We start from the raw sequence: 55,775 nt of genomic DNA on the forward strand, positions 1-55,775 counted from the left end.
CCGCCAGCGCGGGCGGGCAACCCCCGAGTTGAGGGGATGTCCCTCGAGTTCGGGGGTTGCCCATCGAGAATCTGGGTGGGCAACCCCTCGCCCGAGGGGATATCCACTGAGATCGGGGGTTGTCCCGTCGTGGACGAGGGGAGGACCCGGGACTCGAGTGGATGTCCCCTCGGGTGAGTGGGTGGGTCAGACTTCGGGGTTGTCGTCTTCGGGGGATTCGTCGGTGTCGGCGAGGGACCACTTGAGCTGGAACTCGACTTCTTCCTCGGTGTCGCCGCGTTCGTGCTCGACGCTGATCCGGGCGTTCTTGGGGACGGTGAACCGCTCGCCGGCGATCTGGATCCGGAACGGCTTGCCCGTCTCCAGGGCGTCCGCCAGTCGTCGCAGCTTGGCCGCGAAGTCGGCGACCGTGTAGTCCTTCTCGACATCTCTTTCGCTCATGCGGTCCATCCAACCAGGCGAAGGGTCCTTCCAACCATTGACAATAGTTAACCAGAAGTAGAACTATTGCCTCATGGTGGAAGATCAGGTCGACCGGTTCTTCGAGGTACTGGCTGATCCGACCCGGCGGCAGGTGGTGCGGCTGCTCGGTGAGGGTCCGCAGCGTGCCGGTCAGCTGGCGGCCGCGACCGGTTCGTCGTCACCCGCGATGAGCCGGCACCTGCGGATCCTGCTGTCGGCCGGGCTGGTCGCCGACGAGCGCGGGAGCGATGACGCGCGGGTGCGGATCTTCCGGCTGAACCCCGAACCCGTGGTCGCCGTGCAGGCCTGGCTGGACCAGGTTCAGGCGCACTGGCGAGACCAGTTGGGCTCCTTCAAACGACACGTCGAGCAGAAGGAATCATCATGACCGAACAGTCCGCGACCGCATCCGTCGAGGTCGCCGCCGATCCCGCGACCGCGTTCCGCATCTTCACCGAGGAGATCGACCTGTGGTGGGTCCGCGGCCCGATCAACTTCTTCGACTCCGCCCGGGTCACGGCGATGCAGATCGAGCCGGGGGTCGGCGGCCGGATCCTCGAGGTGTACACGCCGCCGGACGACGTACTCGAGTTGGGCAAGATCACCGACTGGGAACCGGGCGCGCTGTTCGCCTACCGCAGTTCGGTCGACGACACCGAGACGCGGATCAGCTTCGACGAACTCGACAGCGGGACGCGCGTCACCGTCGTACAGACGTTGGTGCAAGGTGGCGAGAAGGCGTTCTACTTCTGGCCGAACATCCTGCACTGGGTCCCGCAGTGGATCGAGCGGCGCAACGTGCCGGACAGCCCGCGTGAGCTCGATCGGCTCTCGATCGGCTTGTACTACGAGGATCCGGCCGGTGCGGCGCGGTGGCTGCACTCGGTCTTCGGCCTGGGGTCATGGGACAAGATCCCGGCCGAGGGTGAGGAGCCGTCCTGGATCGAGTTGCACGTCGGCTCGTCGGCGATCCTGCTCTTCAAGCTGACCGAGGAGCGCCGCGGCGGCGTGGACCACGACGTTTGGGTGTACGTCGACGACCTCGACGCGCACTTCTCCCGCAGTACGGCGAACGGCGCCAAGATCGTGTCCGAGATCCACCAGCACGGGTACCGCCGCTACGAAGCCGAGGATCTGGAAGGCCACCGCTGGGTCTTCGCCCAGGCCCGCCCGAGTCAATGACAATCCCGCTGACCGGCGGCCGGATCACGAAGGGCGTCGTACGGATCGGTGACACGGTCCGCAGGCCGGCCTCCCCTGTCACCGCGGACCTCCTGCGCCTGCTCGAGGAGCGAGGGCTCGACATCGTCCCTCGCTACCTCGGCCAGGACGACGAGGGCCGCGACATCCTCACCTACCTCGACGGCTGGGTGCCCGCGAAGTTCCAACGCTGGACCGACGAGCAGATCGCCGCGGTCGGCCGGCTGCTCCGCGCGTTCCACGACGCGACCCGTGGCAGCCGACTCGCCGGTCACCACGACGTGGTCTGCCATCACGATCCCGGCCCGACCAATTTCGTCTTCCACGACGGCGTACCGGCCGCCCTGATCGACTTCGACACCGCCGAGCCGGGCAGCCCGTTGGAAGACATCGGGTACGCCGCCTGGACGTGGTGCGTGGCGTCCAAGGCACCGCTCGAAGGCCAACCGGAGCAGGTGAAAGTCCTCGTCGACGCGTACGGCGTGACCGAGCCCCAACGTCACGCCGTCGTCGACGCCATCCTCGAACGCCAAATCCGCAACGCCCGCTTCTGGACCGAAACAACCGCCGAAGTCACCGACACCCAACGAGCCGACCGCATCACCTGGTCCCGCCGCGAACACGCCTTCACCACAACCAACCGCGACGCGTTCGACCGAGCGTTGCGTTAGAGCCGGCCGGCCTTCTTCAACGCCAAGTAGGTGTCGGCGAGGGCGGGGGCTATTTGGTCGGGGTTTTCGTCTACGACGGTTACGCCGGCTCGGGTGAGGATGGCGGTTACTCGTTCGCGGTCGAGGCGGGTGCGGGCGGCGGAGGCGGCGCCGTAGACCTCGATCAGGTCGGTGCGGGTGGACTCGAGTTCGGTGAGGCGCGGGTCGGCGACGGAGGCCAGGACGATCACGTGGCGGCGCAGCAGTGGGCCGATCACCGGCAGCAGGGACTCCTCGATGACGGCCGGGTCCAGGCCGGTCAGGAGTACGACGAGGGATCGCTGGCCGAGGCGTTCGAGTACCTGTGAGACGACCACGCGGAAGTCCGTCTGGACCAGCTCGGCCTCGACGTTCGCCAGCGCGTTCACGAACGACGGGAGCACGTCCTCCGGCGCGGGACGTCGTACGTCGGCACGTACCGCGGAATCGCAAGCCAGCAAGGAAACCCGGTCACCCGCGCGGGTCGCCAGCGCGGCCAGCAGCAACGCCGCGTCCATCGCGTGGTCGAGTCGCGGTGCGTCGCCGACCCGGCCCGCGGACATCCGGCCGGAGTCGATCACGATGGCGACCTGGCGATCGCGTTCGGGCCGCCAAGTCCGCAGTACGACGTTGCCGCGGCGGGCCGTGGCACGCCAGTCGATGCTCCGTACGTCGTCACCCGGCACGTAGTCGCGCAGCGAGTCGAACTCGGTGCCTTGCCCCCTCGCCAGCAAGGCGGTCCGGCCGTCCAGCTCCCGCAACCGCGCCAGCCGCGACGGCAGGTGCTTGCGGCTCTTGAACGGCGGCAACGCCCGCACTGTCCACGGCACCTTGTGAGACCCCTGACGGCCGGCGAAGCCGAGCGGACCGATCGACCTGATCGTCACCCGATCCGCCTGCCGGTCACCCCGCCGTGTGGGCAGCAGATGCGTAGTCAGCCGGCGTCGCTCACCACGTGGCAGGTCCAGCTTGTGCGGCGGGTCCTGTACGCCGGCCGACGGCGGCCATGCATCACGCAGCAACCCCTTGACCCGTCGACCGGGGTTGGCGACCAGCAACTGAACGACAGCCGGCTCACCCAGTCGTACGGCGCTGTCACCCTCCCGACTGAGCTGGAGCCGCCGAGGTGACCCGGCCAGCAGCATGTCGACCAGGCACACCACTAGCACGACCGCAACGACTACGCCGACTCCACTCCAGCTCGGCATCACCAGAGCAACGAAGAGGACGCCAGCGGCGGCCAACAAGCCGGCCCGGCCGGTCAGAACCATCAGCGTGGTACTGGCACCGTGGCCAGCACACTCTCGAGTACGGCGTCCGCGCTCACACCCTCGAGCTCGGCCTCGGGACGCACCTGCACTCGGTGCCGAAGGCAAGGACGCGCCATCGCCTTCACGTCGTCCGGGATCACGTAGTCACGCCCGGACAGCCACGCCCACGCCCTGGCCACGGCCAGCAACGCGGTAGCCCCTCGCGGCGACACCCCGAGCTGCAACGACGGCGACTGTCGGGTCGCCCGGCAGAGGTCCACCACATAGGCCAACACGTCCTCGCGTACGGCGACCCGTCGTACGGCGGACTGTCCGGCCAGCAGATCCTCCGGCCCGGCCACCGGACGCAGACCCGCCGCGGCGAGGTCACGCGGGTCGAAGCCCTGTGCATGCCGAGCCAGTACGGCGATCTCCGCATCGCGCGGTGGGATGTCGAGAGTGACCTTCAGCAGGAACCGGTCGAGCTGGGCCTCTGGCAACGGGTAGGTGCCTTCGTACTCGATCGGGTTCTGCGTGGCGGCGACCACGAACGGCGACGGCAGCTTGCGCGGCACACCGTCCACGGTGACCTGCCGCTCCTCCATCGCCTCCAGCAGCGCCGCCTGGGTCTTCGGTGGCGTCCGGTTGATCTCGTCGGCCAGCAGGATGTTGGTGAACACAGGGCCCGGCCGGAACTCGAACTCGCTGGTCTTGGCGTCGTACACCAGCGACCCGGTGACGTCACCGGGCATCAGGTCCGGGGTGAACTGCACTCGCTTGGTGTCCAGCCGCATGGCCATCGACAACGCTCGCACCATCAGCGTCTTCGCCGTACCGGGGACGCCTTCGAGCAGGACGTGGCCGCGGCAGAGCAGGGCGAGCACCAGCGCCGTCACCGCGGTGTCCTGGCCGACCACCGCCTTGCCGATCTCGGTCCGCAGCGCGACCAGCGCCTGCCTGGCCTGGTCGGCGGTGACCTCGGTAGTCGTCACGGGTGTCGTACCTCCTGCGTGAGTACGTCGAGTTCATGGGACAAAGACATCAACGACGCGTCGCTGAGTGGGGGAAGGCCGTAGAGCAGTTCGTACAGCATGGCCGGGTCCCGGCCGGTGCGTGCGGCAACTGTCGCGACCACAGCGGTCGGCTCCGCGCGTCGGGGGATGCCGTGCGCCTTGTGGAGCTTGCCGAGCGCAGACTCACGCAGAGCGGCCGCTGCACGGTCTCGGGCGCGTGAGCGGCGGTAGAGCCTGGCCCTGCCCTCTGTGGTCTCCGCAGCGCGCACGATGACCGGCAACCGCTCGGCAACCACCGGGCCGAGCCGACGACCGCGCCAGAGCGCTACGACGAGTACGGCGAATGCCAGCGCCCAACCGATGTAGCGAACGTCCGGCGGGATCAGCGGGGGAGCGTCCTCGTCGGGGTCGTCGAAGCCACTGGACTCCCACTGCGGCAGGTACCAGGTCAGGTCCTGGTGGGTGCCGATCAGGTTGAGTGCGAGCGCCGCATTGCCGTCGTCAGCTAGCTGGGCGTTGGTGAACGAGCGCTGCGAGCCCACCACGTCGACGATCCGGCCGTTGGTCTCCAGCCGGATCACCGTGTTGGTGATGCCGTCTCCGTAGCAGGCCTGGGCTGTGGAGGGTGCCGAATAGGTAGAGCCGCTGACAGTCACAGTGCCGGCCTTCACCGCGGCCGGGAGGTCGCAGTCCGGCTCACGGCTGCCCGAGGAGAGGATCTGGCCGGTGTCCTCCACACCGGGCGCGAGCGCCTCCAGCGCGCGGGAACCGGGCCGGATGAGGATGATGTGGCTCCAGCCCGCGTCAGCGATCCGCTGCCAGTCAGAGCGGTCCAGCTGGCCCATCGGACCGATCAGCAAGGTCTTGCCGTCCCCTGGTTCCACCGCGTCGTCCAGCACCTCAGTGCCCTCCACGGTGACACCGTGGTTCTCCAGCAGGGCAGCCAGCGCCCGTGCGCCGCTCTGGTCGGTGGAGTCCGGGCTGAACGGTCCTGAGGTCCGTGCCGTGGTGGCGATCATGATGACGATCGCGGCCAGCACGATGACGCCGGTGACGAGCATCGGTGTCCGCAAGACCCGCCAGCTCTCGCCGGCACTCCGCCCGACTGCAGTACTCATCCGCGCACCAGAACCCGAGCGGTCCGGGCCGCTCCATCGGCGGTGACCACTACGGCGTACCGCTCTGCCGTTCCGGGACGGTTGCCGTAGACAACCTCAGTGAACGCCAATGCAGCCGGTTGCAGCGGGTCCCGGAGCTCAGGCACCGCTCGGCCCGCGTCTGCCACCACCTCGTACGCCGTCCGGCCAGGCCGCTCGTCCAGGATCGTCCGCTCGGTCAACTCGGAGACACAGGCGCGGAACCGGCTGCGAATGGCGTGCGCATAGTCCCCGGCCGCTGCCTCCTGCTCCGCCTGGGCGCGGTACTCGGCCGCACTACGCGGTCTGGCGGTGTCGAAGACCACCTGCTTCTCCCGGTGGCTCGTCCGGAGCACACCGGCTCGCCAGAGCACCACCAGGACGACGAGCACGATCAGCCCGATCAGCATGAACAGACCGGTGTGGCCGTTCGGTGAGGTCCCGGTCAGGCTGTCCAGCAGGTCGGCGATCCACTCCAGCACCTTGCCGATCGCCCGCTCGATGAGTGAGTCGCCGGACTGCCGGTACGCCGTCTTGGACAGCTCCTTGGCCGCCTCGGCAGCGGCTTCGTCCCGCCCGATGTCGACCGGCGGCTCGAGGATGATCACAGGGGCCCTCCTCCTGGCCGTAGTACTGGCCGCATCCACAGGTCGAGGCCTTCACGCCGTACCCGGAGATCCAGGTAGATCAGGGCCTGGACGGCGGACATGAAGGCCAGAGTGGCGATCAGAGTCATCGCGGTCGCCAGCCCCGCCGCCACGCCGAGCGCGATCGCGGCCACCGTCGCACTGCTGCTCTCGCTGCTGTCGGCCCATGAGCCGACCGTCATGACCAGTGTGGTGACGCCGTACTGCAGGGCGTAGCTGACGATGTTCACCACCAGCCCCGCGAAGAGCAGGATGCCGAACACCCGCCAGAACTTGCCCTTCACCAGCTGCCACGACCGCTTCAGCGCACCCCAGATCCCCACCCGGGCGGGGATGTAGAGGCCGATGTCCGGTGCGTGCCGGCCCTCCATCAGTACGACGGTCCCGGCCAGCACCAGCCGGATGCCGAAGATCAGCACCAGCACTCCACCGACCAGCACCATCACGACCGCCACTCCACCGGCCACGTCGGACGAGATCGCCGACTCAGCGCCGGAGCCGATGCCGAATACGGCCAGACCCCAGCCTCCGATCAGGATGATGAACGACAGCGACTGCACCAACCCGACCGCGGCCAGTGCGGGCAGAGCGGGCCGGACCAGCCGCAGCAGCTCCCGCGGCCCGACCCGATGGGCCAGCTGACTCCGTACGGCGGCCAGCGCGATGATCCCGGCCAGCATGCTCGACACCACGGTGAACAGCACCAGTTGGACGCCGTACGTGAGCAGCAGCGCCGCACCGGCCTGCTGGAACGGGTCGACCGACCCGAAGAAGCCACCGATTCCACCTGGTACGGCGACCTCCGTCAGGACGGCCTGGACAGCGAGCAGGGCGATGGTGGCGAGCACCGGGAGGCCTAGCATGATCGTCTTGTTCTCGGAGATGGTCCGGGCCGCGTTGTCGAGCAGGTCGGCGGGCAGCCAGGGCCGCAGCGGCTCCGCCGCCGGGTCCTCGTGCAGACCGATGTCGTCCACTGGCACCTCCCCTCGTCGAACCGCGAGCCCGTCTGAGCCGTGTAGTCCTCAAGTTGTCTCAGGCACGGGCTGTGCACCATGATCACAGCCCAACCCGGGGTCACTCGGCGATCCGGCGTGTGCACCACCCGGGGAATGGGACACTATCCGTAGTGCGTACGGTCAGCATCCGCTGGGCGCACAAGATCGGACGGCAAGGAGCAGGGCGTGGCAGATGGTAACCGGACGATGAGGGGACGCGTCCTCATCGTCGATGACGACACAGCGTTGTCGGAGATGCTCAGCATCGTGCTGCGCAACGAGGGCTACGACACCTATCTGTGCGCAACCGGTGACAAAGCGGTACCGGCCTTCCGCGAGTTCAAGCCGGACCTGCTGCTGCTCGACCTGATGCTGCCGGGGATGGACGGGATCGACGTCTGCCGCGCGATCCGGGCCGAGTCCGGCGTGCCGATCGTGATGCTGACCGCCAAGAGCGACACCGTGGACGTGGTGCTGGGCCTGGAGTCCGGCGCGGACGACTACGTGGTGAAGCCGTTCAAGCCGAAGGAGCTGGTGGCCCGGATCCGGGCCCGGCTGCGCCGGATGGACGAGCCCGGGCCGGAGTCGCTGACCATCGGCGACCTCACCATCGACGTGGCCGGGCACTCGGTGAAGCGGGCCGGGGAGACGATCCAGCTGACTCCGCTGGAGTTCGACCTGCTGGTCTGCCTGGCCTCCAAGCCCTGGCAGGTGTTCACCCGCGAGGTGCTGCTGGAGCAGGTCTGGGGCTACCGGCACGCGGCCGACACCCGGCTGGTCAACGTGCACGTCCAGCGACTGCGCTCCAAGATCGAGAAGGACCCCGAGCACCCGGAGATCGTGGTCACGGTCCGCGGTGTCGGGACGAGTTGGCCGCCGAGCTGGCCCAGCTGGCCGGATTCCTGGGGCTGGACCAGGTCCGGGTGGCCGGTGGCGGTGACCTCTCACCTGCGCTGAGTGACGCCCTTCGCGGTAGCTGACCGGGAAGACGGAACTTTTCCCGTGTCCGGATCGTGGGTCGGATAAGCCCCGCGGCACGCATAGGGGCGTGGGTTGGCACACCGGGCCCCGTACCATGGGTGGCGCGCGCCTGCCCCGAGGGTGGATCGTGCCCTGTCGGCGTCGGCCGCACCAAAGGCTTCAGCAGCAAGGAGAGAACTCCCCACCATGAAGGTGATCGACAAGGTCCTGCGGATCGGCGAGGGCAAGATCCTGCGCCAGCTCCAGGGCATCGCGAAGATGGTCAACTCGATCGAGGACGACTTCGTCGGCATGTCCGACGAGGAGTTGCGCGGTCAGACCGCGGAGTTCAAGCAGCGGCACGAGAACGGGGAGTCGCTCGACGCGCTGCTGCCGGAGGCGTTCGCGGTCGTCCGCGAGGCGGCCAAGCGGACCCTGCACCAGCGCCACTACGACGTCCAGATCATGGGCGGCGCCGCGCTGCACCTGGGCAACATCGCCGAGATGAAGACCGGTGAGGGCAAGACGCTGGTCGGCACGCTGCCGACGTACCTGAACGCGCTGTCCGGCAGGGGCGTGCACGTGGTCACGGTGAACGACTACCTGGCCAAGTTCCAGGCCGAGTGGATGGGCCGGGTGTACCACTTCCTCGGCCTCGACTACGGCGTGATCCTGCCGGAGATGTCGCCGGCCGAGCGCCGGATCGCCTACGCCAAGGACATCACCTACGGCACCAACAACGAGTTCGGCTTCGACTACCTGCGCGACAACATGGCGCAGAGCATCGAGGACTGCGTCCAGCGCGAGCACAACTACGCGATCGTGGACGAGGTGGACTCGATCCTGGTCGACGAGGCCCGGACCCCGCTGATCATCTCCGGCCCGGCCGAGGACTCGCAGCGCTGGTACGTCGAGATGGCGAAGATCGCGAACTCGCTGAAGCCGCGGATCGCCGACGACAAGGTGCCGGAGGAGCAGCGTCCGGTGGCCGACTACGAGGTGGACGAGAAGAAGCGCACCGTCGCCATCCTCGAGCGCGGGATCGAGAAGGTCGAGGACCGCCTCGGCATCGACAACCTGTACGAGTCGGCCAACACCCCGCTGATCAGCTACCTGAACAACGCGCTGAAGGCCAAGGACCTGTTCCGCAAGGACAAGGACTACGTGGTCGTCGACAACGAGGTGCTGATCGTCGACGAGCACACCGGCCGGACGCTGCACGGCCGCCGCTACAACGAGGGGCTCCACCAGGCGATCGAGGCCAAGGAAGGCGTCGAGATCAAGGAGGAGTACCAGACCCTCGCGACGATCACGCTGCAGAACTACTTCCGTCTCTACGAGAAGCTGGCCGGGATGACCGGTACGGCGATGACGGAGGCGGCCGAGTTCCAGAAGATCTACGGCCTGGGCGTGGTCCCGATCCCGACCAACAAGCCGATGGTCCGCACCGACGAGCGGGACCTGATCTTCCGCACCGAGGACGCCAAGTTCGACGCGGTGGTCAAGGACATCGTCGAGGTGCACAGCACCGGTCAGCCGATCCTGGTCGGCACCACCAGCGTGGAGAAGTCCGAGCGACTGGCCGCCCAGTTGCGCAAGGAGAACATCGCGCACGAGGTGCTGAACGCGAAGCAGCACGCGCGCGAGGCGGCGATCGTCGCCGAGGCCGGCCGCAAGGGTGCGGTCACGGTGGCCACCAACATGGCCGGCCGTGGTACCGACATCATCCTCGGCGGCAACCCCGAGTTCCTCGCCGACAAGGACCTGCGCGCCCGTGGCATCGACCCGGCCGAGTCGCCGGAGGAGTACGAGGCGCAGTACCCGGCGGTGCTGGAGCAGTTCGAGAAGCAGGTGAAGGACGAGCAGGAGGAGGTCCGCGAGGCGGGCGGCCTGTACGTGCTCGGCACCGAGCGGCACGAGTCCCGCCGGATCGACAACCAGCTGCGCGGCCGGTCCGGCCGTCAGGGCGACCCGGGCAAGTCCCGGTTCTACCTGTCGCTGGAGGACGACCTGATGCGGCTGTTCAAGCGCGAGATGGTCGACTGGGCGATGTCGCGCAACAACGACGACTCCCAGCCGCTGGAGAACAAGGTCGTCACCAAGGCGATTGCGTCGGCGCAGTCCCAGGTCGAGGCGCAGAACTTCGAGACCCGGAAGAACATCCTCAAGTACGACGACGTGATGAACCGGCAGCGGCACGTCGTGTACGACGAGCGTCGCCGCGTCCTCGAGGGCGCCGACCTGCGCGACCAGGTGTCGGACATGCTCGAGGAGACCGTCACCGGCTACGTGCAGGGTGCGACCGCCGACGGGTTCGCCGAGGACTGGGACCTGGACGCGCTGTTCACCGCGATGAAGACGCTGTATTCGACCGAGCTGACCGAGGACCAGCTGGTCGAGGAGGCCGGCGGCGACAAGGCCGGACTCACCCAGGACTTCCTGCTCGAGGCCTTCATCGCCGACGCCAAGGCGGCGTACGACCGGCGCGAGGAGCTGCTCGGCACCGAGGCGATGCGTGAGCTGGAGCGCCGGGTGGTGCTCAGCGTGCTCGACCGCAAGTGGCGCGAGCACCTGTACGAGATGGACTACCTGCGCGAGGGCATCGGCCTGCGGGCGATGGCGCAGCGCGACCCACTGGTCGAGTACCAGCGCGAGGGCTACGACATGTTCGCCGCGATGATGGAGTCGATCAAGGAGGAGTCGGTCGCCTTCATCTTCAACGTCGAGGTCGACGTCGAGGCGATGCGGGCCGAGATGGAGCTCGCCGCCGAGGCCGAGGCAGCCGACGAGGACGAGGGCATCGTGGGCCGCCGGGTCGAGGACATCCTCACGCCGGGTGCGCCGGTAGCGGAGTTCCCGGGCCGGCTCCAGGACGAGATCCGGCCGCAGGACACGCCCCGCCCGCGGGACACCCCGCGGCTGCGCGCCAAGGGCCTGACCGGTGACAGCCGCCCGCAGCGGCTGTCGTACTCGGCGCCGACGATCGACGGCGACGACGAGGTCTCGGTCCGCCAGGAGGGGGCCGACGAGAGCGGCCTGCAGTACGCCGGTACGCCGCGCAACGTGGCCTGCCCGTGTGGCTCCGGCAAGAAGTACAAGCGCTGCCACGGCGACCCGCAGTCGGACGTCTACAAGTTCTGAGTTAGGACACCTTCCGGGGACCTCGGACATCTGACCAGATGTCCGAGGTCCCCGTTTGTTGTCCGAAGTCGTCCTGTGTTGGGCGCCATGGCGGTCGGGGGGTTTGTTGTGGTGGTGTGGTCGCATGTGGCTGACGGAGAAGTTCGGGCTGTCCGTTCCGGTGGTGGGTGCACCGATGGCGAACGTGAGCGGAGGCAAGCTGACCGCCGCGATCTCGACGGCTGGGGGACTGGGGATGCTCGGCGCCGGTTCCGCGGTCAGCGCTGACTGGATCCGGACCGAGGGCGCGGTCGCCGCGGCGAGTGGCAAGCCGTACGGCGTCGGCCTGATGGCCTGGTCGGTCAAGGACCACCCTGAGCACCTCGACGCCGTGCTCGAGCTCAAGCCGGCCCTCGTCTCGCTCAGCTTCGGCGACTATGCGCCGTACGTCGCGGTGCTGCAGAAGGAGGGCATCGTCGTCGCCATGCAGGCGGGTACGGTCGCCGATGCGCGGGAGGCGATCGACGTCGGCGTGGACGTGATCGTCGCGCGCGGCGCCGAAGCCGGTGGGCATGGTCGCAACGCGGTCGCCACCCTCCCGTTGCTGCAGGCGATCCTCGACCTGACCGAGATCCCAGTCCTGGCAGCCGGCGGTATTTCCGGTCCGCGCGGGCTGGCCGCCGTACTGGCTGCGGGAGCCGCCGGCGGATGGATCGGTACGGCGTTCCTCACCTGTACCGAGGCGTTGACGCCCGAGCCGGTTCGGCAGCGCGTGCTCGAGGCCGACGAGACCGACACCGTGTACGGCACGGTCTTCGACGCGGCCTCGCGAGCCGGCTGGCCGGACGAGTTCGGCGGCCGCGCCCTCCGCAACGCCTTCTTCGACAACTGGCAAGGCCACGAGGACGAACTCAAGACCGATGACACCGGCCACGCCGACTACGTGGCCGGCGCCCGCGCCGCCGACCCGACCCGCACCTCGATCTACGCCGGCCAGGGCGTCGGCGCGCTCACCACCCAGCCCACAGCCGCCGAGGTCATCGACTCCCTGGCCGGCTACCGCACCTATCTACAGGCAGCTGTCAACCAGTCAACTAGCTGACACCGGTAGCCCTGAGCTGTTGCGACGCGCCTTCGTGCGTGGGATGCTACCGGCATAAGAGCTAACGATGGAATCGAGGATCCATGAGCGAGAGGCCGACGCTGGCGACGATCGCTGCCGGCGTGGGCGTCTCCACGGCTACCGTGTCGAAGGTCGTGAACGGCCGCCCGGACGTGGGTGCGGACACCCGTGCCAGGGTCGAGCAGGCGTTGGCCGACCACGGCTATGTCCCGGTACGGCGGAAGGCGCGCCAGGTCTCGCCCGACGCCACCGAGTTCCTGCGGACTGTCTTGTCTGCCGCGACCGATGCCGAGCTGGAAGTCGTCATCACGATCACCGTGCGGCGTTGAGCTGGTTCAGCAGGTTTTGAGCACGTAGCCGGGCTCGCCGGGAACGGAGACGTCCTTGTCGCGTTGCACGATGGTGAGGGTGTCGCCGAAGCCGGTGCAGGCCTTCGTCCTGCCGGCGTCGGTGTACTCGATCACGATCACATTGTTGCCAAAGGCATCGACGTAGTCACCGCACTCGTCCCACTCGCCGCACTCCTCGGCGACGGCGAAGTCCAGGCCGACGTCCTCGCGGTCACCGGCGAGTTCGACCGTGTTCTTCTGACCGATGGCCAAGTTCTGCGAGTGCGCGTGGGTGGCCAGCAGGGTCTGGTAGGCCTTGGCGTGGGCGGCGGTCAGCAGGTTCATCGAGCGGGTGTAGCTGTCATAGTTGTCCGGCTCGATCGCCTGGTACCCGCTCGACGCGCAGTCGTCGATCCAGCCGTTCACCTTCTCGGCGATCCGGATCCGCTTGTCCTCGGTCCGGAGGTCGAGCAGCGGCTCGTCCCACTCCTCGTCGATGACCAGGTTGCCGGCGGCATCGCGGAGCAGTAGGTCGTCGGCCCATTGCCCTTGTTCGCCGGGCTGGACCTGGAAGGCGTTCACGTAGCAGATGTTGTAGATCCCGGCAGCGGGTGCCGCGGTCCGGTCACGGCTGACGACCTGCACGCCGGCGGGCGGGGTATACGGCCCGCCGATCTGGTAGTCGAAGCCGGCGTGGGCCGGGGGCAAGGTGACCGCTGCTTCGGCGCTGGTCTGGTTGAGCGCCGCGCAAGCCGCCGTCCCGGTGAGGGTGGCCGCCAGCGCGGCCAGGAGCAGAGAGGGCGGCATAGGCACGACCGCAGCGTACGGCCCGGCCGGTTCGAGACCTTGACGCGCGATGTTTTAACCGGTTTAGTGGCTGTCTAAACCGGTTTAAACCACCGTCAAGCGAGGTCTGATGAGCAAAGAGCGGCCGACGATCGCCGATGTGGCGAGCCGGGCGGGAGTGTCCAAGGGCGCGGTGTCCTTCGCGCTGAACGGACGGCCCGGCCTGGCGAGTGCGACCGTGGACAAGATCCTCGCCGCCGCCGACGAACTGGGCTGGCGGCCGAGCAACCGGGCCCGGTCGCTGTCGGTCTCGAAGGCGTTCGCTCTCGGTCTGGTGATCACCCGGGACCCGGCCGTGCTGTCGTCGGACCCGTTCTTCCCGGCCTTCATCGCCGGGGTCGAAAGCGTCCTGTCCGCTCGCGGGCAGGCACTGGTCCTCCAGGTCGTCACTGCCGGGGAGGAAGAGGAGGCCGGCTACCGGCGGCTGGCGCAGGACGCCCGCGTCGACGGCGTCTTCCTCTCCGACCTCCGGCACGACGATCCCCGGATCGACCTGCTGGTCGAGCTCGGTTTGCCCGCCGTGACCCTGAATCGGCCCGACGGTACGTCGCCGTTCCCGGCAGTCATCCTCGACGACCGGCCCGGGACGATCGCGGTCGTCGAGCACCTGCTGTCGCTCGGTCATCGCCGGATCGCTCACGTCGCGGGTCCGCCCGCGTTCGTCCACGCGACGGCCAGGTCGACGGCCTTCGTGTCGACCCTGGCCGCCGCCGGGATCGAGCCGGTGGCGATCGAGACCAGTGACTTCACCGCCGCGGGCGGGATCGACGCGACTCGGCGGCTGCTGGAGCTGCCCGAGCCGCCGACCGCGATCGTCTACGCGAACGACCGGATGGCGATCGCCGGCCTCGGCGCCGCCCAGGCTGCCGGGCTGACCGTCCCGGACGACCTGAGCATCGCCGGCTTCGACGACAGCGAACTGGCCGAGTACGTCCACCCCGGCCTGACCACGGTGCGCGCCGACCCGTTCCGCTTCGGCGAGGCGGCCGCACAGACCCTCAACCAGGTTGTCGACGGCGAGTCCGACGTACCCGATGTCGAGCTGCCACCCGCGCAGCTCGTCGTACGGCGTTCGACCGCCGCACCCCCTGCATAGCTGGAGGAAAGATGAAGTTGCAAGCTGGACTGCTGGCCCTGGTGCTGGCGGGATCACTCGCCGCATGTGGTGACAGCGGCGGCGGCGCTGGTGACGCCGACGCCGCCTCCAAGGCCACCGGGCCGATCAACATCTGGTATTCGAACAACGCCGAGGAAGTGGCCTGGGCCAAGCAGATGGTCGCGTCCTGGAACGCGGCCCACGCGGACCAGAAGATCACTGGCCAGGAGATCCCGACCGGGAAGAGCTCCGAGGAAGTGATCGGTGCCGCGATCACCGCGGGCAACGCGCCCTGCCTGATCTTCAACACCTCACCGGCCTCGGTCTCCCAGTTCCAGAAGCAGGGCGGTCTGGTGCCGCTGGACAGCTTCAGCGACGGTACGTCGTACATCGAGGAACGCTCCGGAGACGTCGCCAAGCAGTACCAGTCGACCGACGGCAAGTACTACCAGCTGCCGTGGAAGTCGAACCCGGTGATGATCTTCTACAACAAGAAGGAGTTCGCCAAGGCCGGTATCGACACCGCCAAACCGCCGCTGGCGACGTACGACGAGTTCCTCGCCACCTCGCGCAAGCTGGTCGCTGCGAAGGCCGCCAAGTTCGCCATCTACCCGGCGCCGAGCAACGAGTTCTTCCAGTCCTGGTTCGACTTCTACCCGCTGTACGCGGCCGAGACCGGCGGCAAGTCGCTGGTTGCCGACGGCAAGGCGACGTTCGCGTCGGACGAGGGCAAGAAGGTCGCGCAGTTCTGGCGGACCATGTACGCCGACAAGCTGGCGTCGCAGGAGAAGTACACCGGTGACGCGTTTGTGGACGGCACCGCCGCGATGGCCGTGGTGGGTCCGTGGGCGATCGCGACGTACAAGGGCAAGGTCGACTGGGGCGTCGTACCGGTGCCGACCTCGTCCGGCAAGCCGGCGAACGAGATCCACACCTTCTCCGATGCGAAGAACGTCGCGATGTACTCGGCCTGCAAGAACCGCGGCACCGCGTGGGAGGTGCTGAAGTTCGCCACCAGCAAGGAGCAGGACGGGAAGTTCCTGGAGACGACCGGCCAGATGCCGCTGCGCAAGGACGTGGCCTCGACGTACGCCGACTACTTCGCCAAGAACCCGGACTACAAGACGTTCGCGGATCAGGCGGCCCGCACGGTCGAGGTGCCGAACGTGCCGAACTCGATCACCATCTGGCAGACCTTCCGGGACGCGTACTCCAAGTCCGTCATCTTCGGCCAGGAGGATCCCGGCGCGGCCCTCGACGGCGCCGCACAGAAGGTCGATCAGCTCGCCGCACAGTCATGAGTCGATTGGCCTCGTCCGGAACGGGCGGTCGGCGCGGCCTGCTGGCGAAGATTCTGGGTGACCAGCCGATCGGTTCCGTGTTCGTCACGCCGTACCTGGTGTTCCTGGGGTTGGTGTTCGCCTATCCGCTCGGGTTCGCCGTCTACATGTCGTTCCACGACTACTTCTTCACCGCGCCCGGCGCGATCGTGGAACGGCCGTTCGTGGGATTCGACAACTACGCCACCGTGCTGTCGGATCCCGCGGTACGGCGGGCGTTCGGGAACGTGCTCGTGTTCCTGGTGATCAACGTGCCGCTGACCGTCGTCCTGTCCCTCGGTCTGGCGACCGCGCTGAACGGGGCGATCCGGTGGCGGGCGTTCTTCCGGGTCAGCTACTACGTGCCGTACGTGACCGCGAGCGTCGCCGTGGTCGGGGTCTGGCTGTTCCTGTTCAACTCGAACGGACTGGTCAACTCCGTCCTCGGCCCGCTCGCACCGGATCCGTCCTGGCTGGTGAACTCGTCGCTCGCCATGCCGACGGTCGCGATCTACGTGACCTGGAAACAGCTCGGGTTCTTCATCCTGCTGTACCTGGCCGCGCTGCAGAACGTGTCGACGGATCTGTACGAGGCGGCGTCGATGGACGGCGCCGGCCGATGGAAGTCGCTCCTGAACGTGACGGTGCCCGGCGTCCGGCCGGCGACGACGCTCGTCGTACTGCTGGCGACGGTGACCGGGGCGAACCTGTTCACCGAGCCCTACCTGCTGACCGGCGGTGGCGGTCCGGACGGAGCATCGGCGTCACCGGTGCTGGTGATGTACCAGAAGGGCATCGAGCAGGGGAACCCGGACATCGGGTCCGCGATCGGGGTGCTGCTGGTCATCGGCGTACTCGTTCTCGCGCTGGTCGAACGACGTTTCGTGGGGAGGGAGGAGTGATGCGGCTGCGTTTCGTCGCCTTGCTGGTCGGCGCGTTCGTGTTCCTGTTTCCCTTCTACTACATGCTGATCGGCAGCCTGCAGGCCGAGCCGGATCCGTCCGTCGGCGGCGCATTCCCGTCTGGCAATCTGACACTGCACAACTACAGCGAGATCGACAAGGCGATCAGCCTCGGCCGGTCGTTGGTGAACTCGGGGATCTTCACCGGGGGTGTCATCCTCGGGACGTTGGTGTTCGGCGTCCTCGCGGGCTATGCGCTGGCCCGGCTGCAGTTCCGCGGTCGCGGAGTGGTGTTCAACCTGATGCTGCTGGTTCAGGTGGTGCCGTTCCAACTGCTGACCATCCCGCTGTACGTCCTGATCGTTCGCAGCTATGGACTGGCCGACTCGTATCTCGGGATGATCCTGCCGTTCGCGATCAACTCGACCGCGGTCTTCGTGTTCCGGCAGTACTTCCTGCAGTTGCCGCAGGAGTTGTTCGACGCGGCCCGGATCGACGGGGCGTCCGAGCTGAGCATCCTGTGGCGGGTCGCCGTACCACTGGTGAAACCCGCGCTGCTGACCGGCGTACTGCTGACATTCATCGGGCCGTGGAACGAGTTCCTCTGGCCGTTCCTGATCACCAAGCAACAGGATCTGCAGCCGCTCGCGGTGTCGCTGTCGAACTACCTGACCACCGTGTCGGCGCGGGCGGCGAACCCGTTCGGCGCCGTCCTCGCCGGGGCGTGTGTGCTGGCCGCGCCGGCCGTGACGTTGTTCCTGATCTTCCAGCGCCGCTTCATCGCCTCGAACCTCGAGTCCGGGGTCAAGGGCTGACTTCTCTCTGTATGGAAAGGCATTCGTTGTGACTGTTCCCTATACCCTCACGCGTGTCGGCGTCCTGATGACGCCCGAACCGGGCAACGACCTCGAGGCCGAGGGGGTGCTGAACCCGGCCACCGGGCACACCCCGGACGGTCAGCTCTACCTGCTCCCGCGACTGGTTGCTACCGGCAACGTGTCCCGTGTCGGCCTGGCTGCGGTGGAGCTTTCCAACGGCGTCCCGGTCGGAGTCAAGCGGGAAGGCGTCGTACTCGCTCCGGACGAGGGCTGGGAACGCGGGAAGAACAACGCCGGCGTCGAGGACCCGCGGGTGACGTGGATCCCGTCGCTCGGCACGCATGTGATGACCTACGTCGCCTATGGTCCACTCGGCCCGAAACCGGCGCTCGCGGTGTCGTCGGACCTGCGGAACTGGCAGCGACTCGGACCGCTGCACTTCGAGTACCAACCGGAGCTGGACACCGATCTGAACCTGTTCCCGAACAAGGACACGGTGTTCTTCCCCGAACCGGTGCCGGGCCCGGACGGCGAACCGTCGTACGCGATGCTGCATCGGCCGATGTGGGATCTCGGCTGGTTCCGCGAAGGTGAAGGCGTGCACCTGCCGGCCGGCGTGACCGACGACCGGCCGGGGATCTGGGTGTCGTTCGTGCCGGTCGCTGACGTCGAGCGCGATGTGCGGAACCTGGTGCATTTGCGGAACCACCGGCTGGTGGCGATGTCGGAGTACCCCTTCGAGGAACTGAAGATCGGGGCCGGGCCGGCGCCGCTGCGGGTGCCGGAGGGGTGGCTGGTGATCCATCACGGGGTGACGGGTGAGCAGCCGCAAGGCTTCGACCCGACGACGCAGAAGGTCAGCTATGCGGCCGGGGCGCTGCTGCTGGACGCGTCCGATGTGACCCGGGTTCTCGCCCGGTCATCGGAACCGCTCCTGGTTCCCGAAACCGAGGAGGAGCGGATCGGCACGGTGGGGAACGTGGTGTTCCCGACCGCCATCGAGGAGGTGGATGGAGTGAGGTACGTCTTCTACGGAATGGCCGACGCAGCCATCGGCGTGGCCAGATTGGACCGACTGTCATGACCGTCGCGCGCCGGACCGTCCTCGGTGGAGCCCTCGCCCTGGGTGCCGCTTCCGCTGTCACGCTGCCGGCGTCTGCTGCCGGCCGTCTGAGCAACCTCGCCCACCTCGACTACCTGCGTACGTCGGTCACACCGCCTGCCGCCGCCGGACACACGACCTACGGCTCCGGACCTCTCGGCGTGCTCTGGACCTATGCGGACCGACAAGCGGACGGCTCGTACAAGCGCATCGGCGGCGGGACGTACGACCCGGTCACCAACACCTACGGCCAAGGCGCTTTCAACGCGGACGACATCTCACGCGCTGCCGTTGTGTACCTGCGGCACTACGAGCAGTTCGGCGACAGTTCCTCGCTGACGGCAGCCTTTGACCTCCTGCGCGGGTTGACGTTCCTCCAGTCGCCCAACGGCAACGTGGTGTTGTGGATGCAGCCGGACGGCACACTCAACCCGAGTGCCGAGCCAGTCGAGCTACCTGACCCGTCCGACTCCGGGCCGTCGTATTGGCTGGCCCGGACGGTGTGGGCGCTAGGGGAGGGGTACGACGTCTTCCGCCGAGTGGACCGCGGTTTTGCCGACTTCCTGAAGGCTCGGCTCGAGTTGGCTCTTGCTGCGCTGGAGCGTCAGGTGCTGGTCCGCTATGGCCAGTGGAACATCGTCGACGGCCGCCGGGTACCCGCATGGCTCATCGTGAACGGCGCCGACGCGACATCCGAGGCAGTGCTCGGCTTGGCGGCGTACGTGCGTGCTGGTGGGTCAGAGCGGGCTCGACGCGCGCTGGCGCAGTTTGCCGAGGGCATCGCGGCTTTTGGTGCCGGCACGAGCCAGTCGTGGCCGTTCCGAGCTCTGCTGCCGTGGGGCGAGTCGATCTCGGTGTGGCACGCGTGGGGCGCGCAGATGCCGTCCGCACTCGCCGCAGCCTCGTCAGTGCTGGGCTCACGTCGACTACTGGCTCCGGCTGTCGGTGACACAGCCGGCTTCACTCCACTGCTCATGACTGCCGGTGGACCCGACAACGGCTGGCTTCCGGCGCCGATCGACCGTACCCAGATCGCGTACGGCGTCGATGCCCGACTGCAGGGGCTACTGGCAGTCGGACTCCCCGGACTGAAGCAGGTCGCCGCCTTCGTCGCCGCCTGGTACTTCGGCGCGAACCGGGCCGGCTCACCCATGTACGACGCGTCCACCGGCCGCACGTACGACGGCGTCTCCGGCGACGGCGTCATCAACCGCAACTCCGGCGCCGAATCCACCATCCACGGCCAGCTCTCCATGCTCGCGCTGGACGCAAACCCGGGCCTGGTCCGGCTGAGTGCGGGACCGCTGACGCGCACCGGCCTGCAGGTGGTCGAAGGCGAGTCCGCTGTAGGCGGGCAGGTCGTGACTCCGCCGTCCGCGTGGACCGGCGAATCCCAATGGAGCAACGGCTCCTACGTCTCTTTGTCCAGCGGTGGCACCGCAGAGTGGACCCTTCCGGCCTTGGGGTTGCCGCGCCTGGTCCTGCCAGTCGTCAACCTCGTCGACCCTGGCCGAACAACGTGGACCACAGGCTCGCTTGCCCTGGGCACCATCAACCACGCCGCTCTGGGCCCTCAAGGCATCTCCGCCGCCCCGGGTGCCCTCCAGCCGATCACGCTGCCCACGCCGCTTCCGCCGTACGCAACAACTCTCAAAGCAACAGCTGTGGGCCAGCCCCAGGTGGATGCCCTCCTCCTGCTCCCCACCATAAGCACCCTCCGCCTAGGCCCAGCTGCTCTTCTGACCAGCGTTGACCCGCACCCCCGAACGCTCAAGATCCCCACCACCGCAGGCACTACTGCCTACACCTACACCGCTCACGGCACGCTGCACTCCCGTCGCGCGCTAACTGGCGGAACGACTCCCGTCCTACTTCAACCCGGCGGCTTCACCGTCGTGCTTTGAGCGCCTGGGCGCACCACGTGGCGACGGTGGTGAGGGCTTGGCCGCGTTGATGGAAGAGGTGGTGGCTGTCGGCTTGTCGGTGGTACGCGTTGTGGGCGGCGTCAGAGGCACGGCCGAGGAGTCCGGGAAGGAGCCAGGCGTATTTGACGCCGGACGCCATCACGGCGAGGCGTACGTCGTCTGGACTGCCTCGCCAGCCGGCTTCGCGTAGACCGTCGAGGTAGTTGTCGACGCACGTCTCGGCAAGTTCGGGTAGGCGCTCGGCCGGCCAGAAGAGGTCGAACACTGCGTCGGGGATGTGGTTGCCGATGTCCTCACCGAGCGCGCCGTCACCGGTGAACGCCCAGTCGAGCAGGGCGAGTTCGCCGGTCGGCCGCTGGATCACATTCGACACCCAGAGGTCGAGGTGACACCGAGCCCGCGGCAACCGCGCCACCAACTCGAGCAGCTCGTTGCGGTGGGCAATCAGTTGGCCCCAGGCCGCGCGCAACCCGGTCGGCCAGGTCTCGGCGACCAAGGGTTGCCGCCAAGCCGCATCGTCGTCGACCAGGTGCCACGGCACGTCCCGAGACGTCGAGTAGTCGCGCAGAAACCCGAACGACGTCCACGAACGATCGCCCGCCGGTCGCGCCTGCCACCGCCCACACGCCCGAGCAAACGCGGCATGCTCAGCCAACGAGAACTCAGTCCCATGAGTGCCCGCGATGTCTTCCATCATCAGTACGGCGCCATCCGCGTGCTCGACGACGTCGGCCGCCGGCAACACCAGCCCGGCATCGGCGAGCTGCTTGCGGAGTTCCTCGTCGCGGTAGACCTCGACCTCGCGCCGCCAGTAGTTCCAGTGTCTCGGATCCTCGGACGCGGCCCACGGTCCAGTCGAGTTCACCGGCTTCCGCAACACTTTCCGGATCAGCGTGCGCCCATCGGCGTACGTCACCCGCTCGACCGTCGCGGTCACCGCGTTGAGCGGGTTGTGCCGCAAAGTCGCCGTACCGATCTCACTCACGAACAGCAATGGTGACACGTGGGCCGGTCGGCGCTCAGCCCTTTTCCAGATTGCCGATCAGCCGGGCCGTCAGGTCCAGGTACTGCGTGACCTCCGCGTCGGTCAGCCCGGCGGTGGTCGCGGCGTTCTGCGCGCGGGCGGCGGCGACGAGGTCGTCTTCGATCGCCCGGGCCTGATCGGTCAGATACACCCGGACCCGGCGCCGATCGTCCGGATCAGGAACGATCCGGACCAGGCCGTCACGTTGCATCCGCTGCAGCGTGTTCGCCATCGTCGCCTGCTCGATCCGGACCCGATCACACAACTCGCGCTGCGTCAGCCCGTCCTGCTCGAACAGCGCGAGCAGTTGAGCGAACTGCCCCGGAACCACCCCGTACGGCGCGATCCGCGCGGCCAACGCATGCGCGAGCAACCGCGCCAACTGGTTGACCTGATACCCCAGCGACTCCTGCCGGAACGACACCTCAGTCGCCGTACTCCGCTCACTCACACCCGGCTTCCCCGCTTCCGCATCCACCGTCGAATCTTCGCCCACTGCCACATCACCACACCCGACCCGACCAACGCCGGCAACACAACCCACCGAACCGCAGTCTCGAGCACCGCCCCGGGACCCCCAGGCACATACACATACGCAACCAACAGCAGCCCACCCACCATGTGAGCCACCCGCTGCCGATCCCTGGCCCGCTTCCCCCCACCAACCCGCCGCTCAGCAACCACACTCATTTCCACACCTCATCTCCATAGCTTGCTATGAGTTTCCCATAGCAAGCTATGAATAACAACCCCGACCTGCTTCCCCGCCTCGCGTGCACAGCCCGCGCCCCGTCGCGTGCTCGCACACTGGCCGCCCTCCCGGCTCGCCGCCACACCCCAGGCACAGACACCTATCCATGCAAATGAAGGTGCGGCCGCCACCACCCGCCGCACGCGCAGCCGCTCGCGCGGGAAGCCGCCGATGCCCGACCGCCAGCAACCTGCCGTGCGGATGGATTAGCTCAAGAGGAGGCGGGGTGGGAGGCCGGTGAGGGCTTTGACGTCTCGGGTGAGGTGGGCTTGGTCGGCGTACCCGGTGAGGGCGGCGACGTCGGCGAGGGCGACGCCGGTGCGGGCGTGGTCGAGGGCGACGTTCATCCGCAGGACACGGTCGAGCATCTTGGGTCCGTAGCCGAACGCGTTCAGGCATCGACGGTGCAACTGCCGCTCACTCAACCCGACACTGCCCGCCAACGACATCACCCCGGCGCTGCCCCGCAGCATGCCGCTTCGCACAGCACGCAGTACCTGGACGATCAACCGGTCCGGCGGCTCCTCAGCCAGACTCGCCACCACCTGGTCCAGCGCCAGCGCCGGAACAGGCGCAGACCGCACCTGATCCGCCAGCCGCCGGCTCCGCGCAGGCGACCACAGATCGCTCAGCGCAACACGTTCGTTCAGCAGTTCACGCGCCGGTACGCCGAGGAACCGTGCCGCCGTCCCCGGTGCGAACCGGATCCCGGCGTACTTGGTCCCAGCCTCGGCCGACCCGACCCACGCCCGGCTGTCCGGCCCGGCGATGATCAGCTCGTCGTCCATCAGCAGCAGGTCCATGCAGCCGTCCGGGAGGATCCGGTACTCGCCACCCTCCGCGGTCCGCGTCCAGAGCATGGCACCGGGCACCCTCGCGGGGCGCTCGCGGTACGGCTCGAACTCACTCACCCCACCAGTCTGCAACCTCCCACCGACAATTTCAGCCGCGCGCCTTTCACGCATCCGGTACGACGTCCAGCACGGTCACGCCGACCGGTACATACTTGACCAGGGCAACGTTCTCCCGGATCAGTTCGTCGCGGACCGCCGTACCGGTGCGTCGATCGATCACCGTTCGCCAGATCTCGTTCCGCCGGAAGTACTCCGCGCCGACCCGCAGGAACCGCTCACCCCGCGCGAACACCCGGTACGACGACTCGGCCGGTACGTCGGCCAGGATCTCGCCCTCGAGATACCGATCACCGACAGCGACGCGCAACTGGAACGTCTGGTCGGTGTCGTTGCGGAACTGCAGATCCACGTAGTTGTAGACAATGCTGCAACCAACACCCCACGGCAGGACCCGCCCGTTGTCGGGGAACGGGTCGAAGCTGTGCGTCGACCGCTGCGTCACCGTCATCGGCGAGTGCAACACCATCCAGTGCAGCAAGTTCGCGAGCTGACAGATCCCACCGCCGATACCCGGCCGAGCCTGCCCGTTCGACAACCGCATGCCTTCGACGTACCCCTTGCGGCGCGTCGCATTCCCCACCAGTTTGTTGAACGAGAACGTCTCACCCGGCCTGATCAGCAGCCCGTCCACCTGTGCACACGCAAGCCTGAGGTTCGTCACCTTGTTGTGTTGCATCCACATCTCGGTCTCACCGAGCTGCCGCAACAACAACGACTTGTGCCGCTTCACCCGCACCGGCAGCTCATCCACCTGCCGACTCAGCGCGTACGCCGTACCGGACCGCAACCACTCGATCCGCTGCAACACCCGGTGATACCAAACCGCCACCGGATACACCCCCGGCACCTGCTCACCCCACCGCCTCCGCCCCTTCCCGAAAACCCTCTCCCGCTCCGCCGCACTAAGCTCCCCAACCCCCACCTGCCACGGCGCCCCAACCGGCGTCCGCCCATCGCTCGCCGCGTCCACCTCAGCCATCGCCTGCACACCAACCGCAAGAGCCCTGGCAGTCCGCGCATCTCCCGCCGCAAGAGCCCCGGCCGTATGCACGTCACCCGGCGCGAGAGCCCCGGCCGTCTGTGCAACGCCCGCCGCAAGACCCCCTGCCGTGTGCGGTGCGGCGCTCGCGTCCGCTGTCGCATGTCCAGCGCTCGACCCAGCGGCCGGCCTGGTACTCACCGCCTGTAGGTCGGCTGCTGCCGCCGGCTGGGGATTGCTTGCCTTGGGCATCGTTTCGGTGCTGTGTCTTGCTGGTGGGTGTGCAGTGATCGGGTGCGTGGTGGGGTGTGCTGCGGCTCGTTGACCGGCGGCGGCGAGTTCTGCTGCTGCCTGTTGAGCGATTGTTTGGCCGACTGGACGACGTACGTCCAGCAGCCGAAGTCGTGGCGGCGGGGCCGGACTCAGATGGCGCAGGACCGGCCGATCCGGCGCCACCCCAGTGGACGCCGGCCAGCCGATTGTCGTGGGCGTGGTGGTTGAGCGGGCTGTGTTGAGCGCGCTGCTGATCGTGCTGTCAGGCATTCGTTCCCCCGAACGACGAAGACCGATCCATCGACCGATCCGGCTACGCTACGCCGACCCTTGCCGCAGCTACATGACAACAACAGCACGATCGGATTGCGCTCCCTGAGACCGCGGGTACGGCGCCCGCCGCTGCAACCAGCGTTAGTCGGCGGTCGCCTCGGCGATCGACCTGGGTGCTCGCACCTTGGTGAACTGAATGTTCCCGGCCGGCATCATCCACGTCATCACGTTGACGGCCAAACGCCCCGCCCGCACCGCAGGATCGGCCTCGGCGTACGCCCGAGCGGTCTCCGCGTCCACCGACCAAACGGAGAACCCACGGAACTGCTCATCGTCCTGCTCGGTCAGCGGCCCACGAGCCAGCACCAGCCCGCGGTCCTGCATCTCAGCACCGTGCGCCAAATGCCGATCCTGAAGCTCAGCCGCCTCTTCATCCGTCATCACCGGCGCATCCGGCCGCAACACCAACAGAATCACCGTGTACCGATCAAACTGCATACCAGGAACCTACCCCCGCAGACCACCCTCACCCGCCCCACGACAACGCGACACCGCTGCGAGCACTTCGCCAAGAACCGTTGAGGTTGTCACCGCGTCCCCGAACCGAGACACCAGCACCAACCGGCAACCGCTGACCGTCCGAGCGCAGTCCCCCGCGGCCCCCCGGTCGCGGCGTACGACGGTCAGGTCGGGCAGGTCACCCCGACACCGCGCTAATCCCATCCCGGGCGCCGCCGCGCTAACCCCATCCCGGGCGCCGCCGCGCTAACCCCATCCCGGGCGCCGCGCTAGCCCCGCCCCCAGCGTCCGGCGCCGTGCCAGCCCCACCCGGGCGCCGCGCTAACCCCGCCCCGGCGCTGCACCCACCTGCCCCGGCCATTTGAGGGGAGAACCTCTCAGATGCACTCTTCTCCCCACCGCATACCGAGGGAGAAGGGGCCAGGTCAGGGGAGAACCCCGCAAATGCCCCGCATCCGTCGCGGTGGCAAACCCCACCCTGGTGCCGCACCTCCCCGGCGCTGGCGCCGTGCCAACGCGACCCCGGCGCTGGTGCTGTGCGAGCCCGACCCGGGTGCTGTGCGAGCCCGACCCCGGCGCTGTGCCAGCCCCACCTCGGCGCCGCATCTCCGCGCGCCGGCGCCGCACCTCCCCGCCCCGGGGCAATTTGAGGGGAGAACCCCTCAGATGCGCCCTTCTGCCCACCGCATACCGAGGGAGAAGGGATCAGGTCAGGGGAGAACCCCGCAAGTGACCCCCGCATCCGGCGCTGGCTGACGGTTGGGCCAACCACACGGCCGTGATCGGCTCCGGGGTTAACTTCCTGACCTTGCTAGATGCCGGCATTAGCCGATTTCGAGGGCGGTGCAGACCCAGCGGTTGCGGCGGATTTCCAGGCGGAGGGCGATGGCGCGGGAGCGTTCGCCATGGCGGACGTGGGCGGCGACTTCTGCGATCTCCCTCGCCGGGGTGCAGACACGGACCGAACGGAGGGAGCTGCGTTCCTTGGCGCCGCGGGCGGTGGCGGTGGTGGTCAGGCCCAGCAGCCGGACCCGGCGGCTGAGGTCGGCAAACACCGTCTCGTCCGTGAACCGCACCAGCTGCGAGATCGGCCGGTCACCCGCCAGCACTTCGGACACAGCCTGCGCCAACCGCCCGCCCCAGGCCCGAGGATCCGGCAACCCAGGCCCGGCAGTCGCACCCCGATTCCGAGCATCCGTTGACACGACGCCAGCCGCCTGTCCCTCAGCAGCCACCGGGACCACAGCAAGCCCCCGACGCGACGCCACAGTCCGCTCGCCAGCCGTGCTCTCACCCGCCCCAGAACCTGAACCAACAGAAGGTGCAGCAGACGCCACGGCAGAAGCAGCCGAGGGCTCGGTCGGGACAGCTGCAGAATCAACTGGGGACTCGGCCAAGACAGATCCACCAACTGGCGACTCGGCCGGGCTGGCTGCAGCAGCAGTCGGGGACTCGGCCAACGCGGATTCGGCCGAGACGGCTTCGGCGGCTGGGGACTCGGCCCGACCGGCTGCAACAGCCGCCCGGGACGCGGTTGAGGTAGATCCAGGAGCAGCCGAGGAGGTCGCCGGAGCCGGGGCAGAGGCGGAGGCGGTTGCGGGTTCGCGTTGCGAAGGAGCGGTTGAGGGGGCGGCTTCGGGTTGGGTGGTGGTGAGGGGTTTGGCGTCGGTTGGGGTTGGTGGGGTGGGGGTGATGCCTAGGTGGGGTAGGGCTCGGTGGCGGCGGGATAGGGCGTCGGGGGTCATGGTGCCGGCGTGGTGGACGGTGGGCGGGATGGGGTGGCGGGTCTGGTTGGGGTTGACTGCGCGGAGGCGTGGTGTTGCCACGTCCGACAGGGCAGGCCGTGCGTCGGTGAGTTGGGGGGTGGAGTCGGAGAGTGGTGGGACTGAGGTGAGGGTCCGGCTCGGGGTGGGGTGTTGGGACGGGACCGCGGGCAGGTTCTGGCTCATGTCACTTCTCCTGGTGGGTGGGCGGCACGGGGTTACCGGTCGCGGATGCCGGGATTCGCAGCACCTGGCCGGGAAGGATCAGGTCGGGGTCAGGCCCGATCTGCTGGCGATTGGCGTCGTACCAGGCCGGCCAGCGGGCGGCGACGGCCTCGGCGGTGGAGTTCGGGCCGAGCTCGTTCGCGGCAATGCTCCAGAGGGTGTCGCCGGGCTTGACGACGACGCGTGCGGGCACTCGCACGGGCTGACCCGACCGCACGTCCGTGTACCGCGTCGCAGCACCCGCAGTCGGCCGGTCCGGTACACCAACCCGCACACGCGAGCCACCCGGCACCTCGCCCCGAGTCCCACCGTCAGCCGGCGCACCAGCCGGAGTACTTCCGGCAGTTCGGCTAGCACGCGTGCCGGAAGTGTTCTCAGTGCGAGATCCAGAGGTCGTCCGCTGTGGCGCCGCCGGTACGACGTCCTGCGGGCGGCTGCTCGTGGTCGGCCGAGGACCGGTGAGGCGGACGGAGGACGGCGGCTCAGTGGTGCGCCAGTCCGACGCGTCGGGCGTACCGGAGGAGGTGCCGGCCGGGGGCGACCCAGAGAGGCGGACGGAGGACGGCGGCTCGGTGGTGCGCCGGTTTGGAGTATCCGGTTCACCGTAGGAAGTCGCGCCGCCCGTGACGGGCCTGGACAGGCGGACGGAGGACGGGGGCTCAGTGGTACGGCGGTTCGTCGCATCCGGCGTACTGGAAAAGGTCGGGCCGGACGGGCGGACGGTTGATGGCGGCTTCGTTGTGCGCCAGGTGGTGTCGGTGGGTTGGACGGTGGAGCGGGGCTCTACCTGGGTCCACGGTCGCGTGATTGCGCCATGGCCTGGGGTGGCTTGGGCTGCGCCGACGGTCAGGGGAGTGACGGCGGCCAGGCCGAGGGCGGAGCGGAGCAGGGTGCGGGAGGTCTGCGAGGTGATCCGCCCGGACACTGCGGTGGCGGCCGCCCCGACCACGCCTGGGATCTGCTCGAGGACGGTCGCGAGCACGGCCAGGACGAGCCAGCCGTAGGCCATCCACGCCACGGTCCCGACCGCGAGCACGGTCATCGAGTCGAGGTCGTGGCTGTTCGCCGCGCCGATCGAACCGGCCGTCATCCAGCGCAGGGCGCGGCCCAGAACGGCCAGCGCCACCAGCGCGAGGATGCCCTTCAGGCCCCGGATCATCCCGTTCACCCCGTTTCGCCTCTGATCTATGAGTTTGCTTGAGTTTGCGTCGGTTTGACCACTATAGACCGATAATGAGGGCAGTTTGCAAGTGGGAATGTCACGCAGCGTCGGCTTGCCGCACGGAAGGTGAGCGCGATCGGGTAGGTTCGCGGCCATGCGGTGGGATGCGTTGTTCGCGGATCTGGAGTCGCAGTTCGATGCGCTCCAGGCGGAGGATCTGTACGGCGAGGTGGCGGATCGGATCCGTGCCGAGGTCGGCAAGATCACCGTGCTCGACCGGCTTCGCGGTGCCGTCGACACCGTCGTACGCGTGGAACTGACACACGCGGAGCCCGTCCAGGGGCTGCTCACCCGGGTCGGGAAGGACTGCCTGCTGATCGAGGCCGAACGCTACGAGGAGTGGCTGATCCCGGTCGCCGCGCTGATCGCCGTACATCGACTGGGGCCGTGGGCCGAACCGGCTGTCGGGGCGGTGGCGGGGAAGCTGGGGCTTGCGCACCTGCTGCGCGGGATCGCGCGGGACCGCTCACCGGTGACGCTGTTCTGTGGCGGCGTACCGGTCACCGGGACGATCGATCGGGTCGGGGCGGACTTCCTGGAGATCGCGGAGCATCCGCTGGATGCGCCACGGCGGCGGACCGAGGTCAACAACGTGCGCCTGGTGCCGACCCAGGCACTGTGCGCCCTACGCCGCCGCTGAGACGTCGCTAGTTGTGCACGTCCTCCGACTGCTCGGCCTCTTCACCGAACGGATGGGCGTCGATGAACTCCCGGGTCTCGGTGTAGAGACGCTCGATGTACTTCTCCAGCTCGGTGGCCTCGACCCGCCACTGGCCGCGACCGCCGATCTTGACCGCGGGAATGTCACCGCGGCGGACCAGGGCGTACACCTGGTTCGCGGAGATGTTGAGCATCTCGGCGACGTCGGCGAGCTGGAGGAATCGCGGAGCCGGCATCAGTTCTGCTCCTTCAGGTAGTGGCTGGTTCCTTCAGTTTGCCACGGTTGGCGACCGGACGGTCCCGTTTGTCCCCAGGCTGACAGCCTGTGGATAGTCATTCACGGGGAGGTACCTCGAGAGGGCAGAATGTCGGCTTCGAGAGCGATCGATTGACTGGGGAGTTCGACGTGGTCGACACAGCAGTGCGCGGTACCGGGTTCGGGGCGCCGTCCGTCCCGGCCCAGCGCAACCGGCGGGCCCGGTGGAAGGACGGCCGGCTCGTGCTTGGCGTGCTGCTCGTCGCCGTCACCGCACTCGCCGGCGCCAAGCTGCTCTCGGCGGCCGACGACACCACCACGATCTGGGCGGCCAAACACGACATCCCGGCCGGGACGACGCTGACCAGCGACGACCTGACCACCGTGCGGGTGCGCTTCACCAACAGCGAGGATGCGGGCAGGTACGTCGCTGCCGACGCGGAGCTGAAGGGTCTCGTCGTCACCCGGCCTGTCGACGCGGGTGAGTTCGTCCCGAGGGAGGCGGCCGTCTCGGAGGCTGACAACGACCGCATCGAGTTGCCGCTGTCGGTCGCCAGCGGGCGCCTGCCGTCGGATACCGCAGCCGGGGACGACGTCGACATCTGGGTGGTGCCGAAGGACGCGGACCAGCCGGCGACGTTGCTCTGGGCAAAGGTTCGGGTGCTCCAGATCGACGCGGTGAAAGGCGTTGCGGGTGGTTCGGCCCGCAGACAGGTCCTGGTCGGGTTGGCGCCGTCCGATCTGCCACGCCTCCCGGCGAGGTTGTCCGCGATGAGCACGGGCGAGCCGATCCTGGTCAGGCAAGGCCGCTGATGTCGATACCAGTCCTGCTGGCAGTGACCGGGGCGCCGTGGGAGGCGGACGTCGTACGGCGGGCCGAGCGCGCGCCCGGAATCCGGGTGGTACGGCGATGCGTCGACATCGCCGACGTGATGGCCGCGGCCGCGAGCGGGCAGGCACGGGCGGTGCTGCTCGCCGACGATCTGCCCAGGCTGACATCCGATGCGGTGGCCGCGCTGCATGCTCGCCGGATCGCAGTGGTCGCTCTGGTCGATCCGTCCGAGAACGGCGAACCCTTCGGCACCGAGGACCGGCTCAGCCGGATGGGGATCGAGCGGATCCTCCCGGCCGACGTCAGTCCGGAGGATCTCGGTCGCGCCGTCACCGACGCGGTCGATTCCGGTCCGCCCATGTCGGCTTCCCACTTCGCCGGCGGATTCGTACCGATGACGCCCGACCCGTCCGGCCAGCCGCCGCCGGTCTACAACCAGGGCAGCGGGCGGATGCTCGCGGTCTGGGGTCCGACCGGCGCTCCGGGGCGTACGACGGTCGCCGTCGGGCTGGCGTGTGAGCTCGCGGTGAAGGGCGTGCCAACTTTGCTGGCCGACGCAGACGTGTACGGCGGGACCGTCGCGCAGCAACTCGGCATGCTCGACGAGACATCGGGGTTGGCGGCCGCGGCGCGCTCGGCGGGGAGCGGCGCGCTCGACATGGCGATGCTCGCGAAGCATGCGCGCCAGGTCGAGCCGCATCTGCTGGTGCTGACCGGGCTCAGCCGGGCCGATCGCTGGACGGAGTTACGACCCGCGGCGATCGAGTCGATCTGGTCGACGGCGCGGATGCTCGCACCCTGCACGGTGGTGGATGTCGGGTTCTGCATCGAGTCCGACGAGGAGATCTCGTTCGACTCGCTGGCGCCGCGCCGCAACGGTGCGACCCTGGCGACGCTCGAGGAGGCCGACGAGGTGATCGTCGTCGGTACGGCGGACCCGGTCGGGCTGACCCGATTGATCCGGGCGATCCATGAGCTGCGGGCGGCGGTGCCGTCGGTCAGCACCAGAGTGGTGGTGAACCGGATCCGCTCAGGGTCGCTCGGCAGTTCGCCCACGGATGCCGTTGCGGAGGCGCTCGGACGGTACGCCGGCGTCGAAGCCGCTGCGCTGCTCCCGTTCGACCAGAGCGCGGTCGACGCCGCGATGTCCCGCGGGCGGAGCCTCGCCGAGTCCGCCAAGTCCAGCAAGCTCCGCAAGTCCCTCCAGCAGTTCGCCGCCACCGTCACCAAGGACCTCTGAGCCTGTCGCGGCCGAATCCAGGAAAGCCCACCGTGCTCTGGACGCGGGCGTGGTTTGGCGGCCGTGGACCTGGCGGCCCGACTCTCCCTGGCGACGTGAGATGGGACATGAAGCCGTGCCCTGGGACCGGAAATATCCAGTCCCAGGTCACGACAAGCTGTCTCAGGTCCCCATTGCTGTCGGGTCGTGCCATCCGCGGGCTGAGGGGTTGCGTGGTGGGTCAGTGGGCTTGGGGTGGTGCGGCGGGGTGGTCAGGGGTTGGGGTGGTGGGGTCAGGGTTGGGTCGGTGGGGATACGGGGGAAAACCCCACCGACAGGGGGCCGGGGATGTGCCAGGGTTGACAGGTAGTCACCGCACCCCAGGGGGAAGCATGTCCGAGGTTCAGGGCCGGCCCGCGAGCACGATGAGCACGGAGCGGCGGTACGGCATCGCGATCTCCGTCGCGCTCATCCTCGGCGGGGTCTACTGGGCGCTGACCGGGCTGACCGAGGACACCAAGGTCAGCCAGGACACGTACGCGGTGGAGGGCGACGCGCTGACGATCGAGGCTCGCTCGGCGGATGTCGAAGTACGGCCGGGGGACGGGACCGAGATCACGATCGAGCGGAAGTTCGAGCGCAACGTGTTCGGCTCCGACCCGAAGGAGAAGTACGAGGACGGGAAGCTGGAGCTGCGCGACACGGGGTGCGGGTTCCTGTCGTTCGGGTGCGACACGAACTACATCCTCACCGTGCCCAAGGACGTCAAGGTGACGCTCGAGAGCAGCAGCGGGGATCTGAAGGTCTCCGGGCTGGAGGAGGGTGCGGACCTGAAGTCGAGCTCGGGCAACATCGAGGTCCACAACGTCGGTGGGGCGCTGCAGTTGGAGTCCAGCTCGGGGGACCTGGAGGCGCAGGGTCTGAGCGCGACGACAGTGAGCACGCACAGCAGCTCGGGCAGCGTCGAACTCGACTTCTCGGCCGAACCGCAGCTGGTGGAGGCCGAGTCGAGCTCAGGCGACGTGACGATCCGGATCCCGTCCGGGACCCAGCCGTACAAGGTCGACAGCGAGACGTCGTCGGGTGACGAGACCAACACCATCCAGAACGACCCGACCGCCACCCGCACCATCAAAGCCAACACCTCCTCCGGCGACGTAACCATCGAATACAACCGCTGACCACTGGCACCCGGCGGTGGTGTGATGGCAGAGCCGGTACGGCGCGCGGCATGCGGTGGGGAGAAGGGTGCAACTGCGGGCAGAACCGGCCATTTCAGGGGTCAACCCCTCGCCTTGTGGGTTGCCGAGGCAGATTTTGGGTCCGCAACCCACAAGCTCAGGGGTTGACCCCTGAAATGGGGCCGGGCCGGCCGGGGTGGAGGTGGGCGGCAGGGGCGCTGGCGTGCTGCACCAGCGGGGTGGTTGGGGTTTACGGGGAGTGAGGGGGAGGACCGGGAGGGTTAGGGGGATTTGTGCTGAGTAGGCTTCGGGCATGTCTTTGGAGGCGGGTGTGCCGCGTGGGTTGCTGGTGGACTGGGGCGGTGTGCTGACTTCCGGGCTGGAGGATGCGCTGCGGCGGTGGGCCGAGTTGGACGGGTTCGACTTCGACTCCTACGTGCAGGCGGTGATGGCGTGGCTGCCGGCCGAGACGCCCGCCGATGCGGTCGCGGAGGCCGAGCTCAACCCGGTCCACGCTCTCGAACGCGGCCAGATCGCCGTACCCGACTTCGAGCGCAAGCTCGCCTCGATCCTGGTTCGCCGCGACGGTACGCCGGTGCCCGCGGAGGGGCTGATCGAGCGGATGTTCGCGCATTTCGAGCACCAGCCGGACATGGGTTCGCTGGTCCGCCGGGCCCGCTCGCACGGGATCCGGACCGCGCTGTTGTCGAACTCGTGGGGCAACACCTACCCGCGGGACACCTGGGAGGGGATGTTCGACGACATCGTCATCTCCGGTGAGGTCGGGCTGCGCAAGCCCGAGCCGGAGATCTTCCTGCTGGCCGCCCGCCGACTGGACCTGAAGGCCGAGGAGTGCGTTTTCATCGACGACCTCGAGCTGAACGTCCAGGCCGCGAACGCGCTCGGCATGACCGGCATCCTGCACACCTCGTACGACGAAACCCTGCGCGCGCTGGAAACCCTGTTCGGAGTCGACCTGACGTGACTGTGATGACCAGTACCTCTTCTGCCTCCCGCCCGGTCGTACCTCGCCGGCTCGTCATCGGAATCGTCGCCTGCGCCGCCTTGGTCGCGCTCGGCGCCTGGGCGTACGGCCTGTTCGGCGGCATGATCGACCTCCGCGTCTACCGGATGGGCGGCTCGGTGCTGCTCGACGGCGGTTCGCTGTACGACGCCAAGCTGCCGGGATCCGGGTTGCCGTTCACCTATCCGCCGTTCGCCGCGATCGCGATGGTGCCGCTGGCCGCCGTACCGTGGGGGGTCGCGCTGGTCGTCTGGACCACCATCTCCGTGCTGTGTGTCGCGGCCTTGTGGCGGACCAGCCTGCCGGAGACCGCCTGGTCGTACTTCACCCAGCGCAAGCGGACCGTTCTGCTGGTCGCCCTCACTCTGATGTCGTTGCTGCTCGAGCCGGTCTGGCAGACGATCCAGTTCGGCCAGATCAACCTGTTGCTGACGGCAATGATTCTGCTGGACCTGGTCCGGCCGCAGAACGCGCGGCTGCGCGGTTTCTGGCTCGGCGTGACGATCGGCGTCAAGCTGACCCCGTTGCCGTTCCTGGCGCTGCTGATCGTCACCAAGCAGTGGCGAGCGCTGCGGAACGCGCTACTGGGTCTGCTGGCGACGATGGCGGTCGGGTTCGCGATCGTGCCGAACCAGTCCTGGCGGTACTGGACCGAGGTCATCCTGGACGCCAACCGGGTCGGTGGGCTCGCGTACACCGGCAACCAGTCGTTCAACGGCTTCCTGCACCGGCTTGGTGATGAAGCGAGCTGGGTGCAGCCGACGTGGTTCGTGCTCTCGGCCGTCTTCGGCCTGCTGGTGCTGTGGATGGCCCGGCGGTACTGGCTGGCGGACGAGCGGGTCACCGCGATCGCTGTGATGGCGCTGGCCGTCCTGTACGCGTCGCCGGTCACCTGGAGCCACCACTGGGTCTGGATCATCCCCCTCGGCGTGAGCCTGATCCGCGCGGTCAACCGGGTCTGGGGCCTCAATCCGGCGGTCGCGACCGGTGTGCTCTTCTACGGCCTGTTCGTACTGCGCTCGATCTGGTGGGTGCCGTACCGCGACGATCGTGAGCTGGACTGGACCTTCTGGCAGTCCATCCCCGGCAACTCGCACCTGATCCTCGGCATGATCGCCTTCATCGTCCTGGCGGTCACCAGCCGGAGTCTGCCCAAGCCAGCTCCCGCAACGGCCGATCAAGCCTGACAGCCAGGTCAGCGTCGACGTGCGCGATCTCAGCCAGCAGTACGTCGACACTCGCGCTGAAAGCCCGTGTGAGCTCAGCAGCCTCCAGTGACTGCACCAGAGTCGCCTCCAACGGTGCAGTGGTGGCCGCAGGCAACAGGTGAAGGCCGCGACCCTGTGAGTGCGGCACACCGTGCCGCAAGCAGACCAATGTCCACCTGCAACGTGGAAGCCAGCAGAACACCCGATCGACCGTCCCACGCGACCACACGTCGGTGTGGTGCAGAGCGCCGTACTGCGAGTACATAGACGCAGTCCAGTCGGCCAGTACGGCATCCTGGTCAGCGTCCGGCGCCAAACCGAGTGCCAGGTCCACATCGGACCACTCGTCCTCAGCACTCACTGCAGCCGAGCCCGTCAGCGCAGCACCGGCAACACGCTCGTCTGCACGGGCTGCCGCCACTAAACGCGTCCCGCAAGCTCTCGCGTTCGGCAACCGTGTACATCACGTAGAGAACAGTAGGAGCAGTCCGCCCGTGGTGTAGCCGACCATGACGACCAGCAGCGGCAGCTGACCGGCCAGGGCCTTCTGCCGCGGGAAGAGCGCGACAGCACGGTCGTGAGCCGAGATGACACCCATCAGGTGACCGCAGACGACGGCCAGCACCTGGATGACGGCGATCGTCCCGCTGTGGTTGGTGATGCCGGTGTTCACCGCGAGCAGCCCAGTGCCGAAGACGTTGGCCCCGTTGCTGAGCGGGTCACTCAGGTAGATGAGTGTCCGCTGCCCCTCGAGGATGAACAGGGTCATGTAGTGCGCAACGACGTACCCAAGAGCAATAGGTACGACGGAATGCGCGAACAGCCCGGGCAGCGAGCGACGCGAACCGCCAGACAGTCGGCCGGCCAGCAGCGTGGCACCCGAGTACGTGACCAGCACGAACAGGATGAACGCGATCAGCGCGCACGTGCCGAGCAGTGTCATCGAGTAGTCGGTGTTCTGCGCCCAGCCGATCCACGCCGACGAGTTCGAGAACCCGTCGTACGCCGTGGAGCCGAGCAGCGCGGCCACCATGCCGACGAGACCCGGCTGAGCCTTCAGACCGTCGAGGTTCTCGAGCGGCCGGCGGACTACCAGTGCTCCGTCGGTACGACGGCCCCACGGTGACAACCGAGCCATCAGCGACGCGTAGACCTCGAACGGGTCGCCGGTCGAGAACCACCGGTCGCCGAACAGGATCGCGCCGAACAGGGTGATGACTATGTACAGCGCGATCCAGGCCTGTAGGACCGGGATGGTGGCCCGGTCCGGTGCGACGAGTTCGAGCCAGGTGAAGGCGAAGATGCCGAGCGCTGCGGGCCAGAGGCCGAGCCAGGACGGCAGTTCCAGCAGGCCCTTCGAGGGAGGCTGGCGCAGTGCCTTGCAGAGCATCAGGTGGACGGTCCGCAGCGGGTTCAGCGTCCGCCAGACCGGGCCGAGCAGGATCGAGATCGGCACCAGGCCGACCCAGACCAGGATGTAGATAAAGCCGAAGATCGGGTTGGTCAGCCGGTCCACGCCGAACAGCAGGGCGACCATCGCGTAGAGGAAGACGGCCAGCCCGATCAGCCGGACGACCCACCGGAACCAACCGGCGTCGATGGTCCGGGTGATTGCGCCCGGCAACGGTGTGCCGGACGCGTTGCCGCGGTACTTCGGGTTGCGCCAGGCCAGGCCGAGGACGACGAACGAGAGCGCGATCGCGACCGCGGCACCGCCGACAGCCAGACCGAACGGGATCGGCAGATCCTGCCGGCCGCCGATCCCATGCATCGGTAGGAGAAGAGGTGCGGTCACGAGGCCCCCCGGCCTGGACTGAGGAGCGCAGGGAGCGAAGCGACTGGAGCGACGAGGGAAGGTCGGGAACCAGGGCCCCGTGACCCTGCCGGCGCCGAAGGCCCGGCCAAAAGCACCGTCACGAGACAACGAGCTTGGCGACCAACTTGCCGCTCTCGTGTGTCTCGATTTCGAACGTGCCCTTCATGTTCGCGGTGAACTTGACCGACGCGGGCTTGCCCGGGGTGAGCGGCAGTTCCTTGTCGTAGCCGTGGATGTGCACCTCGTCCGCCGCGTCGCTGACCGCGGTCACCAGCACGGTCTGGCCGGCCTTCACCTTGATGGTCGCGCCGCTCGGGTTGACCTTGCCGTTGGCAACGGTGACGCTGACCGTCACGTCGGCCTGCTCACCGGACGGGTCGGCGGTATTCGAGGGGCTGCTGGTGTTCGGCTTGCCCGGGGTGGTCGTCGTCGGCAGGTCGGTCGGGGGGCTGGACGGGGTCGTCGCCGACGGGGTCGTGCTCGGGCTCGTGCCGCTGTCGGATTCGTTCCCGCAACCGGCCAGGACCAGCATGCCGAGGGCGGGGAGAAGTGCGGCGGCGGTACCGCGAGTGAGCGTCGAACGCATCGGTCGGAGGGCCTTTCAAGGGGTTTGTGAAGTTCTCGGGGCGTGGGACACACCCTCTTGCCTGACGAACACCTATGGCTCAGTGTTCCCGATGAGCCAGTGTCGCAGGCCACTGTCGGCGCGGGCCGCTAGGGTGACGAGACAAGCTTCAAGCAGAGAGGAAGGTGACCCGATGCCGGACCGGCTGACGTCGCTGGACCTCACCTTCCTCAAGGCCGAGTCGCCGGCCACCCCGATGCACGTCGGGACGGTCGACATCTTCGAGCCGCCGGTGCATGGTGACGACGGGTTCGACTACGAGAGCCTGGTCGCCCTGATCCGGGACCGGATCGCCTTCGTGCCGCGGTACCGGCAGCGGGTCCAGCAGGTGCCTGGCCGGTTCGCCGGCCCGGTCTGGGTGGACGACGAAGAGTTCGACATCACCTTTCACGTACGGCGCTCTGCCCTGCCCCGGCCGGGGACGCACGCCCAGCTGCTGGAGCTGGTCGCCCGGATCATGTCCCGGCGGCTGGACCGGGCCCGGCCGCTGTGGGAGATGTACCTGGTCGAGGGCCTGCAGGGCGACCGGTTCGCCATCATCGCCAAGTCCCACCAGGCCCTTGTCGACGGCAACAGTACGGTCGACATCGGTCAGGTCGTCCTGGACGCGACCGCGCATCCGCGAGACACCCCGACCGACACCTGGCAGCCGGCCCACCCGCCGTCCGCGCTGGAGCTGCTCGCCGGGGTCTTCGCCGACGCCACCCGCCATCCGACCGCCGTGCTGGAGCTGGCCCGGGCCGAGATGGCCAGCCTGACCGGCTCCACCTCGGTCCGCGAGGTGCTCGGTGGCGTGGTCGGTTCGCTGGCCGCGCAGCGGCACGCGCAGGAGAGCTCACTCCATGTGAAAACCTCCGGTCAGCGCCGGTTCACGACCGTGCAGACCGACCTGGAGGACTACCGGACCGTCCGGGCGATGCACGGCGGCACCGTGAACGACGTGATCCTGGCTGTGGTCGCCGGTGCGTTCCGGGCCTGGATGATGACGCGCGGTGAGGGGGTCGGGCCGACCCGGAGCGTGCGGGCGGTCGTCCCGGTCAGCATCCGCGACGACGATGACGAGGAGCCGACCTCGCTCGGATCCCGGGTGATCGCGTCGACCGTGACGCTCCCCGTGGGGGAGAACTCACCGGTCATGCGACTGCACCAGATCTCGTACCAGACCAAGGTGCACAAGGACACCGGCCGCGCGGTCAGCGCCCGCTCGCTGGTCGGCATCGCCGGGTTCGCGCCGACCACGCTGCACGCGCTGGCCGCCCGGGTCGCGACCGCCACGGTCCGGCCGATCGACGACGTGGTGATCACCAACGTGCCCGGTCCGCAGTTCCCGCTGTACGCCGCGGGTGCGCCGATGCTGGCGTCGTACCCGGTGGTGCCGTTGATGCCGGGACAAGGGCTGTCCGTCGGCGTCACGTCGTACGACGGGAAGGTGTCCTTCGGGCTGAACGCGGACCGGACCGCGATGCCCGATCTGGCTGTTTTCGCCCAATGTGTGACGGACGCGCTGGACGAGTTGCTCGAGACCACCAAGGGCAGCCGGAACCGGGCGTCCCGTGGCCGGAAGAAACCCCGCAGTACGACGAAGAAGGCGGGCTCATGAGGCTCTACATCCCATCCACGCTCCGGGGGCTCGACGAGGCCTGTCATGCCGGCGAGTTCGGTCCGCCCCCGTTGACGGCGTACGCGGTGACACCCGCGCTGCGGGAGTGGTACGCCGAGGGCGACGACGAGGAGCTCGAGTACGCCGCCATGGCGCAAGCGGCCCGGGCGTCGGTGGGACTGCTCGCGGCCGATCCGGGTACTCCACGGAGACGGGTGGTCGTCGCCTGCGAGGTGGGCGCGGTCCCGCCCGCGGACGGCACGGTCGAGCTGGGCGACGCGCGGCTGGAGCTGAACGTGGTGGTGCCGTGGTCCTCGGTGGCCGCCGTCCACGTGGACGCGGCCGAGGCGGTGACGGTGGTCGAGAAGGCTGCCGATCTCTGGGACGCGGCCCAGAATGGCGATGACGACGCGGTTTTCGCCCTCGATTCATGCGAGGGTGAAGACCTGATGTGGTACGCGACGCAGGAGATTCCCGATCTGCTGGCGGCGGAGGGGCCGCGCGGCGGACTGAACGGCTCGAGCTGACCAAGGGGAGTTGGTGGCGATGCAGGCGATCTGGAAGGGTGCCATCTCGTTCGGGATGGTGACCATCCCCATCAAGGTGTTCTCGGCGACCGAGGAGAAGGACATCTCGTTCCGCCAGGTGCACGTCGCCGACGGGGGCCGGATCCGGTACAAGCGGATCTGCGCCGAGTGCGGTGAGGAAGTGCCGTACTCCGACATCGGCAAGGGCTACGAGATGGCCGACGGCCGGATGATCGTGCTCGAGCCGGACGATTTCGCCGACCTGCCGCTGTCCAGCAAGAAGGTCATCGACGTCCTGGAGTTCGTCCCCGCGGACCAGGTGGACCCGCTGTACCTGGGCAAGTCCTACTACCTGCAGGCCGACGGCGGACCTGGCGCCAAGCCGTACGTGCTGCTGCGGGACGCCCTCGACGGCTCCGAGCTGTACGCGCTGGTGAAGGTCGCCCTGCGATCCCGGGAGAGCCTCGGACTGCTCCGGACGTACGGCGACATCCTGGTGATGCAGGTGATGCTGTGGCCGGACGAAGTACGTGACGCGTCGTTCGCGGCGCCGGCCGAGGACGTGGAGATCCGCTCGCAGGAGAAGGCGATGGCGGCGTCGTACATCGACACCCTGCGGGGCGAGTTCGACCCGGATCAGTACCACGACGAGTACCGGCACGCGCTCGAGCAGGTGGTCGAGGCGAAGGCGGCCGGCGTGCCGCTGCCGGAAACCGAAGAGGAAGAGCCGGAGGGCGCCGAGGTCGTCGACCTGGTCGCCGCGCTGCGCGCCTCGGTGGAGGCTGCCAAGGCGCGTCGGGCCGGTGGCGGTGAGGCTGCCCCGGCGAAGAAGGCGGCGGCGAAGGCTCCGGCGAAGAAGGCCGCGCCGGCCAAGAAGGCAGCGGCTAAGAAGACCGCGAAGAAGACCGCCAAGAAGACCGCGAAGAAGTCGGCATGAGCGAACAGACGCCGACCGGGGTGCCGGATCCGCCGAGTCCGCCGCCGACGCAGACTGAGATCCCCAAGGACGCTTCGGAGATCCCGCCGGACCCGACCGCGCCGTTGGTGAAGCCGGGTGCCTTCCTGCTCGAGCTGATCCCGGTGCCGGTGGCGGACATCGACCGGGCGAAGCGGTTCTACTCCGAGCAGTGTGGCTTCCATGTCGACGTGGACGTCTCGCCGGCTGACGGCGTACGCGTGGTGCAACTGACGCCGCCTGGTTCGTTCTGCTCGATCAGTCTGCTCCAGGGCCTGCCGATGGCGGACATGGATCCGGGCTCGCTGCGTGCCCTTCACCTGGTCGTGAAGGACATCGAGGCGGCCCGGCAGGAGCTGATCGGCCGGGGCGTCGACGTCGGCGAGACCGAGGACCTCGGCGGTGTCTTCTACGCCTGGTTCAAGGACCCGGACGGCAACACGTGGGCCCTGCAGCACATGCCCTGGCGGGCCTAGACCTGCTCAGCCACGAACTCGAGCAGCCGGGCGTTGAACTGCTCGGGGAACTCGGTCGGCAGGCCATGCCCGGCCTCCGGCCAGAGCTCGGTCTGGTTGTCGGGCAGGAACGTCTGCGCCCGGCGCGCCGCCTCGGGCGCATCGTGGACGACGCTGCGCCCGCCGAGCAGCGCCAGCGTCGGCACGTGGATGCTCCGCAGCGCGTCGTCGTTCCCGTACGACGGCATCGGCAGCTTCATCCGGTAGTCGCGCAACCCCGCCATCACCAAGCGCCCGGCCGGCTGCTCGATCGGCACCCGCCCGGCGACCCACTGCAGATACCGCGCACTGAGGCCGTCCGGCAGACCCGGCACGAGTGAGAACCCGCCGAGCAGGAATCGCCAATCGAACCGCGCGAACACATTCGCCGGCTCGACCAGCGCGAGTGAGGCGATCCGCGCCGGTGCTCGCAGCGCCAGGTTGAACGCGAGCCAGGCCCCGCCGGACACACCCACGACGTGCGCCTTGTCCAGCCCAAGCTCAGCCAACGTCTCGTCCAGCCATACGGCCTGCTCCTTGGAGGATCGGATCGGCACGGTCTGCACGCTCCGGCCAGGCTCCCCGAGTACGTCGATCGCGTAGACCGGATGCCGCTCGGCGAGCCCCGGGATGTTCTGCTCCCACATCACCGTCGTCCCGGCCCGCCCGTGCAGCAACACGATCGGCACCCCGTCGTCGGCCCCGTACCGGTAGACCCGCACCTGCCCGTACGTCGTACGCACGTCAAGGGACTCGCGTTGTCCAGGGATGCCCATCAGCGTCACGTCGTACAGCCGCAAATACGCCGCCTGCGCCTCAGCGCTGACGAAATGCCCAACACCACCCATACCCGCGAACCTACCGGCCGAGGGGACGTCTCCGGGCGAGGACCCTTCGGCGGCGGAGGCGCCAGCCGGTGGGCGTGCGGATGATCAGGTCGTCGTAGGTGACACTGCCGCAGGTGCCGTCGGCCATGACGCCGAGGCCTTTGGAGCGGGCGGTGACCTCGTTCGGACCGGACTCGGTCAGGACGATGTTGGTGATGTGGTGGCCGACCGGGTTCTGGTCGCCGAGGGCTTCGGCCGCCTCCTGCAGTGCGGCCAGGCCGACGATCACGCCGCCGCCGAGGTCGGTGACGTCGTACTCGATGTCGGGGGTGAAGAGCTCGTCGGTGGACTCGCCGGCGTCGACGAGGTGGCCGTGCAGGGAGAGCAGGTCGGTGATCGCGATTCGGTCGGCTGGATCCATGATCATTCCTAACTGGGGAGATCCCCGGTAGTATAACCAGGGATGTCCCCAGTTAAGCCGATGCGTGCTGATGCCCGGCGGAACCGCGAGCAGTTGATCGAGGCTGCGCGGGAGGTGTTCGCCGAGTTGGGCACGCAGGCGCCGCTCGACGAGATCGCCCGGCGGGCCCGGATCGGCAACGCGACGCTGTACCGGCACTTCCCGACCCGCGACGACCTCCTCGTCGCCGTGTACGCCGAGGAGGTGCAGGCGCTATGTGCCGCGGGCCTGGACGCGGCCGGGCTGGACACGGTTGACCGGATGCGAGCCGACGCGGTGGAGCCGGGCGATGCCGAGGCTCTGCTCGACCGGCTCTTCGACTGGTTGGCGGCCTTCGTGCGGCACATCGCGGAGAAGGGGGACCTCGCCCGGAGCCTGGAGCCCTCGGCGCGGCGGTCGGAACTGCACGAGGAGTGGCATGCGGCGATGGTGGAAACAGTCGGCCGGCTGGCTGAGCGGGCCCGGAACGCCGGTGCGTTGCGGGCTGACGTCGACCCGGTCGACCTGCTCGTCCTGGCCGCTGGAATGGCCACTGCGGAACCTGCTCGAGTGAAACGTATGCTACAAATAGCCCGGCGTGGAGTGGTCGCTTCCTGACCGGACCAGTCGGCCGCGTGGTCCGGTTTGTCGTCCGGTTCGATCCGGGCCGGTTCGGCGTGGCAGCATGGTGACGCGCCGCCCACCCGTACCGGCGTACCCCCGCACGATCCACAACCCGATCGAGGAGCAGCGCAGCATGGATGCCGTCACCGCCGTACCCACTCCCGCCAACGAACCCGTCAAGGGGTATGCGCCTGGATCGTCCGAGCGGGCGAGCCTGGAGGCGAAGCTGAAGGAGTTCTCCGCGGCGGGTGCGATCGACCTGACCTGCACCATCGGCGGTGAGCAGCGACTCGGTGGCGGTGCGCCGATCCAGGTGGTCCAGCCGCACAAGCACGCGCACGTGCTCGGCACCCTCGGCAACGCGACCGAGGCGGACGGCCGGGAGGCTGTGATCGCGGCGCTCGGTGCCGCCAAGTCCTGGCGGTCGCTGTCCTTCGACGATCGCGCGGCCATCTTCCTGAAGGCGGCCGACCTGCTGGCCGGCCCGTGGCGCGACACCCTGAACGCGGCGACCATGCTCGGCCAGTCGAAGACGGTGCAGCAGGCCGAGATCGACGCCGCCTGTGAGCTGATCGACTTCCTCCGGTTCAACGTGGCGTTCGCGCGGCAGATCGTCAGCGACCAGCCGATCTCGTCCCCGGGCGTGTGGAACCGGGTCGACTACCGGCCGCTGGAAGGGTTCGTCTACGCGATCACGCCGTTCAACTTCACCGCGATCGCGGGCAACCTGCCGACCGCGCCGGCGCTGATGGGCAACACGGTCGTCTGGAAGCCGTCGCCGACGCAGCAGTTCGCGGCGCACTGGACGATGCGGTTGCTCGAGGCCGCCGGGCTGCCGGCCGGGGTGATCAACCTGGTCACCGGTGACGGCATCGAGGTGAGCAAGGCCGCGCTGACCCACCCGGACCTGGCCGGCATCCACTTCACCGGATCCACCAAGACGTTCCAGTCGCTGTGGTCAACGGTCGGTGCGAACATCGCGTCGTACAAGACCTATCCGCGGCTCGTCGGTGAGACCGGTGGCAAGGACTTCATCCTGGCGCACCCGTCGGCCGACCCGGCCGTGGTGAAGACCGCGATGGTGCGTGGCGCGTTCGAGTACCAGGGTCAGAAGTGCTCGGCGGCCAGCCGTGCGTACGTCGCTCGTTCAGTGTGGGAGCGGATGCGCGACGACCTCATCGCCGAGACCGAGTCGCTCACCATGGGCGATGTCACCGACCTGTCGAACTTCATCGGCGCGGTGATCGACGACCGTGCGTTCGCCAAGCACAAGGCGGCGCTGGACCGGGCCCGGCAGGTCGACGCCCTCGACGTCGTTGCCGGTGGCACCTATGACGACAGTGAGGGGTACTTCGTCCGGCCGACGCTGGTGGTCTCCGACGACCCGACCGACGAGATCTTCACCACCGAGTACTTCGGCCCGATCCTCGGCGTGCACGTGTACGACGACGCCGACTACGACACCGTGATGCGGGAGATGGAAAGTGCGGCGCCGTACGGTCTGACCGGTGCGGTGATCGCGCAGGACCGGCACGCGGTGGCCGAGGCGGCCGAGTACCTGCGGTTCGCGGCGGGCAACTTCTACGTCAACGACAAGCCGACCGGCGCGGTCGTGGGGCAGCAGCCGTTCGGTGGGTCCCGGGCGTCCGGCACGAACGACAAGGCCGGCTCGATGTGGAACCTGATCCGCTGGGCCAGCCCGCGCTCGATGAAGGAGACCTTCGCCCCGCCGACTGACTACCGCTACCCGCACCAGGGCTGATCTGAGAGAGCAGTTGCCGGCCGCCCCTCAGTGTTAGCTCAGGGGCGGTCGGGGTTTTCCCGGGAATCGGCGGGATCGGGAGTAGATCGGGCCGGTTGCGTCGTTTCCCGGGTATGCATGAGACCGATCTGCACCTCGAGCCCAACGAAGCCTCCGACCTGTGCCGTGTGTTCGGCCCGGACGTACTGAGCCGGCACGGATGGGACCGGGCGTTCGTCACGGTGCTGGACGAGGCCACGGCGGAGGACGCGCTGGCGCTGCTCGTCCACACCGCCGGGGCACCGCTCGACGAGGAGTGGGCGGCGATGCGGGTCCTCGCGGATGCCGGGCCGAACACGGGCAAGACCGAGGACGCCGAAGCGTCCGCGTCCCGGGACGGCTACGTCTACCTCGTCGGTTCGCAGTTCGGGAAGAAGGCCGGTCCGCTTGCGGCGAAGCGGTCCTGGATCGCCCGCGTGAGTGAGCAGTCGATCGCGGATGCCATCGAGACCGGTGGACGAGCGACGCTCGAGGTCGTGCGGCTGCGGTTCGGCTTGCACCGGGCGCTCAACGACGCGCTGGCCGACGTCGAGCTGCTACCCCTGGGCCCGTTGGGGCGACAGGTGTACGTCGACGCCACCATCGCGATCGGGCAGGAGAAGGCCAAGCGCTGGAGTGGGACCGTCCTCCCGACGGACCATCCGATCAACATCGAGGCGGCCGAGTTCCGTGCGAACGGGAACCTGCTGCTCGGCCTGCGCTACCCGGTGACGGTCGACGGTCATCCACTACTGGTCGAGCTCGAGAACGTGGCGGAGCTGTTCGACGACCCGAACGCCGTACCGCGCTGTGGCAAGGTCTGGGTGCTCGGCGACGCCGGCAGTGTGGAGGCGCCGGCCGGACTGCGCGCGCTCGACACCAGCGGCGGCGACCGGTTCGACGCCGTCATCGGTGACCTCGACGCGTCCGGCAAGTCGGCCACAGTCCTCGCCGACCACCCGGAAGGCGCCAGGGCGGACTCCGAACACATCCGTTTCGAACTCCCGACGGACACCGACGGCGGTGTCGTCAGCGCCAAGGTCGTGCACCACTTCGGCGACATCCGCCGGGTCGAAGGCGTCGCCGTCGACCACGAGGGCCACGCCCACTACGTCATCGACGAAGAAGGCCACGTAGCCCTCCGAACTCTCGTCTTCGATTAGATCGAGCTCACTTGGCGAGGCCGCGGCGGACGACGATGTAGTACGTCGTCATGTCGTCGATCAGGGTTTCGATCTGCTCCGGCTTGGTCGGGTCGGCGTCGAGGAGCCAGTCGGAGATGAGGTCGAAGAGGCCGCCGATGAGGCCGATGGCGACACTGTGCCGCACCGCCCGCTGGTCCGCCGCACCGGGGCCGGTGGGCGGCCCGTCGTACCGGTCCCAGAGTTGCTCGAGGAAGCCGGCCGCCCAGCGGCGGTTGGTCCGGCGCTGGCGCTCGACCGCCGGCGAGATGCCGGGCGCCATCCCGAAGGTCACCTTCGCGACCCGCGGGTCGTCGAGCAGGGCGTGCACGAACACCTGGATGACCTTCGGCGCGGTCTCGCGTTCGTTGCCGACGGCCTGGGCGGCCATCCCGGCGACCTGCTCCTGCAGGCGTTCCGAGGTCCGCGCCAGCAGCGCGACGTAGCAGTCCTCGCGGTTGGTGAAGACCTCGTAGAAACTCTTCGTGCCGATGTACGCCGTACTGCAGATCTGCTCGATCGACGTGTTGATGTACCCGTTGGCGGCGAAGAGTTTGAGCGCGGCGTCGAGCAACTGCTCGCGGCGCTCGGCCCGGCGTTGTTCGGCGTCGAGGCCTCGGATGGTCCGTCCCATGCGCTGCACGTTACCCCTGGTGGCGGAGCGGTAACCAAATGAACTGGTTCTGAACACGAGCTCTTGTTCATAACCCGACTTCATGCTCCACTGTCGGTGAACCGCCCGTTACTGCACGATACCGTCACGGGGAGCCCCGATGCCAAACCTCATCCGCCGAGCCGCCACCGCCTTGCTCGCAGTCGTCCTGCTGAGCGCCGGCGCGACCTCGGCCACCGCCGCCGCGCCCTCGTCCGGCTTCGACGACTGGTCGTGCAAACCGTCGGCCGCGCACCCGAATCCGCTCGTCCTCCTGCACGGCCTCGGCGGCAACGGTCCGGGCAACTACTCGTACCTCGGCCCGTTCCTCGCCGCGAAGGGGTACTGCGCCTTCACCCTCACCTACGGCCAGGCGTCACCGGCGATCCCGGTCGGCGGCACTGTCTCGATCACCCAGTCCTCGGCCGAGATCGCGGCGTTCGTGCAGCAGGTCCGGCAGGCGACCGGCGCGGCGAAGGTGGACATCGTTGGGCACTCCGAGGGCGGTTTCCAGAGCATCTACGGCCCAAAGATCCGCGGGTACGCCGGTCAGGTGGGCAAGGTGGTCGCGCTGGCGCCGCCGACTCACGGGACGACGTTCGGCGGGCTGGTGAGCGTGGGTGACTACCTCGGTCTGCGGCCCTTGGTCGATCAGGTACTGCGTGACTTCGGCTGCCCGGCCTGCGACGAACTGATCGTCGGCGGCTCGGCCGTGGAGCAGTTGATCGCCGGCCCGATCGCCCAGCCTGGCGTCAAATACACCGTGATCGCGTCCCGCTTCGACGCGCTGGTGACACCGCACGAGACGTCGTTCATCCGCGAACCGGGCGTCACCAACAAGTTCGTCCAGGACGTCTGCCCGCTCGACCCGGTCGGCCACGTCGGTCTGGCCTTCGACCCGACGGTCGCGCAGCTGGTCGCGAACGCGCTCGACCCCGCACACGCCAAGCAGGTGGTGTGCGGGTTCGGCCCGCCGCTGTAAGAGGGCGCAGAGTTCCCAGCCGCCCTCTCAAGTCAGGCGGTGCGGTTGAGTTGCTGCAGGGGCGGATCGACGAGGAGTGCGGAGCCGCACTTGACGCAGATCCACTCGTCCGGCTCGTCGACCAGGTGATCGGCGGCCTCGATCCGTTCGAACGGCATCACGGTGGCGCAGAAGACGCAGTACTGCGAGTCCTCGCCGGCCTGCCGGCCTTTCTTTCGCACGACTGGCTCACCTCCGGGGCAACTGTTCATTTCAGGTTGCCACCGGAGGCGAGCCGGTCAGGGTAGCGACACTCAGTGGGTCCAGTCTCGCCCGAGTTCGTGTTCCTTCTGCAGGCCGGAGCGGATCGCGTCGACCACGAACGGTTCGATCTTCTTGCCGATCAGCGGGACCGCGACCTTCACGTCGAGGTCGATCACCTGCGTCGCTCCCGCTCCGCTGGCGGTGATCCCGGCGGTGCCCTTCAGGGTGACCGGGGTGTTGCTGATCTCGCCGCGGACATCGGCGTCGCGGGACCCGTCCGGCTTGGCCGGGTGCCAGGTCTCGGTCTGCACGACGGTCAGCGTCTGGCCGACGAACTTCCGCGCGATGTCGGGTACGTCGTCCGACGGCATCTCGCGCTCGACTCTGACGATGGTGTCACCGCCGGACTCGGTCACCTCGACGGAGTACGACAGCGCCTTGGTCTTCTGGCACGCCTGCTCGCGGAAGGTGGCGTCCGTGACGATCGCGAACACTTCCTCGGGTGTGGCGTCGTACGACGCCGACAGCTTCAGCTCCATGGCGGACATCATGGCACTACCGGTCGGTCACACGACCAGTTCACCGCCGGTGCGGAGCCAGGACGAGACTCACAGTGCGGTTCTGTGCCGCCGTACGGAACGGGGCGACCCGCTGATCGCCGGACTGCAGAGTGAACGCGGTGAGCGGCGGACCGGACGCCCGGCTGTCGCGTGTTCCTCGACGGCTGTGTCGTGACGCTGGTGGCAATCGTTGTCAGGTCCGCGCCGGGTGTGAGTGGACCCTCGAACTCGCGCGAGCGTGATCAGGTTGGGTCAGGAGGGCGCGGACCTCGTGGGCGGTGGGCATGCCGTGGGTGGTGAGGATGTCCTCGGCGAGTTGCCACTGTTCGCGGGCGTCGGCCGGCTGGCCGAGTTCGGTGTAGGCGCGGCCGAGGCCGGTGCGGATGCGGGCTTCGCGGTCCCAGTGCTCGTGCTCGACCGCGATGTCGAGGCCGGCGAGGTAGGTGTCGACGGCCTGCCGGTACCGGGCGAGTTCGTAGAACGCGGTGGCGAGTTCGTCCAGCGCCTCGCCTTCGCTGCCGCGGGTGTCGTGCTCCCGCAGGATGTCCAGGCCCTCGACGAGCACGGGCACGGCCTTCGCCGGCTGGCCGCACTCGCGGAACGAGGACCCTGCGCTGATGAGGACCCGCGCCAGGACAGCGGGATGCCGATCGCGCGCCACTGAGATCGCCTGCTCGAACGCGGCCGCTTGACGAGCGGCCTCACCACTCTTGCCGTGCAGCATTCCGAGCGTGAGATAGGCCCACGGGCTGCACCCCTCGGCCTCGCCGTCCCGCTCGACCAGGGTGAGTGCTTCCTCCACGAAGCGGAAGCCGTCGCTCGCGCGGCCGGCTCGCTCGAGCATGTGGGCGAGGTTCACCAGTCCGCTGGCCAGGAACGAGACGTTGCCGATCTCGCGAGCCGCGTCCACGGCCTGCGAGAGGCGGTCTGCCGCCGCGGAGAAGTCGTCGAGTTCGCCGTACGCGAGACCGAGATCGAAGTTGACCAGCGCGGCCGCGACCGGATCCGATCGCGCGTCGACCAGATCGGCCGCGGTGCGGTTGATGTCCCGCCATTCCAGCCACCGCTTTCGCGCGGGGCCGAACACGTTCATTCCGATGGCGATCCGTACGGCGGTCCGTCGATCGTCGGCCGTGCCTCGCGCAGCCCGTCGTACCAGCTGGACGATCGTCGCCCGCTCGACGTCCAGCCAATCGATGATCTCCTCGAGGTCGTCGAGATCGCGGGCGCCGGCCGCCCAGGACGCGTCCTTCCAGGTCGCACTCAACGGGCCTTCCTGATCCAGTTCGTCGGCGCGCCAGATCATCGCGAGATAGCAGTCGACCACGCGTTCCCACACGACCCGCTCGTCCGCCGCGCTCTCCCCTTCACGGCCGACCGCTCTGACCAGGTCATGCAGCCGGTACCGATGCAGAGCAGGCGCCTCCAACAGATGTACGTCGACCAACCGGTCGAGGATCGCCTCCGTGTCGTCGAGCGGCAACTCCAACGCGGCAGCCGCGGCCCGCAACGGAAAGTCGCCCGCGTCGAGCAGCGCCAGCACCGGGAATGCAGCCGCCGCAAGGCGGTCATCCGGAACCGCGGCCAGATCGTGGATCGACAACGCGATCGACGCCCGTACGCCGGTTTCGTCATCGGCGAGCTCACCGAGTCGCGTGCTCTCGTCTGCCAATCGCGCCGCCAGTTCCCGGACCGGCCGGTCGGCCGCCAACCGGGTGCCGGCGATGCGGATCGCGAGCGGGAGATTGCCACATCCGTGCACAACCTCCAACGCTGCAACGGGTTCCGCGTCGACGCGCGAGGCGCCGATCACTTCGCTCAGCAGGCGCAGGCCTTCGGAGTCGGTCAGCACGTCCAGCCGCAGGTGCTCGGCGCCGGCGAGTCCGTCGAGCAGTCGACGGCTGGTGACCACTGCGGCCGAGCCAGGCGTCCCGGGGATCAGCGGCGCGACCTGGTCCGCGTCCGCCGCGTCGTCGAGGACGACCAGGATCCGGCGCCCGGCGATCACGGTCCGGTACCTGGCCGCGGCCACCTCGAGGTCGTCCGGGATCTCCTGCGGCGGTACGCCGAGAGTCCGGAGCAGCGTGCCGAGTGCGTGGATCGGGGCGATCGGCTCGGTTGCACCGCGCAGGTTGACGTAGAGCCGGCCGTCGGCGAACTCGGCCGCCGTGAGGTGACCGACGTGCAGCGCGAGCGTGGTCTTGCCGATGCCGCCCATCCCGGTGACCGCCGAGATGACCACGCTCGTCGGTCGTGCCGGTCCGCTCGTGCGGGTGAGCAGGCCGGTCAAGCGTCGTACCGATTCCTCCCGGCCGACGAAGTCACTCACACCCGCGGGCAGGTCGTGGGCGTCGTCGTCCGCGGCCGGTTTGCGGGCCGCCTGCGCGAGGCGGTCGCGGTCCGGCAGGGTGAGATCCAGTGCCTCGGCCAGTCGGCTCACCGTGAGTGCACGTGGATGCCGGCGTCGTCCGATCTCGAGGGTGCGGATCGCTTCCACACTCAGCCCGGATCGCTCGGCCAACTGCTCCTGCGTCAGCCCCGCGTCGCTGCGGAACTGCCGCAGCAGTTCGTCGACGCCTGTCACCTTGCGCCCACCAGGCGGCGCTGCTCGGCGCTGAGCCAACCCGCGAGATCAACGGGTGACCAGGACGGTCGGCCCACCAGCCGGGCTGCGGCTCTCCGCAAGGCGGCCGGCCTGCCGTCGCACAGCTCGATGACCTCGAGGGTCGCTGCCGCGTCGGTGCGCCAGCGATCGACGCCGGCGATCCGCTGCAGCAGTCGCAGTGCGTCGGGAGTCGGCAGTCCGCCGAGCACGATGCGGTTGTCAGCGGCAACTTCTGTCAGCGGCTCGCGACTGGTGACGATCATCGCGGCAGCTGTTGCTGATGGCACCTGTTTCGCGTCCGTCGCATCGTCGAGCACGACCAGGGTGCCGCGGCCGGCGGTGACTCGACCGGCCTTCACGAAGAGTTGACCGGCGGGAAAGTCGACCTGGTTCGCCGCATGGATGGCGAGTGCTGTCTTGCCTGATCCGGCCGGTCCGGTGATGACCGTGATGCCCGGAGACTCCAGTGCGCTGACCAACCGTCGTACCTCGTCGACTCGGCCGGTGAAGTCCTGGATGTCGGCGGGCAGTTCGCGCGGCACGTGCGTTGCCGCAGTCGTGAAGGCGGCCCGCTCGGTCCCGGCCAGACCAAGAGCGTCCGCAAGCAGCCGGACCGTCTCGGCGCGCGGGTTGCGCCTGCGGCCGGCTTCGAGGCTGCGGATCGACTCCATCCCGACGCCGGACCGCTCGGCCAGCGCCGCCTGAGTCAGCTCGGCCTCACCGCGGAACCTCCGCAGCAGCTCCCCGAACGCCATCCGACCTCCCCCGTGGGTAACTCTCCGCAGTCCCAAATCTACCGGTCGCGACGGCCGCTGTACCGCTTTGTCCCTGTTCGACCACGCTTCGGTCGACCACTGTCAGTGATGTCAGGAGCTGAATTGCTCACTAACCGTTGTCCCAAGGGAGATCCGATGAAGGTCCTGTCCCCACGCCACACCGTCGCCGGTACGGCGGGCCTCCTGCTGCTGGCCTCCGGGCTGGCGACCGCGACGCCGGCCTCGGCCGGTACGACGGCCTGTCCGGCGGAGTCCCCGCGCTACTACTTCACCAACGTGGCGGTATCGCTGCGGCCGACCAACCTCTACAGCGCCTACATCACCGGACCCGGCACCATCACCTACAGCGAAAGCAAGACCGCGACCGCCAGCGCCAGCATGACTGCCACGGTGTCGGCGGAGGCAGGCATCGTCTTCGCCAAGGCCAGCGCGTCGCTCGGCGTCACCGTCGGCGCGAGCTACTCGTCCACCGGCGGATTCTCCTACTCGTTGCCGGTCCCGTCCGGACAGCGCCGCCGGCTGCGGTTGTTCCAGCAGTCGCGGTACTTCGTGGTGACGAAGAAGTACTTCAGCACCGGTGCGTGCAAGTGGTACACGTCGTACTCCTCCGCGACGAACGCCCCGAAGAAGGTCCGCGACGACGAGTGGCGCCTCGAGGCCTGAGCCACCCGACCACGAAGGAGGACGAACCATGCCCAGTCGCAGTCTCGCCGTCGTACTCGTCGCCTCCGGCGCCGTACTAGGTGCCTGCAGCAACCAAACCGCGGAGCAGCAGGCGGCACCGGAGCCGCCGGTGCAGAGCCGGCCGGCGGTGCAGGAGGCCGCGGCGCCGCAGCCCGGGCAGCCGGTCATCGGTCCGCCCGCGGTGCGGGTGCTGACAGTGTCGGCCAGTACGGCGGATGGACTGCGACTGAGCGTGGTCGGCCCCGAGCAGACGACCTACCGGCTCCGCCTCGGCAAGACGATCACGTCGTGCCGCCAGATCAACGGCAAGAAGGCGAAAGCCGCGCCATCAGGCCTCCCACCGAACGCGGTGAGCCCGGCGGTCCTCAGTTGTGCCGCTGGTCCGACCAGGCAGGCCGTCGTCCAGAACGGCGTGCTGCTGGTCAAGACGGACGTCGGCGAGGGTTTCCTCTACGACTACGAGGTGCCGGTCGACCGCGATCTCTGAACCGGCGCGGCAGTGGGAAGCGTTTGCCGCATAAGGTGGTCGGGTGAGGCTGAAGGAGCGGTGGGCGGCGGTCGACGGGCGCGAGCAGGCGGTCGCGGCGGCCCGTGGCCGGGTGGGGGTTCCGGATCTGACGCGGCGCGAGGTTTGGGGTACTCGCGATCCGGGCGCGGTCCGGGCGATCCTCGCCGACGCGGAGGCTGATCGCGGGCAGCCGTGGCCGCGGACCGTGCTGTCCGACTACGCCCGATACTGGCGGGACGGCGTACGCACGGCATACGAGAACCCGGCCGGTGAACTGCGGCGTCGTACCTCGGCTGCTGTCCTCGCGGCCGCACTCACAGCTGATCAGGTGTACGTCGATCAGGCGGCCGACGGACTCATGTTGCTGTGCGAACAGACCACGTGGTGCTGGGCGGCGCACGAGTCGTTCGCGACCGCTCGGGGTGAAGTGGTCGGCGATCCCGACGAGCCGTATCTGGATCTCGGTGCGGCCGAGACGGCCGAGATCCTCGCGTGGGCGGACCTCGTGCTCGGGCCGGCGCTCGACGAGCGGGTGCCGGGGCTGCGGCGGCGGATGCGACGGGAGGTCAGGCAGCGCGTCATCCAGCCGTTCCGGACTGATCGCCGCTGGCACTGGCTCGGGCTCGACGGCCACCTGCACAACTGGAATCCGTGGATCCACGGTCACGTGCTCACCGCCGCGCTGTTCCTCGAAGACGACCCGCAGATCCAGCTCGAAGTCACCGATCTCGTGGTCGACGGACTCAGTCGCTACCTCGACGCTCAGCCCGACGACGGCGGCTGCGACGAGGGTTACGCCTACTGGTGGAACGGCCCGGCCCGGTTGGCCCAGGCACTCGACGTCCTCGACCGCGTTACCGACGGCGCCTTCGCTCCTTGGTCCTGTACGCCGCTCGCCGAGTTGGCCCGTTATCCGCAGCGGGTCGCGCTCGGCGACGGTTGGTACGTGAACGTCGCCGACGGTTCCGCACGTCCCGACCCGAACCAGCCGTGGCACGTCCTGCACCGCTGGGGCCGCCGGCACCAGGACCCCGAGGTGATGGCCCAAGCCGCCGCCCATCGGGACCTGCCGATCGCCCCGGCGGCCGGCCTCGGACGCGCGGTGCTGGGCCTGACCGACGACGAGTGGTGGAACGCGGCCAAGGCCGAGCTTCCGCTCCCGAAGTCGACCTGGCTGCCGGACGTCGAGCTGTTCGTCGCCCGCTCCGAACACCTGGCCCTCGCGATCAAGGGTGGTCACAACGACGAGAACCACAACCACAACGACTTCGGCTCGTTCATCGCGGTGCTCGATTCCACACCGGTGCTCATCGACCTCGGTCAGCCGACGTACACCGCGCTCTCCTTCTCCGACCGCCGCTACGAGCAGTGGGTGGTCCAGAGCGCCTGGCACAACGTCCCGCTGATCAACGGCCACGAGCAGCGCCACGGACCGCAGTACCGGGCGACCGATCTCGTCGTACAGGAGAACTCGCTGGCACTCGAGTTGTCACAGGCCTATCCCGACGCCGCACGCTATCGGCGGGTGGCGACGCTCGAGGACGACGTGATCACGATCGCCGACGACTGGGAAGGCTCGGCCACGCAACACTTCGTCATCGCCGGTACGCCGATCAGCGAAGGACCCCGCGAGGTCGTGGTCGAGACGCTGTCGGGCGGTCATGCGCACCTCAGCTGGGATTCGGGTACCGGACGACTCGAAGAGCGGTCCGTCGACGACGTCCTGCTGGAAGGTGTCTGGGGCCCGACTGCGCATCGGCTGGTCATCGACTGCGCCGGCAACTCTTTCCGCCTGACCGTCCGCAGAGGAGATCGACAGTGACTGACGCGCCGTACACGGGCCTGAACCGGGAATCCTGGGCCACGACCGCTGACGGACTGTTGCTGTCTCTCCGCCCGTGGGCGTCGCCGGATCACGCCCGCATCGACCTACCCGGGATGCCGAGCGCATACGGTCCGGACAGCGACTCGCTGGAGGCGTTCGCGCGCTCCTTCCTGCTGGCCGCGATCCGGCTGCACGGCGACCACGGCCACGATCCGCACGGCCTCGCCGAGTGGTACGCCGACGGCCTCCGGGCCGGCACCGATCCGTCCTCCCCGAACGCCTGGCCGCGTCCGGACCGCCTCGGTCAGGCGAAGGTGGAGGCCTGTTCCATCGCCCTCGGTCTACACCTCAGCCGTCCGTGGCTCTGGGCTCGGCTGAGCGATCGGGACCGTGAGCGGATCGTCGCCTGGCTGGCAACGGTCGTCGGCGAGAAGTACCCGCCGATCAACTGGGTGTGGTTCCAGATCGTCGTCGAGACGTTCCTCAAGTCGGTCGGCGGTCCGTGGTCGTCCGCCGACATCGAGAGCGGGTTGGCTGTGCACCAGTCGCTCTACCGCGACCACGGCTGGTACGCCGATGGGCCGGAGCGCGCGTACGACCACTACAACGGCTGGGCGCTGCACGTCTATCCGTTGCTCTGGGCAACCATGGATCCGTCGGTGGACGCGAAGCTGGTGACCACGTGGCGTGAGCGACTCGCGCAGTACCTCCGCACCGCTGTCCACCTGATCGGCGGCAACGGCTCGCCACTGGTCCAGGGCCGCAGTCTCACCTACCGGTTCGCTGCTGCCGCGCCGTTGTGGATGGGCGCTCTCAC

The 55,775-nt window shown here is 68.5% G+C and carries 56 protein-coding genes (1 of these 56 only partly in view); 31 read left to right on the forward strand and 25 right to left on the reverse strand.

Going from position 1 to position 55,775, the window contains the following annotated elements; translation table 11 throughout:
- Nucleotides 1–186: 186 nt before the first annotated feature.
- On the reverse strand, nt 187–441 hold the full coding sequence (locus tag V9K99_RS29905) for an amphi-Trp domain-containing protein (protein ID WP_337005297.1): 255 nt from the start codon (nt 439–441) through the stop codon (nt 187–189).
- Nucleotides 442–514: 73 nt separating this feature from the next.
- Here V9K99_RS29905 and V9K99_RS29910 point away from each other — a divergent pair, with 73 nt between their 5' ends.
- Genes V9K99_RS29910 through V9K99_RS29920 form a run of 3 tightly spaced genes read left to right on the forward strand, consistent with a single transcriptional unit; the run spans nt 515 to nt 2,333 of the window.
- A complete protein-coding gene (locus V9K99_RS29910; RefSeq protein ID WP_337005299.1) occupies nt 515–850 on the forward strand; it encodes an ArsR/SmtB family transcription factor in 336 nt (111 codons plus the stop codon).
- Complete coding sequence (locus V9K99_RS29915; protein ID WP_337005301.1) at nt 847–1,644, forward strand: VOC family protein; 798 nt, start codon at nt 847–849, stop codon at nt 1,642–1,644. The genes V9K99_RS29910 and V9K99_RS29915 overlap by 4 nt, the downstream gene beginning before the upstream one ends.
- Entirely contained in the window at nt 1,641–2,333 is a 693-nt protein-coding gene (locus V9K99_RS29920; RefSeq protein WP_337005303.1) for a phosphotransferase family protein, read from the forward strand. The genes V9K99_RS29915 and V9K99_RS29920 overlap by 4 nt, the downstream gene beginning before the upstream one ends.
- Here V9K99_RS29920 and V9K99_RS29925 read toward each other — a convergent pair.
- From V9K99_RS29925 to V9K99_RS29945, 5 genes are read right to left on the reverse strand one after another with little or no spacing between them, the layout of a single operon-like run.
- On the reverse strand, nt 2,330–3,622 hold the full coding sequence (locus V9K99_RS29925) for a DUF58 domain-containing protein (RefSeq protein WP_337005304.1): 1,293 nt from the start codon (nt 3,620–3,622) through the stop codon (nt 2,330–2,332). The genes V9K99_RS29920 and V9K99_RS29925 overlap by 4 nt on opposite strands.
- Nucleotides 3,622–4,593, reverse strand: a complete 972-nt coding sequence (locus V9K99_RS29930) for an AAA family ATPase (protein WP_337005305.1) — start codon at nt 4,591–4,593, stop codon at nt 3,622–3,624. The genes V9K99_RS29925 and V9K99_RS29930 overlap by 1 nt, the downstream gene beginning before the upstream one ends.
- A complete protein-coding gene (locus V9K99_RS29935; protein ID WP_337005307.1) occupies nt 4,590–5,732 on the reverse strand; it encodes a DUF4350 domain-containing protein in 1,143 nt (380 codons plus the stop codon). The genes V9K99_RS29930 and V9K99_RS29935 overlap by 4 nt, the downstream gene beginning before the upstream one ends.
- Nucleotides 5,729–6,358, reverse strand: coding sequence for a DUF4129 domain-containing protein (locus tag V9K99_RS29940; RefSeq protein ID WP_337005309.1), 630 nt, complete (start codon nt 6,356–6,358; stop codon nt 5,729–5,731). The genes V9K99_RS29935 and V9K99_RS29940 overlap by 4 nt, the downstream gene beginning before the upstream one ends.
- Entirely contained in the window at nt 6,355–7,371 is a 1,017-nt protein-coding gene (locus V9K99_RS29945; RefSeq protein WP_337005311.1) for a hypothetical protein, read from the reverse strand. The genes V9K99_RS29940 and V9K99_RS29945 overlap by 4 nt, the downstream gene beginning before the upstream one ends.
- A 228-nt stretch (nt 7,372–7,599) precedes the next feature.
- On the opposite strand from V9K99_RS29945, the gene mtrA reads away from it, so the two are divergent.
- From mtrA to V9K99_RS29965, 4 genes are all read left to right on the forward strand, one after another.
- The gene (gene mtrA, locus V9K99_RS29950) at nt 7,600–8,349 is read left to right on the forward strand and encodes an MtrAB system response regulator MtrA (protein ID WP_442914739.1); all 750 of its coding nucleotides are present in this window, start codon (nt 7,600–7,602) and stop codon (nt 8,347–8,349) included.
- A 210-nt stretch (nt 8,350–8,559) separates the two neighbouring features.
- On the forward strand, nt 8,560–11,493 hold the full coding sequence (gene secA, locus V9K99_RS29955) for a preprotein translocase subunit SecA (RefSeq protein ID WP_337005313.1): 2,934 nt from the start codon (nt 8,560–8,562) through the stop codon (nt 11,491–11,493).
- 124 nt (nt 11,494–11,617) lie between these two features.
- On the forward strand, nt 11,618–12,574 hold the full coding sequence (locus V9K99_RS29960; protein ID WP_337005315.1) for an NAD(P)H-dependent flavin oxidoreductase: 957 nt from the start codon (nt 11,618–11,620) through the stop codon (nt 12,572–12,574).
- Between the two features lie 83 nt (nt 12,575–12,657).
- The gene (locus V9K99_RS29965) at nt 12,658–12,924 is read left to right on the forward strand and encodes a LacI family DNA-binding transcriptional regulator (RefSeq protein WP_337005317.1); all 267 of its coding nucleotides are present in this window, start codon (nt 12,658–12,660) and stop codon (nt 12,922–12,924) included.
- 6 nt (nt 12,925–12,930) lie between these two features.
- Here V9K99_RS29965 and V9K99_RS29970 read toward each other — a convergent pair whose 3' ends face one another.
- Nucleotides 12,931–13,731 (reverse strand): endo alpha-1,4 polygalactosaminidase, encoded by an 801-nt coding sequence (locus V9K99_RS29970; RefSeq protein ID WP_337005582.1) that lies wholly within the window; start codon nt 13,729–13,731, stop codon nt 12,931–12,933.
- 109 nt (nt 13,732–13,840) lie between these two features.
- Between V9K99_RS29970 and V9K99_RS29975 the strand changes: the two genes are divergently transcribed.
- The 6 genes from V9K99_RS29975 to V9K99_RS30000 are packed head-to-tail and all read left to right on the forward strand — an operon-like array spanning nt 13,841 to nt 20,911.
- On the forward strand, nt 13,841–14,866 hold the full coding sequence (locus V9K99_RS29975; protein ID WP_337005320.1) for a LacI family DNA-binding transcriptional regulator: 1,026 nt from the start codon (nt 13,841–13,843) through the stop codon (nt 14,864–14,866).
- 11 nt (nt 14,867–14,877) lie between these two features.
- Complete coding sequence (locus V9K99_RS29980; protein ID WP_337005322.1) at nt 14,878–16,167, forward strand: extracellular solute-binding protein; 1,290 nt, start codon at nt 14,878–14,880, stop codon at nt 16,165–16,167.
- A complete protein-coding gene (locus tag V9K99_RS29985) occupies nt 16,164–17,087 on the forward strand; it encodes a carbohydrate ABC transporter permease (protein WP_337005324.1) in 924 nt (307 codons plus the stop codon). The genes V9K99_RS29980 and V9K99_RS29985 overlap by 4 nt, the downstream gene beginning before the upstream one ends.
- The gene (locus V9K99_RS29990; RefSeq protein ID WP_337005326.1) at nt 17,087–17,902 is read left to right on the forward strand and encodes a carbohydrate ABC transporter permease; all 816 of its coding nucleotides are present in this window, start codon (nt 17,087–17,089) and stop codon (nt 17,900–17,902) included. The genes V9K99_RS29985 and V9K99_RS29990 overlap by 1 nt, the downstream gene beginning before the upstream one ends.
- Before the next feature lie 28 nt (nt 17,903–17,930).
- Complete coding sequence (locus V9K99_RS29995) at nt 17,931–18,989, forward strand: glycoside hydrolase family 130 protein (protein ID WP_337005328.1); 1,059 nt, start codon at nt 17,931–17,933, stop codon at nt 18,987–18,989.
- Nucleotides 18,986–20,911: a hypothetical protein gene (locus tag V9K99_RS30000; protein WP_337005329.1), complete on the forward strand. Its 1,926-nt coding sequence runs from the start codon at nt 18,986–18,988 to the stop codon at nt 20,909–20,911. Before V9K99_RS29995 ends, V9K99_RS30000 begins: the two co-directional genes overlap by 4 nt.
- Here the strand turns inward: V9K99_RS30000 and V9K99_RS30005 are convergent.
- The 7 genes from V9K99_RS30005 to V9K99_RS30035 all read right to left on the reverse strand — a co-directional run bounded on the left by V9K99_RS30005 (nt 20,895) and on the right by V9K99_RS30035 (nt 28,812).
- Complete coding sequence (locus V9K99_RS30005; protein WP_337005331.1) at nt 20,895–21,917, reverse strand: aminoglycoside phosphotransferase; 1,023 nt, start codon at nt 21,915–21,917, stop codon at nt 20,895–20,897. The genes V9K99_RS30000 and V9K99_RS30005 overlap by 17 nt on opposite strands.
- 34 nt (nt 21,918–21,951) lie before the next feature.
- Complete coding sequence (locus V9K99_RS30010; protein WP_337005333.1) at nt 21,952–22,434, reverse strand: MarR family winged helix-turn-helix transcriptional regulator; 483 nt, start codon at nt 22,432–22,434, stop codon at nt 21,952–21,954.
- 479 nt (nt 22,435–22,913) lie between these two features.
- Complete coding sequence (locus V9K99_RS30015; RefSeq protein WP_337005335.1) at nt 22,914–23,618, reverse strand: helix-turn-helix domain-containing protein; 705 nt, start codon at nt 23,616–23,618, stop codon at nt 22,914–22,916.
- 46 nt (nt 23,619–23,664) lie between these two features.
- Nucleotides 23,665–24,450, reverse strand: a complete 786-nt coding sequence (locus V9K99_RS30020; protein ID WP_337005337.1) for a VanW family protein — start codon at nt 24,448–24,450, stop codon at nt 23,665–23,667.
- Nucleotides 24,451–25,287: 837 nt separating this feature from the next.
- Nucleotides 25,288–25,644, reverse strand: coding sequence for a YciI family protein (locus V9K99_RS30025; RefSeq protein WP_337005339.1), 357 nt, complete (start codon nt 25,642–25,644; stop codon nt 25,288–25,290).
- A gap of 845 nt (nt 25,645–26,489) precedes the next feature.
- On the reverse strand, nt 26,490–27,614 hold the full coding sequence (locus tag V9K99_RS30030; protein WP_337005341.1) for an Rv3235 family protein: 1,125 nt from the start codon (nt 27,612–27,614) through the stop codon (nt 26,490–26,492).
- Between the two features lies 1 nt (nt 27,615).
- Nucleotides 27,616–28,812: a LysM peptidoglycan-binding domain-containing protein gene (locus tag V9K99_RS30035; RefSeq protein WP_337005343.1), complete on the reverse strand. Its 1,197-nt coding sequence runs from the start codon at nt 28,810–28,812 to the stop codon at nt 27,616–27,618.
- A gap of 157 nt (nt 28,813–28,969) precedes the next feature.
- Between V9K99_RS30035 and V9K99_RS30040 the strand changes: the two genes are divergently transcribed.
- A complete protein-coding gene (locus tag V9K99_RS30040; protein WP_337005345.1) occupies nt 28,970–29,515 on the forward strand; it encodes a hypothetical protein in 546 nt (181 codons plus the stop codon).
- A gap of 7 nt (nt 29,516–29,522) precedes the next feature.
- Here the strand turns inward: V9K99_RS30040 and V9K99_RS30045 are convergent, their stop codons facing one another.
- Nucleotides 29,523–29,771, reverse strand: coding sequence for a helix-turn-helix domain-containing protein (locus tag V9K99_RS30045; protein WP_337005347.1), 249 nt, complete (start codon nt 29,769–29,771; stop codon nt 29,523–29,525).
- Nucleotides 29,772–29,941: 170 nt separating this feature from the next.
- Between V9K99_RS30045 and V9K99_RS30050 the strand changes: the two genes are divergently transcribed.
- From V9K99_RS30050 to V9K99_RS30070, 5 genes are all read left to right on the forward strand, one after another.
- Nucleotides 29,942–30,604: an SAF domain-containing protein gene (locus V9K99_RS30050; protein ID WP_337005349.1), complete on the forward strand. Its 663-nt coding sequence runs from the start codon at nt 29,942–29,944 to the stop codon at nt 30,602–30,604.
- Complete coding sequence (locus tag V9K99_RS30055; protein WP_337005351.1) at nt 30,604–31,863, forward strand: AAA family ATPase; 1,260 nt, start codon at nt 30,604–30,606, stop codon at nt 31,861–31,863. The genes V9K99_RS30050 and V9K99_RS30055 overlap by 1 nt, the downstream gene beginning before the upstream one ends.
- Nucleotides 31,864–32,234: 371 nt before the next feature.
- On the forward strand, nt 32,235–33,023 hold the full coding sequence (locus tag V9K99_RS30060) for a DUF4097 family beta strand repeat-containing protein (RefSeq protein WP_337005353.1): 789 nt from the start codon (nt 32,235–32,237) through the stop codon (nt 33,021–33,023).
- A gap of 313 nt (nt 33,024–33,336) precedes the next feature.
- A complete protein-coding gene (locus V9K99_RS30065) occupies nt 33,337–34,008 on the forward strand; it encodes an HAD family hydrolase (RefSeq protein WP_337005355.1) in 672 nt (223 codons plus the stop codon).
- A gap of 5 nt (nt 34,009–34,013) precedes the next feature.
- Complete coding sequence (locus tag V9K99_RS30070) at nt 34,014–35,234, forward strand: glycosyltransferase 87 family protein (RefSeq protein ID WP_337005357.1); 1,221 nt, start codon at nt 34,014–34,016, stop codon at nt 35,232–35,234.
- Here V9K99_RS30070 and V9K99_RS30075 read toward each other — a convergent pair.
- The 3 genes from V9K99_RS30075 to V9K99_RS30085 form a co-directional block, all read right to left on the reverse strand.
- Nucleotides 35,182–35,616: a hypothetical protein gene (locus V9K99_RS30075; RefSeq protein ID WP_337005359.1), complete on the reverse strand. Its 435-nt coding sequence runs from the start codon at nt 35,614–35,616 to the stop codon at nt 35,182–35,184. The two genes, V9K99_RS30070 and V9K99_RS30075, sit on opposite strands and share 53 nt — an antisense overlap.
- Before the next feature lie 102 nt (nt 35,617–35,718).
- Nucleotides 35,719–37,026 (reverse strand): hypothetical protein, encoded by a 1,308-nt coding sequence (locus V9K99_RS30080; protein WP_337005361.1) that lies wholly within the window; start codon nt 37,024–37,026, stop codon nt 35,719–35,721.
- A gap of 142 nt (nt 37,027–37,168) precedes the next feature.
- Nucleotides 37,169–37,657 carry a cupredoxin domain-containing protein gene (locus V9K99_RS30085; protein WP_337005363.1) on the reverse strand — a complete coding sequence of 163 codons (489 nt, stop codon included), beginning with the start codon at nt 37,655–37,657 and terminating at the stop codon, nt 37,169–37,171.
- A 172-nt stretch (nt 37,658–37,829) separates the two neighbouring features.
- Between V9K99_RS30085 and V9K99_RS30090 the strand changes: the two genes are divergently transcribed.
- Genes V9K99_RS30090 through V9K99_RS30105 form a run of 4 tightly spaced genes read left to right on the forward strand, consistent with a single transcriptional unit; the run spans nt 37,830 to nt 41,254 of the window.
- Nucleotides 37,830–39,296: a WS/DGAT/MGAT family O-acyltransferase gene (locus V9K99_RS30090; protein ID WP_337005365.1), complete on the forward strand. Its 1,467-nt coding sequence runs from the start codon at nt 37,830–37,832 to the stop codon at nt 39,294–39,296.
- Nucleotides 39,293–39,823, forward strand: coding sequence for a DUF6912 family protein (locus V9K99_RS30095; protein ID WP_337005367.1), 531 nt, complete (start codon nt 39,293–39,295; stop codon nt 39,821–39,823). Before V9K99_RS30090 ends, V9K99_RS30095 begins: the two co-directional genes overlap by 4 nt.
- 19 nt (nt 39,824–39,842) lie before the next feature.
- Nucleotides 39,843–40,760 carry a non-homologous end joining protein Ku gene (gene ku / locus V9K99_RS30100; protein ID WP_337005369.1) on the forward strand — a complete coding sequence of 306 codons (918 nt, stop codon included), beginning with the start codon at nt 39,843–39,845 and terminating at the stop codon, nt 40,758–40,760.
- Entirely contained in the window at nt 40,757–41,254 is a 498-nt protein-coding gene (locus tag V9K99_RS30105; protein WP_337005371.1) for a VOC family protein, read from the forward strand. Before ku ends, V9K99_RS30105 begins: the two co-directional genes overlap by 4 nt.
- Here the strand turns inward: V9K99_RS30105 and V9K99_RS30110 are convergent.
- Nucleotides 41,251–42,120, reverse strand: a complete 870-nt coding sequence (locus V9K99_RS30110; RefSeq protein ID WP_337005373.1) for an alpha/beta fold hydrolase — start codon at nt 42,118–42,120, stop codon at nt 41,251–41,253. The two genes, V9K99_RS30105 and V9K99_RS30110, sit on opposite strands and share 4 nt — an antisense overlap.
- Nucleotides 42,121–42,130: 10 nt before the next feature.
- Complete coding sequence (locus tag V9K99_RS30115; protein ID WP_337005375.1) at nt 42,131–42,520, reverse strand: nuclear transport factor 2 family protein; 390 nt, start codon at nt 42,518–42,520, stop codon at nt 42,131–42,133.
- Between the two features lie 60 nt (nt 42,521–42,580).
- On the opposite strand from V9K99_RS30115, the gene V9K99_RS30120 reads away from it, so the two are divergent.
- The 3 genes from V9K99_RS30120 to V9K99_RS30130 all read left to right on the forward strand — a co-directional run bounded on the left by V9K99_RS30120 (nt 42,581) and on the right by V9K99_RS30130 (nt 46,105).
- The gene (locus V9K99_RS30120) at nt 42,581–43,156 is read left to right on the forward strand and encodes a TetR/AcrR family transcriptional regulator (RefSeq protein ID WP_337005377.1); all 576 of its coding nucleotides are present in this window, start codon (nt 42,581–42,583) and stop codon (nt 43,154–43,156) included.
- A 67-nt stretch (nt 43,157–43,223) separates the two neighbouring features.
- Nucleotides 43,224–44,924: an L-glutamate gamma-semialdehyde dehydrogenase gene (gene pruA, locus V9K99_RS30125; RefSeq protein WP_442914736.1), complete on the forward strand. Its 1,701-nt coding sequence runs from the start codon at nt 43,224–43,226 to the stop codon at nt 44,922–44,924.
- Between the two features lie 113 nt (nt 44,925–45,037).
- The gene (locus tag V9K99_RS30130) at nt 45,038–46,105 is read left to right on the forward strand and encodes a hypothetical protein (RefSeq protein WP_337005379.1); all 1,068 of its coding nucleotides are present in this window, start codon (nt 45,038–45,040) and stop codon (nt 46,103–46,105) included.
- Between the two features lie 7 nt (nt 46,106–46,112).
- On the opposite strand, the gene V9K99_RS30135 is transcribed toward V9K99_RS30130, so the two are convergent.
- Complete coding sequence (locus V9K99_RS30135) at nt 46,113–46,757, reverse strand: TetR/AcrR family transcriptional regulator (protein WP_337005381.1); 645 nt, start codon at nt 46,755–46,757, stop codon at nt 46,113–46,115.
- A 139-nt stretch (nt 46,758–46,896) separates the two neighbouring features.
- On the opposite strand from V9K99_RS30135, the gene V9K99_RS30140 reads away from it, so the two are divergent.
- Nucleotides 46,897–47,757, forward strand: a complete 861-nt coding sequence (locus V9K99_RS30140) for an alpha/beta fold hydrolase (RefSeq protein WP_337005383.1) — start codon at nt 46,897–46,899, stop codon at nt 47,755–47,757.
- A gap of 32 nt (nt 47,758–47,789) precedes the next feature.
- Here the strand turns inward: V9K99_RS30140 and V9K99_RS30145 are convergent, their stop codons facing one another.
- From V9K99_RS30145 to V9K99_RS30160, 4 genes are all read right to left on the reverse strand, one after another.
- Nucleotides 47,790–47,978, reverse strand: coding sequence for a hypothetical protein (locus V9K99_RS30145; RefSeq protein ID WP_337005385.1), 189 nt, complete (start codon nt 47,976–47,978; stop codon nt 47,790–47,792).
- 72 nt (nt 47,979–48,050) lie between these two features.
- A complete protein-coding gene (locus V9K99_RS30150; RefSeq protein WP_337005387.1) occupies nt 48,051–48,539 on the reverse strand; it encodes a DUF2505 domain-containing protein in 489 nt (162 codons plus the stop codon).
- A 214-nt stretch (nt 48,540–48,753) separates the two neighbouring features.
- Nucleotides 48,754–51,144 carry an NB-ARC domain-containing protein gene (locus V9K99_RS30155; RefSeq protein WP_337005389.1) on the reverse strand — a complete coding sequence of 797 codons (2,391 nt, stop codon included), beginning with the start codon at nt 51,142–51,144 and terminating at the stop codon, nt 48,754–48,756.
- On the reverse strand, nt 51,141–51,920 hold the full coding sequence (locus V9K99_RS30160) for a helix-turn-helix domain-containing protein (RefSeq protein WP_337005391.1): 780 nt from the start codon (nt 51,918–51,920) through the stop codon (nt 51,141–51,143). The genes V9K99_RS30155 and V9K99_RS30160 overlap by 4 nt, the downstream gene beginning before the upstream one ends.
- A gap of 156 nt (nt 51,921–52,076) precedes the next feature.
- On the opposite strand from V9K99_RS30160, the gene V9K99_RS30165 reads away from it, so the two are divergent.
- The 4 genes in view from V9K99_RS30165 to V9K99_RS30180 are tightly spaced (at most 43 nt apart) and all read left to right on the forward strand, a layout consistent with a single transcriptional unit that may run on beyond the window.
- A complete protein-coding gene (locus V9K99_RS30165; protein WP_337005393.1) occupies nt 52,077–52,604 on the forward strand; it encodes a hypothetical protein in 528 nt (175 codons plus the stop codon).
- 28 nt (nt 52,605–52,632) lie between these two features.
- Nucleotides 52,633–53,112, forward strand: coding sequence for a hypothetical protein (locus tag V9K99_RS30170; RefSeq protein WP_337005395.1), 480 nt, complete (start codon nt 52,633–52,635; stop codon nt 53,110–53,112).
- Nucleotides 53,113–53,155: 43 nt separating this feature from the next.
- Nucleotides 53,156–54,955 carry a heparinase II/III domain-containing protein gene (locus V9K99_RS30175; RefSeq protein WP_337005397.1) on the forward strand — a complete coding sequence of 600 codons (1,800 nt, stop codon included), beginning with the start codon at nt 53,156–53,158 and terminating at the stop codon, nt 54,953–54,955.
- Nucleotides 54,952–55,775 carry the 5' end (the start) of a DUF2264 domain-containing protein gene (locus tag V9K99_RS30180; protein ID WP_337005399.1) on the forward strand. It continues 1,042 nt past the right edge of the window, so the window shows 824 of its 1,866 coding nt (coding positions 1–824); the start codon lies at nt 54,952–54,954; its stop codon lies off the right edge, out of view. Before V9K99_RS30175 ends, V9K99_RS30180 begins: the two co-directional genes overlap by 4 nt.

This window comes from Kribbella sp. CCNWLW201 (assembly GCF_037203805.1).
Classification (GTDB): Bacteria; Actinomycetota; Actinomycetes; order Propionibacteriales; family Kribbellaceae; genus Kribbella.

Excerpts from the sequence above, each read along its gene's own strand:
- V9K99_RS30165 (WP_337005393.1), top strand. The coding sequence starts at position 52,077 with ATGAAGGTCCTGTCCCCACGCCACACCGTCGCCGGTACGGCGGGCCTC.
- V9K99_RS30140 (WP_337005383.1), top strand. The coding sequence starts at position 46,897 with ATGCCAAACCTCATCCGCCGAGCCGCCACCGCCTTGCTCGCAGTCGTC.
- V9K99_RS30085 (WP_337005363.1), bottom strand. The coding sequence starts at position 37,657 with ATGCGTTCGACGCTCACTCGCGGTACCGCCGCCGCACTTCTCCCCGCC.
- V9K99_RS30025 (WP_337005339.1), bottom strand. The coding sequence starts at position 25,644 with ATGCAGTTTGATCGGTACACGGTGATTCTGTTGGTGTTGCGGCCGGAT.
- V9K99_RS30105 (WP_337005371.1), top strand. The coding sequence starts at position 40,757 with ATGAGCGAACAGACGCCGACCGGGGTGCCGGATCCGCCGAGTCCGCCG.
- V9K99_RS29970 (WP_337005582.1), bottom strand. The coding sequence starts at position 13,731 with ATGCCGCCCTCTCTGCTCCTGGCCGCGCTGGCGGCCACCCTCACCGGG.
- V9K99_RS30040 (WP_337005345.1), top strand. The coding sequence starts at position 28,970 with ATGCGGTGGGATGCGTTGTTCGCGGATCTGGAGTCGCAGTTCGATGCG.
- V9K99_RS30120 (WP_337005377.1), top strand. The coding sequence starts at position 42,581 with ATGCGTGCTGATGCCCGGCGGAACCGCGAGCAGTTGATCGAGGCTGCG.
- V9K99_RS29910 (WP_337005299.1), top strand. The coding sequence starts at position 515 with ATGGTGGAAGATCAGGTCGACCGGTTCTTCGAGGTACTGGCTGATCCG.
- V9K99_RS29975 (WP_337005320.1), top strand. The coding sequence starts at position 13,841 with ATGAGCAAAGAGCGGCCGACGATCGCCGATGTGGCGAGCCGGGCGGGA.
- V9K99_RS30035 (WP_337005343.1), bottom strand. The coding sequence starts at position 28,812 with ATGATCCGGGGCCTGAAGGGCATCCTCGCGCTGGTGGCGCTGGCCGTT.
- V9K99_RS29920 (WP_337005303.1), top strand. The coding sequence starts at position 1,641 with ATGACAATCCCGCTGACCGGCGGCCGGATCACGAAGGGCGTCGTACGG.
- V9K99_RS30170 (WP_337005395.1), top strand. The coding sequence starts at position 52,633 with ATGCCCAGTCGCAGTCTCGCCGTCGTACTCGTCGCCTCCGGCGCCGTA.
- V9K99_RS29925 (WP_337005304.1), bottom strand. The coding sequence starts at position 3,622 with ATGGTTCTGACCGGCCGGGCCGGCTTGTTGGCCGCCGCTGGCGTCCTC.
- V9K99_RS29990 (WP_337005326.1), top strand. The coding sequence starts at position 17,087 with ATGCGGCTGCGTTTCGTCGCCTTGCTGGTCGGCGCGTTCGTGTTCCTG.
- V9K99_RS30095 (WP_337005367.1), top strand. The coding sequence starts at position 39,293 with ATGAGGCTCTACATCCCATCCACGCTCCGGGGGCTCGACGAGGCCTGT.
- V9K99_RS30110 (WP_337005373.1), bottom strand. The coding sequence starts at position 42,120 with ATGGGTGGTGTTGGGCATTTCGTCAGCGCTGAGGCGCAGGCGGCGTAT.
- V9K99_RS30130 (WP_337005379.1), top strand. The coding sequence starts at position 45,038 with ATGCATGAGACCGATCTGCACCTCGAGCCCAACGAAGCCTCCGACCTG.
- V9K99_RS30150 (WP_337005387.1), bottom strand. The coding sequence starts at position 48,539 with ATGGAGCTGAAGCTGTCGGCGTCGTACGACGCCACACCCGAGGAAGTG.
- V9K99_RS30070 (WP_337005357.1), top strand. The coding sequence starts at position 34,014 with ATGACCAGTACCTCTTCTGCCTCCCGCCCGGTCGTACCTCGCCGGCTC.
- V9K99_RS29960 (WP_337005315.1), top strand. The coding sequence starts at position 11,618 with ATGTGGCTGACGGAGAAGTTCGGGCTGTCCGTTCCGGTGGTGGGTGCA.
- V9K99_RS30045 (WP_337005347.1), bottom strand. The coding sequence starts at position 29,771 with ATGCCGGCTCCGCGATTCCTCCAGCTCGCCGACGTCGCCGAGATGCTC.
- V9K99_RS30115 (WP_337005375.1), bottom strand. The coding sequence starts at position 42,520 with ATGGATCCAGCCGACCGAATCGCGATCACCGACCTGCTCTCCCTGCAC.
- V9K99_RS30030 (WP_337005341.1), bottom strand. The coding sequence starts at position 27,614 with ATGAGCCAGAACCTGCCCGCGGTCCCGTCCCAACACCCCACCCCGAGC.
- V9K99_RS30065 (WP_337005355.1), top strand. The coding sequence starts at position 33,337 with ATGTCTTTGGAGGCGGGTGTGCCGCGTGGGTTGCTGGTGGACTGGGGC.
- V9K99_RS29905 (WP_337005297.1), bottom strand. The coding sequence starts at position 441 with ATGAGCGAAAGAGATGTCGAGAAGGACTACACGGTCGCCGACTTCGCG.
- V9K99_RS29935 (WP_337005307.1), bottom strand. The coding sequence starts at position 5,732 with ATGAGTACTGCAGTCGGGCGGAGTGCCGGCGAGAGCTGGCGGGTCTTG.
- V9K99_RS29980 (WP_337005322.1), top strand. The coding sequence starts at position 14,878 with ATGAAGTTGCAAGCTGGACTGCTGGCCCTGGTGCTGGCGGGATCACTC.
- mtrA (WP_442914739.1), top strand. The coding sequence starts at position 7,600 with ATGAGGGGACGCGTCCTCATCGTCGATGACGACACAGCGTTGTCGGAG.
- V9K99_RS30090 (WP_337005365.1), top strand. The coding sequence starts at position 37,830 with ATGCCGGACCGGCTGACGTCGCTGGACCTCACCTTCCTCAAGGCCGAG.
- V9K99_RS29985 (WP_337005324.1), top strand. The coding sequence starts at position 16,164 with ATGAGTCGATTGGCCTCGTCCGGAACGGGCGGTCGGCGCGGCCTGCTG.
- V9K99_RS30080 (WP_337005361.1), bottom strand. The coding sequence starts at position 37,026 with ATGCATGGGATCGGCGGCCGGCAGGATCTGCCGATCCCGTTCGGTCTG.
- V9K99_RS30060 (WP_337005353.1), top strand. The coding sequence starts at position 32,235 with ATGTCCGAGGTTCAGGGCCGGCCCGCGAGCACGATGAGCACGGAGCGG.
- ku (WP_337005369.1), top strand. The coding sequence starts at position 39,843 with ATGCAGGCGATCTGGAAGGGTGCCATCTCGTTCGGGATGGTGACCATC.
- V9K99_RS29965 (WP_337005317.1), top strand. The coding sequence starts at position 12,658 with ATGAGCGAGAGGCCGACGCTGGCGACGATCGCTGCCGGCGTGGGCGTC.
- V9K99_RS30135 (WP_337005381.1), bottom strand. The coding sequence starts at position 46,757 with ATGGGACGGACCATCCGAGGCCTCGACGCCGAACAACGCCGGGCCGAG.
- pruA (WP_442914736.1), top strand. The coding sequence starts at position 43,224 with ATGGTGACGCGCCGCCCACCCGTACCGGCGTACCCCCGCACGATCCAC.
- V9K99_RS29915 (WP_337005301.1), top strand. The coding sequence starts at position 847 with ATGACCGAACAGTCCGCGACCGCATCCGTCGAGGTCGCCGCCGATCCC.
- V9K99_RS30160 (WP_337005391.1), bottom strand. The coding sequence starts at position 51,920 with ATGGCGTTCGGGGAGCTGCTGCGGAGGTTCCGCGGTGAGGCCGAGCTG.
- V9K99_RS30055 (WP_337005351.1), top strand. The coding sequence starts at position 30,604 with ATGTCGATACCAGTCCTGCTGGCAGTGACCGGGGCGCCGTGGGAGGCG.
- secA (WP_337005313.1), top strand. The coding sequence starts at position 8,560 with ATGAAGGTGATCGACAAGGTCCTGCGGATCGGCGAGGGCAAGATCCTG.
- V9K99_RS30000 (WP_337005329.1), top strand. The coding sequence starts at position 18,986 with ATGACCGTCGCGCGCCGGACCGTCCTCGGTGGAGCCCTCGCCCTGGGT.